The following is a 57,671-nucleotide window of genomic DNA, read 5'->3' as shown; positions in this document are numbered from 1 at the left end:
CGACCATGGCGCTGCTGGTGTCCGGCGGGCACTCCTCGCTGCTGCTCGCCCCGGACATCACCTCCGACGTCCGCCCGCTCGGCGCGACCATCGACGACGCCGCCGGCGAGGCCTTCGACAAGATCGCCCGGGTGCTCCAGCTCGGCTTCCCCGGCGGCCCGGTCATCGACCGCCTCGCGCGCGAGGGCGACCCGAAGGCGATCAACTTCCCGCGCGGGCTGACGGGGCCGCGCGACGCGGCGTACGACTTCTCCTTCTCCGGCCTCAAGACGGCCGTCGCCCGCTGGATCGAGGCGAAGCGGAAGGCGGGGGAGGAGGTGCCGGTGCGTGACGTGGCGGCGTCCTTCCAGGAAGCCGTGGTCGACGTGCTGACCCGCAAGGCGATCCGCGCCTGCAAGGACGAGGGCGTCGACCACCTGATGATCGGCGGCGGCGTGGCCGCCAACTCCCGGCTCCGCTCGCTCGCACAGGAACGCTGCGACGACGCCGGGATCATCCTGCGCGTACCGCGGCCGAAGCTGTGCACGGACAACGGCGCGATGGTCGCCGCGCTCGGCGCCGAGATGGTCAAGCGGAACCGGCCGGCCTCCGACTGGGACCTGTCCGCCGACTCCTCGCTGCCGGTGACCGACCCGCACGTGCCGGGGGAGTCCCACACGCACGGCGACGGCCACGGTCACGGTCACAGCCACGACCACGTCCACGAGCTCAGCAAGGACAACCTCTACTCGTGAGCACCGTCGCGCTGATGTGGGAGGCCCGGGCCGCCGACGGCCGGGGCAACGAACTGCTGGAGTGGGCCCGCTCGCGGGTCCTGGCCCGGGAGCCGGTGCGCCGCGAGGTGCTGCGCGCCGCGCAGGACCGGGTGCTCGTGATCACCTGGTGGGAAGCCGCCGAGGGCGTGGCGGCGGAGCTGCCCGAACTGCCGGAGCCGGCCGCGGACCTGATCGCCCGGGCCGTGCACCGGTGGCGGTTCGAGTCGGTGGAGGTCACGGGCGGCTGAGGCGCCGCGGGCGGGGCGCCCGGCGCGGGCGGAAGCTGCCCGCGGCCCCCGGACCTGCGGCTGGAGCGGTGGTCGAAGGGGACTCCGGCGGGCCTGGACCGGCTGCCGCTATGGTCATGCGCATGCCTAGCCGCGACCTCCCGCCCCCGCCGCCGCCCGCGCACCTGCGCGAATGGCTGGACGAGAGCGCCGTACGGGCCGACCGCGCGCGCTTCCTCGCGGACCTCGGCCGGCGCAGCATGGGCCTGGGGCGGCTGCTGCTCCTGTGGGCCGTCGCCGCGCTCTTCGTGGTCGGCTGGACCTTCGTCGGCATGGCCGTCACCGCCTTGGAATCGGGCGACCCCCTCTCCTGCTTCTTCGGTTTCGTCTTCGGCCTGATCGGGCTGGGCGTGCTGGTGCCGGCCGGGCTCTGGTTGGCCTGGGGCGCCCGGCGGGAACGGCACCTGGGCCGGCTGCTGTGCGCCTGGGCCGAGGCGGCCCGGGACCCCGCCGCCGACGGCCGGCTGCGCGCCCCCGCGCGGAGCCTGGTGTGGCTGGCGGCGTCGCTCGCGGTGGGCGGGGCCGGGCTCTGGGTGGCCTTCGCGGCCGCGGCCGGGGCGGGGCCGGGCGACACGTACGGCGAGGTCGCCTACTTCATGGGGGTCGGCATGATCCTGTGGATCACCGGCCTGCTCGGGCTGGCCAAGGCGGGCGTGCACCAGCGCTGGGTGGCCCGCTCCTTCCGCCCGGTCCCGGGCGCGGCCCCGGCCCGGCCGGCGCTCTCCGACACGCGGGGCTGAGCGGCCCGGGCCCGCTACGCCACCGGCGCCGGCGAGCCGATCAGCATCGAGGGGGCTCCCGCCACCCGCGTCAGGAAGACCGTCGCCGAGTTCGGGCCCTGCGGCTTCACCTTCCTGCGCAGCTCCTCCGGCTCGATGGCCGACCCGCGCTTCTTCACCGTCAGGATGCCGACCTCGCGCTCGCGCAGCAGCGCCTTCAGCTTCTTCAGCCCGAACGGAAGCACGTCGGTGATCTCGTACGCCGTCGCGTACGGCGTCGGACGGAGCTCGTCGGCGGTGACGTAGGCGATGGTCGGGTCGATGAGCCGGCCGCCCACCGCCTCGGCCACCTCGGCGACGAGGTGGGCGCGGATCACGGCGCCGTCGGGCTCGTAGAGCCAGCGCCCGACCGGGCCGGCATCCGGGTCCGGCAGCGGGTCGGTGGTGTGCAGCCGGCGCGGGCCGGGCAGCAGGGTCGCGCGCACCGTGCCGGGCTCGGTCCCGAACCACAGCACGGCCTCCTTCACGTCCCCGTGATCGGAGATCCACTCCGCCTCGGCCTCCGCCGGGACCGCCTCGTGCGGAATCCCGGGGGCGATCTTGAGGGCCGCGTACTTCGCCGTACGGGCCGTCGCCACGGCCCACGACAGCGGCGGCGAGTAGGACTCCGGGTCGAACACGCGGCCGCGGCCGCCCCGGCGCGCGGGGTCGATGAACACGGCGTCGTACCCGGACACGTCCACGTCCGTCACGTCCGCCTCCCGGACCTCGATCAGGTCCGCCAGCCCCAGCGCCTCGGCGTTGGCCCGCGCGACGGCCACCGTCAGCGGGTCGACGTCCACGGCCAGCACTCGGATCCCGAGCCGGGCCAGGGCCAGGGCGTCCCCGCCGATGCCGCAGCACAGGTCCGCGACGCTGCGTACGCCGAGCTCCGCGAGCCGGCCCGCACGGTACGAGGCCACCGGCGCGCGGGTCGCCATCTCCCCGCCGCCGGGCGTGAAGTACATCCGGAACGCGTCCTCGGCCCCGAACTTCGCCACCGCCCGCTGCCGCAGCCGGGCCTGCCCCAGCGCGGCCGACACCAGGGGCGCGGGGTGCTCGCGGCGCAGCCGGGTCGCCAGGGCCAGCTCCTGGGCGGGGTCGTGGTCGCGGAGCGAGTCGAGGAGCGCGCGGCCCTCTGGGGTGAGGAGCGCGGCGAAGTCTTCGGGGGTCACCGCACCATTGTGGGCCAGTCGGTGGAAGGGCGGAGTCCGGCCGTGGTGTCGACGACGGTACGGCCTTGTCCGATGTAAAGATCCGCAGCTATGCAGCTAGTACGACAAAAGGGAAAGACTGCGCACTTGGGTCACCGGTCCGCGGTACGTCCGCGCGGCCGGTACGGGGTGGCCGCGGCCGCGCTGCTGGTGGCCGCCCTCGGAACGGGATGCGGCGCCGGGGAGTCGACGCCGGCCAAGACGAAGCCCGGCCAGGGAGCCGAGGGCCCCGCGGCCGGAGCGGCCGGCAACCACGCCGACCGCCTCAAGGCCGCCCAGCAGGCCCGGATCGCCGCCGCGAAGAAATGGGGCCTGGCCAAGCTGCCCCTCGCGGCGCCGGCCGGGCCCAAGGAGAAGCCGGAGATCAGCACCCGCGACGGCTTCGAGGTCGAGGACCAGGAGAACCTGCCGCCCGTCTTCACGACGGTCCCGACGGAGGACAAGGTCGTCTTCCTCACGGTCGACGACGGCGCGGAGAAGGACCCCGAGTTCATCAGGATGATGAAGGAACTGAAGATCCCGTACACGGCGTTCCTCAGCGACTACATCGTTCGCGACAACTACCCGTACTTCAAGGAGATGCAGGCCGCCGGCGTCACCTTGAACAACCACACGCTCAACCACCGCTACATGCCCGCGCTGTCGTACGAGAAGCAGCGCCAGGAGATCTGCGGCCAGCAGGACACGATCCAGAAGCAGTTCGGCAAGCGGCCCACGCTCTTCCGCCCGCCGTACGGGAACTACAACCAGGACACGCTCATCGCGGCCAAGTCCTGCGGCATCAAGGCCGTTCCGCTGTGGAACGCCGAGGCCTTCCCGAACCGGATGGACTACCGCGAGTGGGACCGCGACCTCCACCCCGGGGACATCATCCTCACGCACTTCCGGGGACGGGAGGACTGGAAGGGCACGATGCCTGACATGATCCGTCATGTCATGAAGACCGTCACGGACAAGGGGTACGCCGTGGCCCGCCTGGAGGACTACCTGTGAAGTACGCGCGTCGGCTGATGGCCGGGACGCTGACGGCCGGCGCGCTCGCGTTGTCCCTGACGGGGTGCGGGAACAGCGTGGATCCCATCGAACGGCTCGGCCGCAAGGCCACGCAGGACGGGGCGACCCCGACGGCCTCCCCGTCCGCCTCCGCCACGCCCCCCGCCCACGCGGGCGGCGCGGCGTCGGACGAGGCGTACCGCAAGTGGGGGCTGACCGCCCCCGTCCAGTACGCGCCCAAGCCCGACCGCAAACCCCAGCTGCCGAAGGCCGCCCCGGGCAAGGCCGCGGTGGTGGACCGAATACCCGTCGCGCCGCAGGACAAGGTCGTCTTCCTGACCTTCGACGACGGCGCGGAGAAAGACCCGGAATTCCTGCGGATGGCGGCCGACCTCAAGCTGCCGATCAGCATGTTCCTCACCGACAACGTGGCCGCCGCGGACTACGGACACTTCGAGAAGCTCCGCGACAACGGCTCCGGCAGCACCATAAACAACCACACCCTGACCCACCCGAACCTCCGGACCCTGCCCTTCGCGGCGCAGAAGAAGGAGATATGCGGCCAGCAGGACCGCCTGGAGAAGCGCTTCGGACAGCGCCCCCCGCTCTTCCGGCCGCCGTTCGGCAACTACAACGACGACACCCTCAGGGCCGCCTCCGAGTGCGGAATCACCTCGGTCGTCCTGTGGCGCGCGTCGATGCAGATCAACGACTTCCAGTACGCCGAGGGCTCCGCCCTCAAACCGGGCGACATACTCCTGGCCCACTTCCGCGGCCCGTCGGAACTCAAGGGCGCGACGGAAACCCAGATGACCACCCGCATGCTGCGCAGCATCCAGGAACAGGGCTACAGCATCGGGCGCCTGGAGGACTACTTGTAGTGGGGGTGGGGCGGGGTCGGGGGCGGCGGGGTTTTAGCTGGTCCGTATCAGGGTGGGTTTGGTGGTTTCCCGTCAGTCTCATCGTCTCTCCGGGCTGGACCGGTCCCTCAAGGGCGCTCACTTCGTTCGCGTCGCTTCGCGATGGCCTTCGGCCACCCTTGACCGACCGGCCCACCCCGGAAAGCCGAAGACCGACGGGAACCCCCCAAAAGAACGGTCACGGGGAAGAGGGGGAGGAGCGGGTCTCTCAGCGATGAGCCGAGGGGCCGGGGGCCGGTAGGCCGGGCATACGGCCCCCTCGCGCCCCCTTCCGGGACCACAACCACTCCTTACCCACCCGAAATGACGACCACATCAGCCTGGCGTGCAGTCAGGCGCATCGGATCGCTACGCGCTTCTCTCGGCTTAGCGTCCGACGACCGTCTGGGGCTGGACATAGACCGCCCACACGCCCCACCCATCACCCTTGACGTGCGGCTACCGCCCGCCTGTCCTCCTGCGGTGACATCCCCCGGCAGGAAAGACCCCAGACTGCCCGTGAAAGTGACCACGGCCGGTCGTCAGCCGCTGAGACGACACCGTGGAACAGGTGCCTCCTGCGGTCTATGTCCAGCCCTAGACGGGCCGCTGCCGCTAAGCCGAGAGAAGCGCGTAGCGATCTCACGCGCGCCTGACTGCACCCCAGGACGTCCTGGTCGTCATTTCGGGTGGGTAGGCGGCGGTCTGGTCCCGGAAGGGGCCGCGAGGGGGCCGTGTGCCCGGCATGCCGACCCCCGGCCCCTCGCCTCATCGCTGAGAGACCCGCTCCTGTTTATCCGTCCCCGTGACCGTTCTTTTGGGGGGTTCCCGTCGGTCTTCGGCTTTCCGGGGTGGGGCGGTCGGTCAAGGGTGGCCGTAGGCCATCGCGTAGCGACGCGACCGCAGGGAGCGCCCTTGAGGGACCGGTCCACCCCGGAGAGACGATGAGACTGACGGGAAACCACCAAACCCTCCCTGATCCGGATCACGGGGACCCCGCCGCCCCCCGACCCCGACCGACCGACCGACCGACCGACCACCCCACCCCCACCCCCGCCCCCCTCACCCCACCCCGACCCTTGGGGTGAGTGTGGTTTCGGCCGGGTCGCGGGCGTCGGCTTCGCGTTGGCGTTCCGCGCTGTCGCTGATGCGGAGGAGGAGGGCGATCATGATCCAGTTGGCCAGGAGGGACGAGCCGCCCTTCGCCAGGAAGGGGAGGGCCTTGCCGGTGAGGGGGATCAGGCCCGTGACGCCGCCCGCGACCACGAAGACCTGGAGCGCCAGGGCCGCGGCCAGGCCCACCGCCAGCAGCTTGCCGAACGGGTCCCGCGCGGCGAGCGCCATCCGCAGCCCGCGCTGCGCGAGGAGCGCGTAGAGCAGGATGACGGCCATGACCCCGGCCAGGCCGAGTTCCTCGCCCACCGTGGTCAGGATGAAGTCGCTGCGGCCGGCGAAGGCGATCAGCTCGGGGTGGCCCATGCCGAGGCCGGTGCCCGAGACGCCGCCCGTGCCGAAGCTGAACAGGGCCTGGGCGGACTGGTCGGAGTTGATGCCGGGCGGACGGTTCTCCCAGTAGTACGAGAGCGGATTCAGCCAGGCGGCCACGCGCGCCTTGACGTGGGGCTCGGTCGAGCCGACCACGAAGGCGCCCACGGAGGCCATGAGCAGGCCGCACACGATCCAGCTGGTGCGCTCCGTGGCGACGTACAGCATGACGACGAAGACGCCGAAGAAGATCAGCGAGGTGCCCAGGTCGCGCTCGAAGACCAGGACCAGCATCGAGACGATCCACACGGTGATGATGGGACCGAGCTGGCGCATCGGGGGCAGCCGCATGCCGAGGAACTTCCGGCCGGTCAGCGCGAGCGAGTCGCGGTGGACGACCAGGTAGCCCGCGAAGAAGACGGCGATCATGATCTTCACGAACTCGCCGGGCTGGAGCGAGAAGCCGAAGAGCTTGATCCACCGCTTCGCGCCGTAGGTGTCGGCGCCGAAGAACGCCGGCGCGATCAGCAGCACCAGCGAGCCGGCCATCGTGATGTAGATGAACCGCTGGAGCAGCCGGTGGTCGCGCAGCAGCGCCACGACGAGGAGGCAGGCGGCGACCCCGACCACCGTCCACATCAGCTGGCCGGGCGCGTTCGCGTCCGAGTTGTACCGCTCGATGTACCCCTGGTCGAGCCGGTGGATCAGCACCAGCCCGAGCCCGGTCAGCAGCATGGCCAGCGGGAAGACCAGCGGATCCGCGTACGCCGCGAACCGCCGGATGCCCAGGTGCCCGACCAGGGACAGCAGGGTCATGCTGATCGTGAAGCTGGTGAGGTGCTGCGGCAGCTCGCCGTTCATGGCCAGCCCGGCGCTCACATGGCCGAAAACGGCGATGCCGACGACGAGGACGAGCAGCAATGCTTCGGTGCGTCGGCGGGCGCCCGCCGACGTCAGGGGCCTCAGTCCACGCACGGGACGCCGCCGCCGTCGATGCTGTCCTTCTGCGGTCCGGAGGGCTGCGGCGGCTCGGCGGCCGGCGGAGGAACGGCGGAGCTGCCTGGTGACGAGGCGCCCGGTGACGAGGCCCCTGGTGACGAGGCGCCCGGCGACGAGGCACCTGGCGACGAGGCACCCGGTGACGAGGCCCCCGCCGATGAGGACGTGGCGCCCGGTGCACTCGGGGTCGCAGTGGTCTGGGGACCGATCTGCTCGGCAATAAGGCGCTTTATCTTCATATCATCTACGACGTTGATGTCCTCCCCATGGTTCCTTCCGAACCCCTCGACGGGGAGTGTCGTGAATTGCACTTCGCCCCCGGACAGGTTCTTCGCCTGCTTCACGAACGACAGCAGGTCCCATCCCGCGTCCGTCACCACGTCCTGTTTCGCCGTGTCGATCAGCTTGACCAGCTTCACCGGATCCGTGAAGGTCCCGGCCGTGTTCAGCTTCTGCGTGGCGCCCGCGAGGAAGGCCTGCTGCCGCTTCGTCCGGTCGAGGTCGCCCATGGTCAGCCCGTGCCGCTGCCGTACGAAGGCCAGCGACTGCCTGCCGTCGAGTTCCTGCCGGCCCGCCGGGAAGTCGGCCCCCGACCAGCGGTCCTTCACCGGCTTGTTCAGGCACACCGGGACCCCGCCCAGCGCGTTCGCGAGGTGGTAGAAACCGGCCAGGTTCAGTTCCGCGAAGTGATCGACCGGTACGCCCAGGAAGTTCCGTACGGTGTCGATCTGCGCCCGGCGCCCCGCCTCGCGGCCCTCCCGCTCCAGCCGCCGCCGGTCCTTGACGCCCTGGGCCGCCAGCTGGTCCTCCCTCGCGGACTTCGCCAGCCCGTACGCCTTCTTGATCTTGTCCTTGCCGTGCCCGGGTATCGCGACGAAGTCGTCGCGCGGGATCGAGAAGGCCTTCGCCCGGCTGCCGTCACCGGGCACGTGCAGCAGGATCATGGTGTTCGCGTTGTAGCCGCCGATGTCGGAGCTGCCCGCGTGCAGCTTGTCGAGCACCTCGTCCGGCAGCGGGTCGCCGTTCTGGTCGCGGCGGCTGTCCAGCCCCATGAGCAGGATGTTCGCGTCGCCGTGCGCCGACTTCTCGGCGCCCTCCAGGGCCTTGGAGCTGCCGATGCTCGACACCAGGTCCCGGTAGACGTACCAGGCGGTGCCGCCCGCCATCACCGTCAACGCGCAGCCGGTGATCAGCAGCGTGCGGCCGATCCGGCGCGGTGAGGGCTTGCGGCGGCTGGTCTTCCTCCGTTGCGCGCTCATGCCCACCGATGCTGGCGCAGTCCCGCTGAAGGAATCCTGAGGATCCCCGCGGCCGGGGGCCCTGCGGGCGGCCGGGGCGCTCAGCCGCGCCCCGCCGGGATGCGCAGCTGGAGCCGCGCGCCCCCGCCCCGCGCCGGCAGCGCGCGTACGTCGCCCCCGTGCGCCCGCGCGATCTCCCGGGCGATGGCCAGGCCCAGCCCGGTGCCGCCGCCGGCCCGGCCCCGGTCCGCGTCCAGCCGTACGAACCGCTCGAAGATCCGGTCCCGGTCCGCCTCCGGGATCCCCGGACCGTCGTCCACCACCTCCAGCACCGCCCAGTCGCCGCCCGCCCGGGCCCGGACGACGACGCCGCCGCCGGCGTGGCGCAGCGCGTTGTCCACCAGGTTGGCCAGGGCCCGCTCCAGCCGGGCCGGATCCCCGTACGCCGGTACGGGCACCCCCGCCTCCAGCCGCAGCGGCACGCGGGGCGCGGGCCGGCGGGCCGCGTCCTCGGCGGCCAGCAGCGCGAGGTCGACCGGCTCGGGCCGGGGCGCCGGGCCGCCGTCGAGGCGGGCGAGCAGCAGCAGGTCGGCGGCGATCCGCTGGAGGCGCTCGGTCTCGGCCAGCGCGGCGGCGACCGACTCCCGGTCGGGCCGCGCCATGGCCAGGGCCACCTCCAGCCGGGAGCGGACGGCGGCGAGCGGGTTGCGCAGTTCGTGGGAGGCGTCGGCGGTGAACTGCCGCTGCCGCGCGTCGGAGCGCTCCAGCCGGTCCAGGGTGTCGTTGACGGTCCGGGCCAGCTGCGCGATCTCGTCCGCGCCACCCGGGTCGGGGACGCGCCGGTCCAGCTCGCTCGCGGTGACGGCGGCCAGCTCGGTACGGATCGCGGTGGCGGGGCGCAGCGCGTGCCCGGTGACCCACCAGGCCAGCGCGGCGGCGAAGGCGATCAGCGGGGGTGCGCCGGCGAGGAGACCGGCGGCGATGGCGCGGGTGGCGTCGTCGACGTCGCCGAGCACGGTCATGGCGTAGACGACGTGCGGAGCGCGTTCCCCGGCCGGCCGGGCCGCCCCGGCCGCGCCCGGCGCCGCTGGAGCCCCCGCCCCCGGCGCCGCCACCACGACCACCACGCGCCGCTGCCCGCCGGGGTGCGCGGGCGGGAGCACCGCCGAACGGGCGTCGGAGCCGGAGCCGGTGCCGGAGCCGGGTTCGCCCCCGCCCCCGGGGAGCAGTGCGCCGAAGTCGGGGGCGTCCTTCGGGTCCCCGCTGGCGGCGACGGTCCGCCCGGCCGCGTCGCGTACGAGGACCAGGTCGACGCCGCCCTCGGGCGCGGGCAGCCGGCTCCCGGGCGGCCCGGAGCCCGCGTCGAACAGGGCGGCGGCCTTGCGGGCGGCGAGTTCGGTGCGGCCGGTGGTGTTGTCGAGGAGGTTGGCGCGGAGCACGGTGTGCAGCCACAGCCCGCCGACGGCCAGGACGGCGGCCATGGCGAGCGCGGCGGCCAGGGCGGTGCGGGCCCGGAGGCTGCTAACCACCGTCGGGCGCCATCCGGTAGCCGGTGCCGTGGACGGTGAGGATGGAGCGGCGGCCGAAGGGGGCGTCGATCTTCTTGCGCAGGGAGGAGACGTACACCTCGACGATGTTCGGGTCGATGCCGTGCGGGGCGTCCCAGACCTCGTCGAGGACGTCCTGTTTGGCGACGGCCCGGCCGGGCCGTCGCATCAGGCAGGCGAGCACGCCCAGTTCGCGGGCGGTGAGTTCGATCTCCCGGGTGCCGCGGCGGCAGCGCCGGTCATGGGGGTCGAGGACCAGGTCGCCAGCCTGGAGCACGGTGGGCTCGGGGGCGGCGGCCCGGCGGGCGAGGGCGCGCAGGCGCGCGCCCAGCACCACGAAGGAGAACGGCTTGGTGAGGTAGTCGTCGGCGCCGGCGTCGAGCCCGTCGGCCTCGTCGTGCTCGCCGTCCCGGGCGGTCAGCATCAGGACGGGGGTGGGGTCGCCGTGGGCGCGCATCCGGGTGCAGATCTCGTGGCCGCCGAGGCCCGGGAGCATCAGGTCCAGGACCACGACGTCGTACGGTCCGCCGGTGAGGGCGAGGTCGAGGCCGCGGTGTCCGTCGTGGGCCACCTCGACGCGGTGGCCGTCGGCGGACAGGCCCTGCCTGAGGGATTCGGCCAGGTTCTCTTCGTCTTCGACCACCAGGATGCGCACCGGTCAAGCGTCACATACCGGGCGGGAACGTCCTCAGGCCGCCGTCGGCTCCGCGGGAGCCGGAGCCGGAGCGGGGTTCGCCGCGGCCGGGCGGCGGGAGTCGCGGACGTGCCGGGCGATGGAGGTGACGTTCCAGACGGCGAAGCCGAGGCAGAGCAGTCCGGTGGCGCCGGGTATCTGCCAGGCCCTGGGGTCGGCGGAGACGATCTCGGTGGCGTCCGGGCCGCTCGCGACGGTGTCGACGGGGGCGGTGGGCAGGGCGTCGAAGGTGGTGTCCACCGAGACCCGGCCGAGCGAGAAGGAGCCGTCCGCGGCGGTGAAGGAGCCGCTGCACATCACGCTCTTGTCGTCTTCGTCGCGCGCGTCGTACGGGGTGCAGGAGACGGCGGTGAACGAGCCCTCGACGCCGGTCAGCTGGGTCGTCATCCGGGGGATGACGAAGTAGAGCAGGATCACCGTGCCGGCGATGGAGATGACGGTTCCGTACAGGCGTCTGAAGCCGATGCCGCGCGCCGCGGCGCCCCGGTCCGCCCCCGTTGAAGTGTTCATGATCGGGATACTAGTGTCCGTCAGACCACTGGAACAGGGGGATTTCTGAGCCCCTCAAAAGCCTCTGACCAGCGGCGGGACAGGAATCTGACGGCCTGTTCCGTCCAGCTCCGGTGGAGCGTGTTGGCACTCCGCTTGACCGAGTGCTAATCGCCGGAATAGTCTCGCACCTGGCACTCGCCCCTGGTGAGTGCCAACACAGCGACAGGCAGGTCCGGCACCCGCGACGACGGATCGACCTGGTCGCCACCTCAGACAGTTAACCCCGGATCTCCGAAGGGGGAGGTCGGATCGTGACGACCGCCAGCTCCAAGGTTGCCATCAAGCCGCTTGAGGACCGCATTGTGGTCCAGCCGCTCGACGCCGAGCAGACCACGGCCTCCGGCCTGGTCATCCCGGACACCGCGAAGGAGAAGCCCCAGGAGGGCGTCGTCCTTGCGGTCGGTCCGGGTCGCTTCGAGGACGGCCAGCGTCTCCCGCTGGACGTCAGCGTCGGCGACATCGTGCTGTACAGCAAGTACGGCGGCACCGAAGTGAAGTACAGCGGCGAGGAGTACCTCGTCCTCTCGGCTCGCGACGTGCTCGCGATCGTCGAGAAGTAAGCACCACCGGTACTTCACGTTTTGCTTTGAGCTGCGCCCCTGGTCACCCCGCTGATTGCCGGGCGGCGAGGGGCGCAGTTCGTTAAACCCGAGTTTTCGAGAGGGCTGAACCGCTCCCATGGCGAAGATCCTGAAGTTCGACGAGGACGCCCGTCGCGCCCTCGAGCGCGGCGTCAACAAGCTTGCCGACACGGTCAAGGTGACGATCGGCCCCAAGGGCCGCAACGTCGTCATCGACAAGAAGTTCGGCGCCCCCACCATCACCAACGACGGTGTCACCATCGCTCGCGAGGTCGAGCTGGACGACCCGTACGAGAACCTGGGCGCGCAGCTCGTGAAGGAGGTGGCGACCAAGACCAACGACATCGCGGGCGACGGCACCACCACCGCCACCGTGCTGGCCCAGGCGCTGGTCCGCGAGGGTCTGCGCAACGTCGCCGCGGGTGCTTCCCCGGCCGCCCTGAAGAAGGGCATCGACGCCGCGGTCAAGGCCGTGTCCGAGGAGCTCCTCGCGACCGCCCGCCCGATCGAGGACAAGTCCGACATCGCCGCCGTGGCCGCGCTCTCCGCGCAGGACTCGCAGGTCGGCGAGCTCATCGCCGAGGCGATGGACAAGGTCGGCAAGGACGGTGTCATCACCGTCGAGGAGTCCAACGCCTTCGGCCTGGAGCTCGAGTTCACCGAGGGCATGGCCTTCGACAAGGGCTACCTGTCGCCGTACATGGTGTCCGACCAGGAGCGTATGGAGGCCATCCTCGATGACCCGTACATCCTGATCCACCAGGGCAAGATCTCCTCGATCCAGGACCTGCTGCCGCTGCTGGAGAAGGTCATCCAGGCCGGCGCCTCCAAGCCGCTGCTGATCATCGCCGAGGACGTCGAGGGCGAGGCGCTCTCCACCCTCGTCGTCAACAAGATCCGCGGCACCTTCAACGCGGTCGCCGTCAAGGCCCCCGGCTTCGGTGACCGCCGCAAGGCCATGCTCCAGGACATCGCCACCCTCACCGGTGCGACCGTCATCGCCGAGGAGGTCGGCCTCAAGCTCGACCAGGCCGGTCTGGACGTCCTGGGCTCCGCGCGCCGCGTGACCGTCTCCAAGGACGACACGACCATCGTCGACGGCGGCGGCAACTCCGCCGACGTCGCGGGCCGCGTCAACCAGATCAAGGCCGAGATCGAGTCCACGGACTCCGACTGGGACCGCGAGAAGCTGCAGGAGCGCCTGGCGAAGCTCGCCGGCGGCGTCTGCGTCATCAAGGTCGGCGCCGCCACCGAGGTGGAGCTCAAGGAGAAGAAGCACCGCCTCGAGGACGCCATCTCGGCGACCCGCGCCGCGGTCGAGGAGGGCATCGTCTCCGGCGGTGGCTCCGCGCTCGTCCACGCCGTCAAGGTCCTGGAGGGCAACCTCGGCCTGACCGGCGACGAGGGCACCGGCGTCTCCGTCGTCCGCCGCGCCGCCGTCGAGCCGCTGCGCTGGATCGCCGAGAACGCCGGCCTCGAGGGCTACGTCATCACCTCGAAGGTCGCCGAGCTCGACAAGGGCCAGGGCTTCAACGCCGCCACCGGCGAGTACGGCGACCTGGTCAAGGCCGGCGTCATCGACCCGGTCAAGGTCACCCGCTCCGCGCTGGAGAACGCCGCTTCCATCGCCTCCCTGCTGCTCACGACCGAGACCCTGGTCGTCGAGAAGCCGGCCGAGGAAGAGGCCGACGCCGGTCACGGCCACGGCCACGGTCACAGCCACTGACCGCACGCACCACGCCGAGGAGGCCCCGTCCCGCAGCCGCGGGGCGGGGCCTTCCCCGTGATGCGGCCTCAGGACCCGTACGGGGAACCCGATCCGCCCATCTGCCGTTGCAGGGAGCCGGGGTTGTAGTGCCACCAGCCCTCGATGATCTCCCCGTCCAGGCAGCGGAACGTGGTGCTCCCGGACATCTCGTACGTCTTCCCGGACGGGGCGACCCCCATGAACGGGCCCTTGTCGTGGGTGCCGCGCCAGTTCCACACCGTGGTGACCATGTCGCCCTCGGCCAGCCGGGCCACCGGCTCGAAGGTCATGTGGAAGGCCGAGCGCCAGGTCTCCACATCGGCGCGCATGGCCTCGCGTCCGATGACGGTGCTCTCCTCCTTGCTGGCGTCGTGGTCGATGTAGTTCGTCGCGAAGCACTCGTCGAGGACGGTCATGTCCCCGCCCATGAGGGCCTCCTGGAACACGCGCTCGACGAGCTGCTTGTTGAGGTGCTCGTCCCGGACCACGTCGAGGTTCACGAACTTCGGCATGCCCTCGCAGAGGGCCACCATCTCCTGGAACATCCGGTCCGTCTCGGGCAGGTGCGAATTGCGCATGGCGTCCTCGTACGAGGGGAACTCCACCATGTCCACGTAGTGGGTCCGAGCGTCCCGGTCCTGGCCGATCATCGTGTGCGTGGCGGTGCGCCTGCCGCTGCTCTGCTCCGCCCAGCGGTCGATGAGCGCGTTCATCTCGTCGAACCGCCTGGTTTCGTAGTCGATCACCTGTACGAATGTCATCGCGTCGCCTCCCAGGCCGGATGGAACACGTCCATTTTAGGGAGATTTCGCCCGGATGGCGGGTTTACCGACGAGTCGGACGGCCTACTGGGGGCCGTACTTGCGGCCCGTACGGGACGACACGCCGCCGAGCAGCCCGCGCGGCGTCAGCTTCACGACGCCCATCAGCGCCTTGTACCGCGGGTCCGGGATCGACACGGTCTTGCCGCGCGCCAGGTCGGCCAGCGCCGCGGCCACCAGCTTGTCGGCGTCCAGCCACAGCCAGCCGGGGATGTTGTCCGTTCCCATGCCGGCCCGCTGGTGGAACTCGGTCCGGACGAAGCCGGGGCACAGGGCCATCAGCCGCACCCCGGAGCCCGCCAGGTCCTTGGCCGCGCCCTGGGTGAACTGCACGACCCAGGCCTTGCTTGCCCCGTAGGTCCCGCGCGGCACGAACGCCGCCACCGAGGCCACGTTGACGACCCCGCCGCGCCCGCGCTCGCGCATCGAGGCGGTCGCCGCCGAGGTCAGCCGCAGCACCGCCTCCACGTGCACCTTGATCATGGCCAGCTCGTCGGCCATGGAGACTTCGAGGTAGCGGCCCTTGTTGCCGAAGCCGGCGTTGTTGACCAGCAGGTCCACCGGGTGCGTACGGTCCTCCAGGCGGGTCTCGACGGCCGAGATGCCCTCCTCGGTGGACAGGTCCGCGGCCAGTACCTCGGCCTCGATGCCGTGGCGGTCGTGCAGCTCGGTGGCCTGCTCGGCCAGCCGCTTGGTGTCGCGGGCCACCAGCACGAGGTTGTGCCCCTGGGAGGCGAGCCGGCGGGCGAAGGCGGCGCCGATGCCCGCCGTGGATCCCGTAATCAACGCAGTCGTCATAGGCGCAACCTAGCCGCCCGGGTCGGGGGGTGTCCCGTGGGGCGGGGCCGGTGTTGGGCCCGGCCCGAGGAACCCCGGCGCCTCCGCTACCCACCGTGCCGGGGCGGTGCTTCCAGAGCGAGCCCCGCCCCGGCCGCTCAAAGGGACAGGCCCGTACGGGCGTCACGGTCAAAGCCTGGCTTATGCTCAAGGGGTGATAGAGGCACGTCATCTCCGCGTCCTGCGCGCCGTCGCCGGGACCGGCTCCTTCTCCGCCGCCGCACGCGAACTCGGCTGCACCCAGCCCGCCGTCTCCCAGCAGATGAAGGCCCTCGAACAGTCGGCGGGCACCCCGCTGCTGATCCGTACGGGCCGCGAGATGCGGCTGACGCAGGCCGGCGAGGCCCTGGTACGGCACGCCGCCGGGATCCTGGCCGGGCTGACCGCGGCCGAGGAGGAAGTCGCGGCCATCGCCGGCCTGCGCGCCGGCCGGGTACGGCTCGTGTCCTTCCCCAGCGGCAGCTCCACCCTGGTGCCGACCGCGCTCGCGGCGATGCGCGCCGCACACCCCGGTACCCGCATCTCGCTCGTCGAGGCCGAACCCCCGCGGTCGGTGGAGATGCTGCGCGAGGGCGACTGCGACCTGGCCCTGGCCTTCCGCTACGGCGGAGCATCCGGTTCCGCGGCCGAGTGGGAGGACCTCGTGGTCACGCCGCTGCTCACGGACCGGCTCGTCGGGCTGGTCCCGGAGGGGCACCGGCTGGCGGGCGCGGAGCGGGTGGGCATGGCGGAACTGGCCGACGAGCCCTGGATCGCGGGCTGCCCGCGCTGCCGCCGCCATCTGGTGGAGGTGTGCGAGGGGGCCGGCTTCACCCCGCGGATCGATTTCGCCACCGACGACTACCCGGCCGTGGTCGGCCTGGTCGGCGCGGGGCTCGGCGTCGCGGTGCTGCCGGAGCTGGCGGTGGAGTCCGTACGGGCCAAGGGCGTCAGCACCCTCGCCGTGGAGCCGGCCGTCGAGCGGGAGGTCGTGGCCCTGACACTGCCGGACCTCGCGCGGGTGCCGGCCGTGGCGGCGACCCTGGGCGAACTGGCGCGGGCCGCCACGCGCTGACCGGACGCGGCGGTACGGCCGAACGCGTGACGTGCCGGCCCGGGGCGGGTCCCGGGGGCCGGGATTCGGCACCGATGATTCCGGCACCGATGGTTCCGGCACCGGGGACTCCGGTACCGAGGATCCCGGTACCGAGGGGGCCCGCCGGCCGGGCCGGGCTGAGCCGGGCCGACCGGCGGGACGGCCCCGGGCGACGGTTCGGTACGCCGGGGCGGGCCCACGGATCCGAAGAAACGTTCCTTCGGCTCTTTCGCGGGGCGGTCAGTGCGGAGCGATCGGTCCGATCGCGGTGGACGCCGGGATCAGGCGGTGGCGTGCGCGGCCCATCAGCTCCTCGCGTTCGTCCTCGGTGAGGCCGCCCCACACCCCGTAGGGCTCGCGGACGGCGAGTGCGTGCGCGGCACATTCCGCACGCACCGGGCATCTCATGCAGACCTCTTTAGCCGAGGCCTCGCGCGCGCTCCTGGCCGCGCCCCGCTCGCCTTCCGGATGGAAGAAGAGGGAGCTGTCGACCCCGCGGCAGGCAGCGAGGAGCTGCCAGTCCCAGAGGTCGGCGTTCGGTCCGGGGAGGCGGGAGAAATCTGCCATTGGTAGTCCCTCTTGGTGCCGGTACTGAGGCGGATACGGTCCATGTCTCCACACCTACTGTCTGAGTAGATGTAAATATGACTCATTGGGAATCTAGCCTCAGACACGTGCCAAACGGAAGGAAAGCCGCCAAATAGGGCATAGCTCCAGATGGAGGACACGCCCCTCGTGGCTCCGACGCCGTGATCGCTTCCTCACGTAGAGTGCCGAAGGTGTCCGTCCGACCCGTAACTCTTTCGAGTGACCATCGTTGAGAGTGCGAAGGCGGTTGAACCAAGAAGTTCTCGGACAGGTGTCCGGGGATATCGACCGCACAGGTGACGATACGTACCAGCCTGGAGGCTCAAGGTGACGCGCATCAGCAGCTGCGGAGGGCGGTCATGACATCCGTCCTCGTCTGCGACGACTCCCCGCTTGCCCGAGAGGCGCTCCGTCGCGCGGTTGCCACCGTGCCCGGCGTCGAGCGTGTGACGACGGCTGCCAACGGCGAGGAAGTCCTCCGCCGCTGGGGTGCCGACCGATCCGACCTCATCCTGATGGATGTCCGGATGCCCGGCCTCGGCGGTGTCGAGACGGTCCGCCGGCTCCTCTCCGCCGACCCCGGCGCCCGCATCATCATGCTGACGGTCGCCGAGGACCTGGACGGCGTGGCCCTCGCGGTCGCCGCCGGAGCCCGCGGCTACCTGCACAAGGACGCCTCGCGCGCCGAACTGCGGGCCACGGTCACCCAGGCACTCGCCGACCCGACCTGGAGGCTGGCCCCGCGCCGGCTGCGCTCGGCCGAGATGGGCGCCGCGCCCACCCTCACCGCGCGCGAGATCCAGGTGCTGGAGGGCATGAGCCACGGCCGGTCCAACGCGGAGATCGGGCGCGAGCTCTTCCTCTCCGAGGACACGGTCAAGACCCACGCCCGCAGGCTGTTCAAGAAGCTCGGCGCCTCGGACCGGGCGCACGCCGTGGCGCTCGGATTCCGCTGGGGCCTCGTCCGCTGACCGCGAGGCCGGTGGACGGCTGTCGAGAGCGGTCCCGTCCGCCACCGGCGGGCGGGGCGGCGCTTTCCCGGCCGCCCCTCCGGAAGGCGCCCCCTCCAGGGCGGCGCCGCCCCGCCGCCCATGTCCCGCCGAACCCGGTGCGCAGCCGGGGATTGGCGGGGCACAATCGGGGGGACGTGTCGCTTCGGGCGCGATGCCGCATGCTTGAGGTGTGCCGCATTCTGGGAGACGTGCAGTCCTCGGGGAAGATTCGGGCCGAGCGGAGGGGAGGGTGCAGGAGATGACGTCCGGCGCACCCGCTCATAACGCTTCGATGCACAACACGGACCGTGGTGCCGCGAATCCACCGGCGCCAAGGCACCATGGATTGATGCGCGACGACGAGGCCCTGGGGTCACCCGCGGCCACAGGCCCGACCGGCGCCGCCAAGGGCGGCAGTGCCGGGGCCGTCAGTGCGCTCGTGCGCCGCGCCGTCGACGGCGACGAACAGGCCACGCACGACCTGCTCGCCTTCGTGCACCCCCTCGCCATCCGCTACTGCCGCACCCGCCTGTCGCGGCTCCCGGGTGACGCTCGTCACTTCGTGGAGGACCTGGCGCAGGAGGTCTGCGTCGCGGTCCTGATGGCGCTCCCCCGCTACCGGGACACCGGGCGCCCCTTCGAGGCCTTCGTCTTCGCCATCGCCGCGCACAAGGTCGCCGACCTCCAGCGCGCCGCGATGCGCCACCCCGGCAGCACGGCCGTGCCCTCCGACGAGATGCCGGAGCGGCCGGACGACTCCCTGGGCCCGGAGGAGCGGGCACTGCTCAGCAGTGACGCCGCCTGGGCCAAGAAGCTCCTCGCCAACCTGCCCGAGAACCAGCGCGAGCTGCTGGTCCTGCGGGTGGCCGTCGGCCTGACCGCGGAGGAGACCGGGCAGATGCTCGGGATGTCCCCGGGCGCGGTGCGCGTCGCGCAGCACCGTGCGCTCAGCCGGCTCCGCGCCCTCGCCGAGCAGTAAGCAGTAAGCAGTAAGCGGTAGGCGCTCCCTCCCTCCGGCGGACCGCGCCGCGATCTGCCGTCCCCCGTCGTTCCCCCGCGTCGTAGGAAACAACGAAACTTCCGCTCGGCCTTGGTCGTGGAATGAGACGCGTCGGGATCCCGTTAGCATGGACATCCGCGCTGAGCAAGACCATTTGGGAAGGTGTCATGACCGCCGACGGAGTGCCCGACAAATTCGCCACGCTCGGACTGACCTACGACGACGTGCTGCTGCTGCCGGGCGCGTCGGACATGTCGCCTGACGCGATCGACACCTCTTCCCTCATCTCGCGCAACGTCCGTGTGAACGTTCCGCTGCTGTCCGCCGCCATGGACAAGGTCACCGAGGCCCGCATGGCCATCGCGATGGCCCGCCAGGGCGGCGTCGGCGTCCTGCACCGCAACCTGTCGATCGCCGACCAGGCCAACCAGGTCGACCTGGTCAAGCGCTCCGAGTCCGGCATGGTCACCGACCCGATCACGGTCCACCCCGACGCGACGCTGCGCGAGGCCGACGAGCTGTGCGCGAAGTTCCGGATCTCCGGCGTCCCGGTCACCGACCCGGCCGGCAAGCTCCTCGGCATCGTCACCAACCGCGACATGGCCTTCGAGTCGGACCGCAGCCGCCAGGTGCGCGAGGTCATGACCCCGATGCCGCTGGTCACCGGCAAGGTCGGCATCTCCGGCGTGGACGCCATGGAGCTGCTGCGCCGCCACAAGATCGAGAAGCTTCCGCTGGTCGACGACTCGGGCATCCTCAAGGGCCTCATCACGGTCAAGGACTTCGTCAAGGCCGAGAAGTACCCGAACGCCGCCAAGGACAAGGACGGCCGCCTGCTCGTCGGCGCGGCCGTCGGCGTCGCCGGGGACGCCTACGAGCGCGCCCAGGCCCTGATCGAGGCGGGCGCCGACTTCATCGTCGTCGACACCGCCCACGGCCACTCCCGCCTCGTCGGCGACATGGTCGCGAAGATCAAGTCGAACTCCACGGTCGACGTCATCGGCGGCAACGTCGCCACCCGCGACGGCGCCCAGGCCCTGATCGACGCCGGCTGCGACGGCATCAAGGTCGGCGTCGGCCCCGGTTCCATCTGCACCACCCGCGTCGTCGCCGGCATCGGCGTCCCGCAGGTCACCGCGATCTACGAGGCCTCGCTCGCCGCCAAGGCCGCGGGCGTCCCCGTCATCGGCGACGGCGGCCTCCAGTACTCCGGCGACATCGCCAAGGCGCTCGTCGCGGGTGCCGACACGGTGATGCTCGGCTCGCTGCTCGCCGGCTGCGAGGAGTCCCCGGGCGAGCTGCTCTTCATCAACGGCAAGCAGTTCAAGTCCTACCGCGGCATGGGCTCGCTCGGCGCGATGCAGTCCCGCGGTGACCAGCGCTCCTTCTCCAAGGACCGCTACTTCCAGGAGGGCGTGGGCGGCGACGACAAGCTCATCCCCGAGGGCATCGAGGGCCAGGTGCCGTACCGCGGTCCGCTGTCGGCGGTCGTGCACCAGCTCGTCGGCGGCCTGCGCCAGTCGATGTTCTACGTCGGCGGCCGCACCGTCCCCGAGCTCCAGGACCGGGGCCGCTTCGTCCGCATCACCTCGGCGGGCCTCAAGGAGAGCCACCCGCACGACATCCAGATGACGGTCGAAGCACCGAACTACAGCCGCAAGGGCTGAAGCGCGTGAGGTGAGGGGCGGACCCGGCGGAGCAGCCGGGTCCGCCCCTTCGCCGTGTCCGCGTACGTCCGTACAGCGGTCACCGAAACGCAGTCCTCCGCCCGTCGGGGATACTGGACGGGCAGACCCAGAGGAAAGGCCACCACACGTGACTGAGATCGAGATCGGGCGCGGCAAGCGCGGCCGCAGGGCGTACGCGTTCGACGACATCGCCATCGTCCCGAGCCGGCGTACCCGGGACCCGAAGGAGGTCTCGATCGCCTGGCAGATCGACGCGTACCGCTTCGAGCTCCCCTTCCTGGCCGCCCCCATGGACTCGGTCGTCTCCCCGCAGACGGCGATCCGCATCGGCGAGCTCGGCGGCCTCGGCGTGCTGAACCTCGAAGGCCTGTGGACCCGCTACGAGGACCCGCAGCCGCTGCTGGACGAGATCACGGAGCTCGACGAGGAGGCCGCGACCCGCCGCCTCCAGGAGATCTACTCCGCGCCGATCCAGGCGGACCTGATCCGCCGGCGCATCAAGGAGGTGCGCGACTCGGGCGTCGTCACCGCCGCCGCGCTCTCCCCGCAGCGCACCGCCGAGTTCTCCAAGGCCGTCGTCGACGCGGGCGTGGACATCTTCGTGATCCGCGGGACCACGGTCTCCGCCGAGCACGTGTCGGGCGCCGCCGAGCCGCTGAACCTCAAGCAGTTCATCTACGAGCTCGACGTCCCGGTCATCGTGGGCGGCTGCGCCACCTACACCGCGGCCCTGCACCTGATGCGCACCGGCGCCGCGGGCGTCCTGGTCGGCTTCGGCGGCGGCGCCGCGCACACCACGCGCAACGTGCTCGGCATCCAGGTCCCGATGGCCACCGCCGTCGCGGACGTGGCCGCGGCCCGCCGCGACTACATGGACGAGTCCGGCGGCCGCTACGTGCACGTCATCGCCGACGGCGGTGTCGGCTGGTCCGGCGACATCCCGAAGGCCGTCGCCTGCGGCGCCGACGCGGTGATGATGGGCTCCCCGCTGGCCCGTGCCACCGACGCGCCCGGCAAGGGCAACCACTGGGGCATGGAGGCCGTCCACGAGGACGTGCCGCGCGGCAAGAAGGTCGACCTCGGCACGGTCGGCACCACCGAAGAGATCCTCACCGGCCCGTCGCACACCCCGGACGGCTCGATGAACATCTTCGGCGCGCTGCGCCGCTCGATGGCCACCACCGGCTACAGCGAGCTCAAGGAGTTCCAGCGGGTCGAGGTCACGGTCGCGGACTCGCAGCACCGCCGCTGACCGCCTTTTCCGTACGTACGCCGGAGGGCCGGCACCCCGCTCGGGGTGCCGGCCCTCCGGCGTTGCGCTCGTACGGGTCAGCCGGCGGCGCCGGCCTTCCTGGCCGCTCCGAAGGCGAGGGCGGCGCCGATCACCGGGAAGGCGTAGTCCGTCACCTCGGCGGACTTCCGCCAGATGCCGGCCAGGCCGCCGATGCCCTGGTCGGCGAGGACCTCGGTCAGCCCGGCCGCGTTCACGTCGGCGATGACGAAGGCGATGAAGAGCAGCTGGCCGAGGTGGAGGGCGCCGAGCGAGAGGACCGCGCTCACGACGGGCAGCAGCGGGCTGCGCCCGCCGGCCTTCCCCGCGGCGAGGCCGACGAGCAGGCCGACGGCGACGGCGGCGTAGCTCGCCTGGCGGTCGATGGAGTAACCGATGGCGCTGTACGCGACGGCCCCGGTCAGGGCGGTCGCGAAGGCGGCGGCGAGGCCGAGGCCGAGGCCGCGCGGGACGGCGGCCGGGAACGGCGTCGCGGCGGTCGAAGCGGTGGGCGCGGTGGCGCGGGACACGGACGTGGGCGTCTGGTAGCTCTGGGACATTCGGAAATCCCCCCCCAGGGATTCGTACGCGCGTGGGTCCTTCGGTCATAAGCGCGTGATAAGTGACGCCGCAGGCTAACAGGGAGCACTGACATCGCACGGGGGTATTTCACGCGCCCGACCGAGTCGGGGCAGGACGTGACCGGATAGGGATCGTGCCGTGATCTGAACGGATCGGCGGGGTGTCGGTTCAGAGCCGGTGGGCCGCACCGGCCGGGCTGGCGCCCCGGGTGTCGAGGAGCAGCTGGGCCTTCACGGCGAGACCTTGCAGGTCGTACGTGCGGTGGTGCTGGAGCAGGATCGTCAGGTCGGCGTTGGCGGCCGCCTCGTACAGCGATTCGGCGCGCGGGACGGGCCGGTCCCGGACCCGCCAGCCGGTGATGTAGGGGTCGTGGTAGCTGATCAGGGCCCCGAGGTCGATGAGGCGGCTGGCGATCTCGCGGGCCGGGGAGCCCTCCTGGTCGGCGAGGTCCGGCTTGTAGGTGACCCCGAGGAGCAGGACCCGGGCGCCGCGGGCGGATTTGCCGTGCTCGTTCAGCAGGGTGGCGGAGCGCTGGATGACGTACTGCGGCATCCGGTTGTTGATCTCCTGGGCCAGGCCGATCATGCGGAGCGGGTGACCCGGGGTGCGGGTGGTGTGGGGGAGGTAGTTGGGGTCGAGGGGGACGCCGTGGCCGCCGACTCCGGGGCCGGGCCGGAAGGCCTGGAAGCCGTAGGGCTTGGTTTCGGCGCAGCGGATGACGTCCCACAGGTCGACGCCGAGGTCGTGGCACAGGACCGCCATCTCGTTCATGAGGGCGATGTTCACGTGCCGGTAGTTCGTCTCCAGGAGCTGCACGGTCTCGGCCTCGCGCAGGCCGCGGGCGCGGACCACCTTCTCCGTCAGCCGGGCGTAGAAGGCGTGCGCGGACTCGGTGCAGGCGGGGGTGAGGCCGCCGATGACCTTGGGGGTGTTGGCGATGCCGTGGGTGCGGTTGCCCGGGTCGAGGCGGCTGGGGGAGTAGGCCAGGTGGAAGTCGCGGCCGGCGCGCAGCCCGGACCCCTCTTCGAGGATCGGCCGCAGGTAGTCCTCGGTGACGCCCGGGTGGGCGGCGGACTCCAGGATCACGGTGGTGTGCGGGCGCAGCCGGGCCGCGAGGGTGTGGCCGGCCTCGCCGACGGCGGAGAGGTCGAGCGCGCGGTCGGCGCCGAGCTGGGTGGGGGCGCAGATGACGGCGGTGCGGACCCGGCCGAGCTCGGCGGGGTTGGTGGTGATCCGGAAGCCGGCCGCCGACATGCGGCGGATCTCGGCGGCGGTGAGGGTGCTGTCCGTGGCCGGACCGCTGTCGTAGCCGACGGTCTCGATTCCGGCGGCGACGGCCGCCTGGGCGAGGGGGAGGCCGAGGTGGCCGAGTCCGATGACGGCGAGATCTGCGGGCATGGGGGGCCGTCCCTTCCCTTTCCCTGACGTGAGGGGGCGGTGCTTGCTCGTCCGGTGGACAACGGGGGTCCCGAGCCCGACAGGAGCTGGCGCTATGTCAGACTAGGCGTATATATGACAGATATGTCGCATTCTGGGGTGGTGGTCGCCGTTGTGTTGTCCACAGGCGGTGGCTGATGTGGGTGCGGCCGGTCAGAATCGTGAACGGGGGACGTGGGCGGGACCGCCCGCACCGAGCGGATACGGCCCGCGCCGAGCGGGTACGGTCCGCACCAACGGGAGGCAGCCGTGAGGACAGCGACACTGGGACCGGCACAGCGCGCCGAGGCGCTCGCCCGGATGGCCGAACGGGAACTGGACGTCCTGGTCGTGGGCGCGGGCGTGGTCGGCGCCGGCACCGCGCTGGACGCCGTGACCCGGGGCCTGTCGACGGGGCTGGTGGAGGCGCGGGACTGGGCCTCCGGCACGTCGAGCAGGTCGAGCAAGCTCATCCACGGCGGGCTCCGCTATCTGGAGATGCTCGACTTCGCCCTCGTACGGGAGGCCCTGAAGGAGCGCGGCCTGCTGCTGGAGCGGCTCGCCCCGCACCTGGTCAAACCGGTGCCGTTCCTGTACCCCCTCCAGCACAAGGGCTGGGAGCGCCTCTACGCCGGCTCGGGCGTCGCCCTCTACGACGCCATGTCGGTCTCCAGCGGACACGGCCGCGGCCTGCCCACGCACCGGCACCTCTCGCGCAAACGGGCCCTGCGCATCGCACCGGCCCTGCGCAAGGACGCCCTGGTGGGCGCCCTCCAGTACTACGACGCCCAGATGGACGACGCCCGCTACGTCGCCACGCTGGTGCGGACCGCCTCCGCTTACGGGGCGCAGTGCGCCAACCGGGCGAGGGTGGTCGGCTTCCTGCGCGAGGGCGAACGGGTGGTCGGCGCGCGGGTGCGGGACGTGGAGGGCGGCGGCGAGTACGAGATCCGCGCGAAGCAGGTCGTGAACGCCACCGGGGTGTGGACGGACGACACGCAGGCGCTGATCGGCGAGCGCGGGCAGTTCCACGTCCGGGCCTCGAAGGGCATCCATCTGGTCGTACCGAAGGACCGGATCCATTCGAGCACCGGGCTGATCCTGCGGACCGAGAAGTCGGTGCTGTTCGTGATCCCGTGGGGGCGGCACTGGATCGTGGGGACGACGGACACGGACTGGGACCTCGACAAGGCGCATCCGGCGGCGTCCAGCGCGGACATCGACTACCTGCTGGAGCACGTGAACTCGGTGCTGGCCGTGCCCCTGACGCGCGACGACGTCCAGGGCGTCTACGCGGGCCTGCGGCCGCTGCTGGCCGGGGAGTCGGACGCGACGAGCAAGCTGTCGCGCGAGCACACGGTGGCGCATCCGGTGCCGGGGCTCGTGGTGGTGGCGGGCGGCAAGTACACGACGTACCGGGTCATGGCGAAGGACGCGGTCGACGAGGCGGTGCACGGGCTGGACCAGCGGGTGGCGGACTGCGTCACGGAGGACGTGCCGCTGGTGGGGGCGGAGGGCTACCGGGCCCTGTGGAACGGCCGGGCCCGGATCGCCGCCCGGACGGGGCTTCACGTCGTGCGGGTGGAGCACCTGTTGAACCGGTACGGCTCGCTGACGGAGGAACTGCTCGATCTCATCGCGGCGGATCCGGGGCTGGGCGAGCCGGTGTCCGGGGCGGACGACTACCTGCGGGCGGAGATCGTGTACGCGGCCTCGCACGAGGGGGCCCGGCACCTGGACGACGTGCTGACCCGGCGGACCCGGATCTCGATCGAGACGTTCGACCGGGGGACGCGATCGGCGCGCGAGTGCGCGGAATTGATGGCTCCGGTGCTGGGGTGGGACAAGCAGCAGATCGAGAAGGAAGTGGAGCACTACGAAAAGCGGGTACAGGCGGAACGGGAGTCGCAGCGCCAGCCGGACGACCAGACGGCGGACGCGGCGCGGCTGGGGGCGCCCGACATCGTTCCGTTGTAACTCCGCGATGCGGAAGGCGGAACCGCAGACCCGGGGCGCCCGTCCGTTGCGGAGTGAGCAACAATGAGGTTTCTGCCGGGGCGGGTTACCGTGCCCCCTGGCGGCTGCCGGGGCAGCCGGGGCAGGCTGCACGATCGCAGAGGGGACGCATGTCGAAGCCGGAGCACACCGAGTCGCCCGCCGGGGCGCCTGCGGCGAAGCTGGATGGCGCGGACGAGGCTGCGTCTCCGGCGGTGTCGGAATCGCCCGGGACCGAGTCCGCGACGGCGCGAGGGTCCCTGCCGGGGTCCTCGCCGGACGCGGAGCCGGGTCCCGCGGCGGGCGCCGAACGCGAAGCCGCCCAGGGCGTACCCGCCCCGAGGTCCGGATCCCGCACCGGATCCCGCACCACGGGCAGGAAGCCCCGCGCGGGGTCCGCCGGCGCGGGTGCGGGCGGCGCGAAGCCGGCCACCAGGCCGGTCGCCCCGGGCCGGGGCGGCGCCGCGAAGCCGGGCACCGGGGCGACCGCCCCGGGCCGGGGTGGCGCGAAGCCGGGCGCCGGGGCCGTTGCCCCGGGGGCGGATGAGGCGAAGCCGGGTGCCGCCGTGCCCAAGGGTGCGGGACCGGCCGGGGCCGACGCCCCCGCGACCCCCGTGGACGGCGCGGAGCCGGACACGAAGAAGCCCGCCGCCGGGGCCGGTTCCGCAGCGAAGCGGAAGACCGACGCGCAAGCGCCTGCGGCCCCTAAGGGCGCGCCGGCCGAGGACGCACAGCCGGCCGCCGCCAAGGGCGCGGCCGAGGACGCGAAGCCGGCTCCGGCTGCCGCACCTGCGGCTGCCGCTGCCTCAGGCAAGACCGTGCCCGTGAAGACGAAGCCGAGCGCTGCCGAAGCCGCGACCGACGACGCGTCTGCTGCCGCTACGGGCAAGCCGGTCGACGACGCGGATCCGGCTGACGCCGGGTCCGGTGCGAAGCAGAAGGACGACGCCGCACCCGTAGCCGCCGGGGACGTGCCGGTTGAGGACGCGAAGGCGGCTCCGGCCGGCGCGGTCGACACCGGGTCCGGTGCGAAGCGGAAGGCTGACGACGCACCTGCGGCCGTTGGGGACGTGCCGGTTGAGGACGCGAAGCCGGGTCCGGCTGCCGCCGTTGACGGCGGGTCTGGGGTGACGCGGAAGGCTGACGACGCACCTGCGGTTGCCGGGGACGTGCCGGTTGAGGGGGCGACGTCGGATCCGGCTGCCGCCGTCGGGGCGAAGCAGGAGGGTGACGGGGCTGCGGCGCGCGGCCGCAAGGGCGTGTCCGTGGTCAAGCCGAAGCAGGGCGGCGGGGCCGAGGGTCAGACCCCCGGTGCCGCGTCGCCCGGCGCGGCCCAGGCCGCCTCCCCGCAGCCGTCCGGCAGGGGCGACGACGTAGCCAAGGCCGGTGCCACCGACCCCGGTCCGGGCAGCGGTACGGGCGAGCCCGCCTCCCCGGCGGCGCCCGGCACGGGCAAGGCCGCCTCCTCCCCGGGTACGCCCGGCCAGGGCAAGGGCAGGGCGGGTTCCGGTCAGGCGCCCGGCCAGGGCAGCGGCCAGGGCAGCGGCCAGGGCAGCGGTAAGGACCAAGGGCGGCTGCTCGCCGGGCGGTACCGGCTCGGAGCCGTGCTCGGCAAGGGCGGCATGGGCACCGTGTGGCGCGCCGAGGACGAGGTCCTCGGCCGGACGGTGGCCGTCAAGGAACTCCGCTTCGGCAGCGGCGTCGACGAGGACGAGAAGCGCCGCCTCATCACCCGTACCCTCCGCGAGGCGAAGGCGATCGCCCGTATCCGCAGCGCGGGCGCCGTCACCGTCTTCGACGTGGTCGACGAGGACGCCCGCCCCTGGATCGTCATGGAGCTCATCGAGGGCGCCTCGCTCGCCGAGTTCGTGCGCGAGAACGGCCCGCTCACCCCGCACCGCGCCGCCGAGGTCGGACTCGCGGTGCTCGACGTCCTGCGCGCCGCGCACCACCAGGGGATCCTGCACCGCGACGTGAAGCCGTCCAACGTGCTCATCGCCGGCAGCGGCCGCGTCGTCCTCACGGACTTCGGCATCGCGCAGGTCGAGGGCGACCCCTCCATCACCTCCACCGGCATGCTCGTCGGCGCCCCCTCGTACATCTCTCCCGAGCGCGCCCGCGGCCAGAAGCCGGGCCCGCCCGCCGACATGTGGTCCCTCGGCGGCCTGCTGTACGCGGCGGTCGAGGGCGTGCCCCCGTACGACAAGGGCTCCGCGCTCGCCACCCTCACCGCGGTGATGACCGAGCCGGTCGACCCGCCGCAGAACGCCGGTCCGCTGACCGAGGTCATCTACGGGCTGCTGGTCAAGGACCCGGCCCGGCGCCTCGACGACGACCAGGCCCGCGCGATGCTGACCTCGGTGCTCAACGCCCCCGAGCCGGCGCCCGTCCCCGTACCCGTCCCGGCCGTGGAGGAGACCCGCCCGATCTCCCTCTCCAAGTCGGACGGGGCCGCGGAGAAGGCCGCCGAGAAGGCGGCGGAGAAGGCGGACCGGGCGGCGAAGAAGGAACGTGAGCGGCGCGAGCGCGAGCAGCGCGAACGGACCCGTGCCGCACTGAAGTCGGCCCGCAAGGCGGCGGCCGCGGAGGCCGCGGCCACGGCGGCGGCCGCTTCCGCCGCCGAGGCCCCCGCGTCCCGGCCGGCTCCCGTGCCGGCGTCGCTCACCGACGTGATGTCGCGCCGCACCATCGTGCTCGCGATAGCCGGCGTCGTCGTGATCCTCGCCGTGATCGGCTCGCTCATCGTCTACGCGGTCCGCGGGGACGACGAGGGCGGTCGCAAGGACGAGGGCAAGGGCGGGCCGGGTCCGGTCTCCTCCGGCAGCCCCTCACCCGGCGCGTCCCCCGGCGCGGGCGCGGGCGGCACCGCCCCGAGCGGGTCCGCGAGCGCTCCCGCACCGGACGGCCAGCCCAGCGGCAGCCCGAGCGGAGCCCCGAGCGGCGGCGCGAGCACGGACCCCGGTCAGGGTCAGAGCCAGGGTCAGAGCCAGGGGCAGGGCCAGGGTCAGAACCAAGGGCAGGGCCAGGGCCAGGGCGCCAGCCCGGGCGGCCCCGGCGGACTGCCCGCCGGATTCGCCATGCTGACGGAACCCCGGTTCCGGTTCGCCATGGCGATGCCCGAGGGCTTCCACCAGACCGGCATAGCCGGCGACAACTCCGGCGGCATATACAGCCGCGACGGCGGCTTCCCGCGGATCCAGGTCGACTTCGGCGGCAAGCCGAAGGACGACGCCCGTCTCGCCTGGGCCCAGCTCGCCCCCTCCGTGTCGGGCAGCAGCAAGAACTACCGCCTCCTCCGCCTGGACACGGTGGACTACCGCGGCTACCCGACCGTCGCCGACTGGGAGTTCGAGCGCGAGCAGCAGGGCGTCAAGGTCCGGGTGCTCAACCGGGGCTTCAAGGTGGACGCCACGCACGGCTACGCCATCATGATCAGCTGCGTCGCCGACCAGTGGGACGGCGCCGAATGCACCCAGCTGCGCAACACCGCGTTCGAATCGTTCCAGGTACTCGGCTGACGAGCCTTGCCAGGCCCGGGACGCGGGCGGCCTGAGCGTCGTATCGTGTCGACGGGGGCCATGGGGGGCCCGACGCACTCGGGGGAGGCGATGTGGAGGACTACGCGGGCCGGATCCTGGCCGACCGCTACCGTCTGCCGCTGCCGCCGTCCGACGAGTACGAGCTGATCGAGACCCGGGCCTTCGACACCCGCAGCGGGCAGGAAGTCCTGGTCCGGCAGGTGCCGTTACCGGAGGTCGTGGACGCGGAGCTGCTCGACGGCACGTACGGGGCGCAGTCCGCGCGGGGGCACCGGGAGGGTGAACTGCCCGCGGTGCGGCGGGCGATCGCCGCCGCGCAGGCGGCCGCGTCCGTACCGGACCACGCGCGCCTGGACCAGGTCTTCGACGTGTTCGCGGAGGGCGGCTCGCTGTGGATAGTGAGCGAACTCGTCTCCGCGAGGCCGCTGGCCGCGCTGATCGCCGAGGAACCGCTGAGCCCGTACCGGGCGGCGGAGGTGGCCTCCGACGTGCTGACCGCGCTGCGGGTGCTGCACGCGCACGGCTGGACGCACCGGAACATCACCGTCCGGACGGTGCTGATATGCGATGACGGCCGCGTCGTCCTGACGGGGCTGGCGGCGGGCGCCGCCGAGGAGGCGCTGTGCGGGTACGACCCCGTGCCGCGCCCGGACGCGGAGGACGCCGCGGAACCGGGCACCGGCTGGGGCGCACCGCGGCCGGAGCCGGACTCTCCGTACGCGCGGCCGGAGTCGGGTTCGGGGTACGAGCTGGAGCCGGGCCCCGGGCACGTGCCCGGGGTGCCGGGGTACCTGCTCGCGCCCGAGGCGCCGGAGCCGGGTCCGTCCCAGGCGCCGGAGCCCGGTCCCGGGTACGTGCCGGACTCCCCGGAGCCGGGTGCCGGGTACGAGCCGGAGCGGCCGGTGCCGGGTTCCGGGTACGCGGCGCAGTCGCCGGCGCCCGGTCCCTCGTACGCGCCGCTGGTCGCCCCGGGGTACGACACCGGGCCGCGGTACACCGACCACATCACCCCGCAGCGCGCGCAGCCGCCGCAGGACGGCGCCGACCTCCAGGCCGCCGCCCGCGCCGGGACCATCGCCGCCTACCGGGCCGGGGCGCGGGCCGCCGCGGCGAAGGTGGCCGAGGAGCGCGGGGCCGCGGAGTTCCCGGGCGGGCTGCCGCCGGTACGGCCGACGGGGGCCAACCTGCCGCAGGGGTACGCGTACCCGTACGGCGGCCCGGACGGCGCCGCCGCCACGCCCTGGCACGGCGCCACCCCGCGCCGCCGGCCGGCGACCGCGCCCGGTGAGGAGCCCGCGCACCCGGAGCCCGGCCACCCGGAGCCCGGCCGGCAGGAGCCCGGCCGGCAGGAGCCCGCACACCTGGAGCTCGCGCCCCCGGAGCCCCCGCACCCGGATCCGCAGGCCCCGGCGGACGAACCGGCGCGGCCCGCGCTGCCCGCCCAGCTCGCGCTCCCGCAGGGCTACCGGCAGGCCGATTCCCCGAACGCGCCCGCCCGCCCGGGCCCGGCCCTGGACCCGGCCCGCCAGCGCCCCGGCGCCACGGGTACGGACGCCCCCGGCGGCCCGGACGCCCCCGGCACCGGCCGCCCCGGCGCGCACGCACCCGGCGCCCCGGCCATCGGCCTTCCCGGCGCCCGCGTACCCGGCACTCCCGCCCCCGGCCACCCCAGAACCCCGGCGTTCGGCGCCGCCCCGGGAGCGGCCGTCGCCCGCACCGGCGGTCCCGGCGCCGGCCTTCCGGGCGGATCGGGCGGACAGGTGCGTCCCGAGGGCGTCGCGGCCCCCGGCAGGGCTCCGGGCAGCGGGGGATGGGGTGGGGGCGGGCCGCGGAGCGGGCTGGACGCCGAGCGGGCGCGGCAGACGCGGATGGCCGTCGTCGGGGCCGTCACCGAGCGGTGGGCGCCCGAGCAGGCGGGCCCCGTACACGGCCACTGGCAGCTCGCCGCGCCCGTCGGCCCCGCCACCGACCTCTGGGCGCTCGGCGCGCTGCTGTACCGCGCCGTCCAGGGCCACGCCCCGTACCCCGAGGACAGCGTCGCGGAACTCGTCGAGATGGTGTGCGCCGAGGCCCCCGCCTTCGCCGAGGAGTGCGGCCCCCTGCGCCCGGTCGTGGAGTCGCTGCTGCGCCAGGACCCCACCGAACGCCCCGACTTCGAGGAGCTCCGCGGCTGGCTGCGCTCGCTCGTCCGCTCCGCGCCCGAGCCCGACGGCGACCTCGGCGTGCTCCCGATGCCGGAAGCCGACCCCGCCCGGCTGCCCGTCCCGCGCCGCCGCGGCGAACTGCACGGGCGCCACCGCAACCCCGCCGCCCCCCGCAAGCCGCGCGCCCTCGGCCGGACCCTGCTCGTCGGCATCCTGGCCGTCCTCGCCGGGGCGGTGGCGTACGCGATGCTGTTCATGCCCCGGTCGGGTGATCCGCAGGCCGGGGGGCAGGAGCCCACCGCCGCCCAGAGCCCGAAGCCCTCCGCCCCGGCCCCCTCCCAGCCCGCCGCCTCCCAGCCGGCGCCCGGCCGGACCCCCTCGGGGACCCCCGAGTCCAAGCCCGCCGGGCAGACGGACCCGCCCGCGCCGCAGGGGTACACCGTCCAGCAGGACCCCGCGCACTTCTCGATCGCCGTCCCCGACGGCTGGGAACGGCAGACGATCAACGAGGCCGGGCAGGTGCGGTACGTCCAGGGCCAGTTCACCCTGATCGTGGTGCCCGGCCGGGACCCGGTGGAGGGCCGCGACCCGGATCCGGTGGGTTACCAGAAGGACAAGGAGCCGGAACTGGCCCCGTACCGCAATTCGACCTGGGCCTCCGGCGGCGACGTGAAGTCCACGAAGGTGGGCCAGCAACTGCGCGTCACCGGCCGGTACACGTGGATCGACGCGGCGGGCCGGTCCCTGTTCGCCCGCAACTTCGTCGTCGCGCTGGGCGGCAAGTACCACATCGTCATGGTGACGGGTCCGGAGGACAATCAGGACAAGGTCGCCGACGTCTTCGACAAGGCCACGGCGAGTTACCGGTCCGGGGGTTGACAAGAGCCTGACGGTCTGTCAATACGGCAATTGCGTCACAGTGCTGTCTCACCGCCCCCGCGCGGTTACGGCACCGGCCGCATGCTCCGTAATCTGGCCCGAAGTGCACAGAGCGGCGGGGTTTCGTGGAACAGCAGACAGGCGCGGGTGCGGTGCTCGCAGGCCGGTACCGGCTCGTGGAGCCCATCGGCCGCGGCGGCATGGGCAGGGTGTGGCGCGCGCACGACGAGCTGCTGCACCGGACCGTGGCGGTCAAGGAACTGACGGCGGGTCTGTACGTGGCCCAGGCCGACCGTGAGGTCCTGCACGCCCGCACCCAGAAGGAGGCGCGGGCCGCCGCGCGGATCCAGCATCCGGCGGTCGTCACCGTCCACGACGTACTGGAACACGACGACCGGCCGTGGATCGTCATGGAGTACATCGACGGCCCCTCCCTGGCCGAGGCCGCGAAGGCGGCCGGCCGCATCGAGCCCCGCGAGGCGGCCCGGATCGGGCTGCACGTGCTGGGCGCGCTGCGCGCCGCGCACGCGGTCGGCGTGCTGCACCGGGACGTCAAGCCGGGCAACGTGCTGCTCGCCAAGGACGGCCGGGTTCTGCTGACCGACTTCGGCATCGCCGCGATCGAGGGCGACTCGTCCATCACCCGGACCGGCGAACTCGTCGGCTCCATCGACTACCTGGCCCCGGAGCGGGTCACCGGCGGGGTCCCCGACCCGTCCTCCGACCTGTGGTCCCTCGGTGCCACCCTCTACACGGCCGTCGAGGCCCTCTCGCCCTTCCGCCGCACGTCGCCCATCTCCAGCCTCCAGGCCGTCGTGAACGACGAGCCGCCCGCCCTGCGCCAGTCCGGCGCCCTGGGCCCCGTCATCACCGCGCTGCTGCGCAAGGACCCCGCCGAGCGCCCCTCGGCGGCCGAGGCCGAGCAGATGCTGCTGGAGGCGATGGAGGGCCGGGAGCCCAAGTCCGCCCATGCGTACGTGCCCACCCGCGCGGTGACCCCCGAGGAGCGCGACCCCCTCGGGAGCGACGCGGCCCAGCCGGAGGCCCAGCCGGAGCCGCCGGCCGGTCCCACCGCGACCACCGCACTCACCGAGCCCCCGGCCGCGCCCGCCGCGTCCGGGCCGGGCCGGCTCAAGCGGGCGGCCGTCGTGGCCGTGGTGGCGGCGCTGCTGGGCGGCGGCGGGGTCTTCGGCGTGCTGACCTACCTCGACGGCCGGGGCGAGGGCGAGGCCGGGGACAAGGGCGGAACGGCGTCGCAGTCCAGTTCCCCCGGCGTGCCGGCGTCGGGCGGCGACGCCGCGACCAGGCCGGTGCCCACGGGCTGGAGCAGGGTCCAGGATCCGGAGGGGTTCACCCTCTTCGTCCCGGACGGCTGGCGGCGCCAGATGAACGGCACCCAGATCGACTACACCCCCGACAACGGCCGCCACGTGCTGCGGATCGCCATCGACCCGACCCCGGACTACCCGAACCCGTACATGCACGTCCTCGACATGGAGCGGCAGGTCAAGGAGCGCATGGACTACAAGCGCGAGATCCTGCGCCAGAACAGCTTCCGGGACACGGCCCTGGGGGCCCTGTGGGACTTCACCTGGACCGAGAAGGTGGAGTACCCCGGACCGCGCCGGGCCATCGAGCAGATGTACGTCACCCCGGACGGCGTCGAGTACGCGGTGTACATGGCCGGGCCGGCGGCGGACTGGACGAAGATGCGCCAGCAGTTCGACACGGTGCTCACCGGCTGGCAGGCGGCTCCCAAGAAGGGCTGATCGCGCCACACCGCAGCCAATGCGCCAGCAATCACTGGCAGACTTGGCAAAATCCGGTTACCCACGGGTACCCAAAGGCCCCGCGGCGGAATACGCTCACCGCCATGACGGACTCGCAGGCCCCCGCCGCCCCCCTCCGCGCCGCACCCCAGCCCACCAACCCGGTCGCCCCGGCCCCGGCAGGCGTCCGTACGGCCGCCGACGTGGTGACCCCCGACCTGGTCAGCCGGCTGACCCGCGGAGTGATCGGCTCCGGCCGGACCGCCAACCACACCCCCTTCACCGGGGACAAGCTGGCGGACCTGCCCGAAGCCACCCCCGAGGACGTGGCGGAGGCCTTCGCGAAGGCCCGCGCCGCCCAGGGCGCCTGGGCCGCCGTCCCCGTACGGCGGCGCGCGGCCGTGCTGCTGCGCTTCCACGACCTGGTACTCGACCGGCAGGCCGAGGTCCTCGACCTCATCCAGCTGGAGACCGGCAAGGCCCGGCTGCACGCCCACGAAGAGGTCCAGGCCGTCGCCGTCGCCGCCCGCCACTACGGCCGCAAGGCGCCCGCCTACCTGCGCCCCAAGGGCCACACCGGCGCCATGCCGACCCTGACCAAGGTGACCGAGCTGCGCCAGCCGCGCGGCGTCGTCGGCCAGATCGCCCCCTGGAACTACCCCCTCGAACTCTCCGTCGGCGACGCGCTGCCCGCCTTCGTCTCCGGCAACGCCGTCGTCATGAAGCCCGACACCGAGACCGCTCTCACCGCCCTGTGGGCCCGTGACCTGCTCATCGAGGCCGGACTGCCCGCCGAGGTCTTCCAGGTCGTCCTCGGTGAAGGCCCCGTCGTCGGCCCCGAGATCGTCCGGCACGCCGACTACGTCTCCTTCACCGGCTCCACCCGCACCGGCCGCGAGGTCGCACAGGGCGCCGCCGCCCGCCTCGTCGGGGTCAGCCTCGAACTCGGCGGCAAGAACGCCATGCTCGTCCTCGCCGACGCCGACGTCGAGAAGGCCGCCGCCGGCGCCGTCCGCGCCTGCTTCTCCTCCGCCGGACAGCTGTGCATCTCCATCGAGCGGCTCTACGTCCACGACTCCGTCGCCGACGCGTTCCTGGAGCGCTTCGCCGCCCGCACCAAGGCCATGCGGCTCGGCAGCGCCCTCGCCTACGGGGCGGACATGGGCTCGCTGGTCGGCGAGCGTCAGCTGGAGACCGTACGGCGCCACGTGGACGAGGCCGTCGCCAAGGGCGCCACCCTCGTCGCCGGCGGCGTCGCCCGCCCCGACATCGGCCCCCTCTTCTACGAACCCACCATCCTGGACGGCGTCGAAGCCCCGATGGCCGTCTGCGGCGAGGAGACCTTCGGCCCGGTCGTCTCGGTCTACCGCTTCAGCGACGAGGACGAGGCCGTCGCCCAGGCCAACGCCACCGCCTACGGCCTCAACTCCAGCGTCTGGACCAAGGACGCCCGCCGCGGCCACTCCGTCGCCGCCCGCCTGCGCACCGGCACCGTCAACATCAACGACGGCTACGCCCCCGCGTACGGCAGCGCCCAGTCGCCCATGGGCGGCATGAAGGACTCCGGCCTCGGCCGCCGCCACGGCTCCGAGGGCATCCTCAAGTACACCGAGGCGCAGACCGTCGCCCATCAGCGGCTGCTCCCCATGGCCCCCTCGCTGGGCATGGACGACGCCCAGTACGCGCAGTTCATGACCCGCAGCCTCAAGGTCCTCAAGGCACTCCGACTCCGCTGAAGCCGGCGCGAACGACTGGGAGGCACGGCAGTGTCGTACGAGAACGACGGCGGACACGACGCACACGACGCACACGAGGACGACGGTTACGACTACGACGTCATCGTCATCGGATCGGGCTTCGGCGGTGCCGTCTCGGCACTGCGGCTCACCGAGAAGGGCTACCGGGTCGGCGTCCTGGAGGCAGGACGCCGCTTCACCCGCGAGAGCCTGCCCCGCAACAGCTGGGACCTGCGCAACTACCTGTGGGCACCGGCCCTCGGGCTGTACGGGATCCAGCGCATCCACCTGCTCGGCAACGTGATGGTGCTCGCGGGTGCCGGAGTGGGCGGCGGCTCCCTCAACTACGCCAACACCCTCTACGTGCCGCCCGCGGCCTTCTTCGAGGACCGGCAGTGGGCGTCCATCACCGACTGGCAGGAGGAGCTGGCCCCCTACTACGACCAGGCCAAGCGGATGCTCGGCGTGCGGCTCAACCCGACGCTGACCCCCTCCGACGTCCACCTCAGGGCCGCCGCCGAGAAGATGGGGGTCGCCGACACCTTCCACATGGCCCCGGTCGGCGTCTTCTTCGGCGACGGCGAGGACGCCGGGGGAGAGCGCAGGGTCAGGGCCGGCGAGGAGGCACCCGACCCGTACTTCGGCGGCGCCGGGCCCGCGCGCAGGGCCTGCACCGAGTGCGGCGAGTGCATGACGGGCTGCCGGCACGGGGCGAAGAACACCCTGAACGAGAACTACCTGCACCTCGCCGAGCGCGCGGGCGCCGTCATCCACCCCATGACCACCGTCACCGCGCTCTCCGAGCACCCGGACGGCGGCCACCGGGTCCGCACCGTCCCCACCGACCACCGCCGCAGCGGCCGGGCCAAGGTGCTCCGCGCCCGGTACGTGGTCGTCGCGGCGGGCACGTACGGCACCCAGACCCTCCTGCACACCATGAAGGACCGGGGCGAGCTGCCCCGGCTCTCGGAGCGGCTCGGCGAGCTGACCCGGACCAACTCCGAAGGCCTGGTCGGCGCCCAGACCGACGACCGCCGCTACCGCAGGCGCCACGGGGCCGACCGCCGCGCGGACTTCACCCGGGGCGTGGCGATCACCTCGTCCGTGCACCCCGACGCCGACACCCACATCGAGCCCGTCCGCTACGGCAAGGGCTCCAACGCCATGGGCTTCATGACCGTCCTCCAGGTGCCGTACGGCCGGCACCGGGTACGGGCCTGGTTCGGCCGCACGGCCCGGCACCCCCTCCAGCTGCTGCGGTCGCTGTCCAACCGCAAGTGGTCGGAGCGCACGATCATCGGCCTCGTCATGCAGTCGCTGGACAACTCCCTGACGACGTACCGCAAGCCCGGCGGCATCGGCAAGGGCCTGCTCACCGCCCGGCAGGGCCACGGAGCCCCCAACCCGGTGCAGATCGAGGAGGCGACGCGGGCCGCGACCCTGCTGGCCGAGGAGATCAACGGCTTCGCGGGGAGCAACGTCGGCGAACTGATGGGGACCCCGCTGACCGCGCACTTCCTCGGCGGCTGCCCCATCGGCGCCTCGCCGCGGGAGGGCGTCGTCGACCCGTACCACCGGCTCTACGGGCACCCGGGCATCTCGGTCGTCGACGGCTCGGCGGTCTCCGCGAACCTCGGGGTCAACCCGTCGCTGACGATCACGGCGCAGGCCGAGCGGGCGATGTCGTACTGGCCCAACAAGGGGGAACCGGACCAGCGGCCCGCGCAGTCGCAGGCGTACGTACGGCTGGCGGCGGTGGAGCCGAACCGGCCGACGGTGCCGAAGGAGGCCTTCGGGGCACTGCGGCTGCCCTTCCTGGCGGTCCCGGACGTGCCGCGCAGGCAATCGGAACCCGGGGAATGACGACGGTGAGTACCGCGCTCCCCCTCCGAGCGCGGTACTCACCGCAGTACATGAGTGACAGGCGGTCGCCGGAGAAGGTTGTACCGGAATCCTCGCTCCGGGGCTGTGGTGTCGGTCACATGGTGAAGTACGCAACTGTGAAGGCGGTCCGGCGGTCAAGGGTGCATGAGACAGCGCATCGCCCTGCTGGCCGTGTGCGGCCTGGTCGCCGCAGGGTCGGTCGTCCCCTCCGCCCACGCCGCGGAAACCGTTCTCCCGCTGACCGGCCCGGCCGCGCTCTCCCTCCCGCCGCACCCGGCGACGGGGGACCCGGTGCCGACGCCGCTGGCCTTCCGCGTGGCCCTGCCGGACGCGGTCCAGGGGCTCGGGGCGGCCGGGGCGGAGGGCTTCGGGGGCGGTGACGTCACCTTCACCGTCGACCTGAGCGGGATCGCCGGGGTGGCGAGCGTCCGGGAGGGCGGCGGCGCACCCGTGCGGACGTGCACGGCGGTGGGCACCACGCTCGTCTGCACCGTGCGGGAGCCGGCACCGGGCACGAGTACGGGCATCGACCTCGACGTCACCGCCGAGCCGGGCGGCGCGAGGGGCGCGACCGGCACGGTCACGGTCACCGGGAGGGCGGCGGGCGTCACCATCGCGCCGGCCGTCACCCGGATCACGGTCGGCGGACCCGAGCTGGTCGTGGAGGAGATGCGGCTCAAGCACGACCCGAAGCCGGGCGAGAGCCAGCCGCTGCCGCTCGCCTTCGCGAACCGGGGCACGCAGCCGGCGCGGGGCGTGGTCCTGGAACTCACCACCACCCGCGGCCTCGAACTGACGGAACGGTACGACAACTGCTCCTACCGCACCGGCCCGACCTCGACCACGGCCCGGTGCGCCGTCGAGGGCGACTTCGAGGCGGGCGGGACCTACGAGCTGGCCGCGGACAGCCCGCTCCACCTGCGGGCGGCCGCGCACGCCCGCACCGAACTGCTCGGCTACGGCATCGCCCCGGCCCCCGCGCCGCCGGGCCCGGACCGGTCCGGCACGGACCGGCCGGCCGTAGCGGGCCGGAAGCTGACCGCCGTCAGCAGGCCGGCCCCGGCCGCACTGCGCCCGGCACCACCCGCCACGGCCCCCCGGGCCGGCCGGCGCGAGTTCGCCTTCGCCGTGCCGAACACCACGGACCTCGGCGTCGAGCCCCTGTCCGTGAGGGGCGCGGCCGGGGCCCGGGTCAGGGCCGCGGTCGTACTGCGCAACCACGGGCCGGCCTGGCTGTTCGACCCCCGCTCCGAGGCCCCGGCGGCCGTCGTCGACGTCCGCGTGCCCCCGGGCCTGAAGGTCACCAGGGCTCCCGCCGGCTGCCGGGCGGTCGGCTCGCGCGGCCTGGCCCGCTACCTGTGCACCACCGGACCCTCGGTGCGGGAGGCCGAGCGGATCGAGTTCGTCTTCGAGCTGAAGGTCGAGAAGGCGGTGCGCAACGCGCAGGGCGCCCTCGTCGTGGGAGCGCCCGGCCCCCGGGGCGAACCCCGGCGGCACCCCTCCGACCCGTACCGGGCCAACGACGCCGCACTGTTCCTGGGGAACGCGACGGGCTCCGCCGCCACCACGGCCCCGGGCTCCCCGGCCGCCGCCCCCGGACCGGAGGACTCCGAGACCCCGGCGGGCACGCCGGGCACGGGGGCGGCGACCGCGGCGGCGCCGGGTACGGACGGCGGCGGCCCGCTCGCCCCCACCGGCAGCACGGCCGGCCTGCTCGGTTTCGGCGGGGCCGCGCTCGTCGCGGCGGGCGGCGCGCTGTACGTGGTCTTCCAGCGCCGCCGCGCGGGGCGCGCGTAGGGGAGGGGCGCGTACGAGAACGGCCGGCCCGGGGCGTCCCCCGGGCCGGCCGTCCTTCACGGGGTGACCGGGCTGCTGTCCCCTGCCGTCCGGTCACGCGAGGGAGCGAGGTCCCACGACGCACGCCGTCGGGCGTCACGTCTCATCGCTCCCGCGGAGCCACGCGTGGTGTTGCGGACCCGCGCCTGGCTGGCACGGACATCCACACCAACGAAGGGCCGCGGGGCCGGTCACGGCCCGGACGGGTGACGAACGGGCGCCCGCGGGTTCAGACCCGGCCCCGGCACAGCTCCAGCAGGGTCATCGCGAGCGCCGTACCGGGCTTGCCGAGGGCGTCGCTCCAGTGCGACAGCACCTCCATCTCGCGCGACAGGTGCACCCGGCGGCCCCCGGAGCCGATCCGTGCCTCCTGGATGACGGTCGAGACGGCCATCCGCTCCTGGATCAGGCCGATGATCCGGTCGTCGATGGCGTCGATGCGGACGCGGGAGTCGGCGATCAGCTGCTCGGGGGTGGTGGTGATCGTGGTCATGTCGTCCTCCTGTGGGTGGTGGGACCGACAGGAGCAGAAACGCCAGAGCGCCCCGGTCCTGTCGGACCGGGGCGCTCTGGGAAGTCAGCGGCTCAAGCGAGCATCACGATGACCCATGGCGACCGGACCGGCCGGTGCCATAGGTAAAGAGGAAGCTCAGCTGCTTGCGCATGGAGGGGATTATTACCTTCCGTTCCCCTCCCGGCCAAGCCGGTTCGGATGGTGAGACGAAGAGGGCCCTACCGCCCCCGTTAGAATCGACAAAACAGCCACCTCTTCCGCCGGAAGGCCGCCCCGTGCCAGAAGCACCCTCCGCCGCCCACGACAGCGCCCCGGACACGGTTCTCGTCGTCGACTTCGGCGCCCAGTACGCCCAGCTCATCGCCCGCCGCGTCCGCGAGGCCCGGGTCTACAGCGAGATCGTGCCCAGCACGATGCCCGTGGCCGAGATGCTCGCCAAGGACCCCAAGGCGATCATCCTCTCCGGCGGCCCGTCCTCCGTGTACGAGGAGGGTGCCCCGCGCCTGGACGACGCCCGTGCCCTGTTCGAGGCCGGCGTCCCCGTCTTCGGCATGTGCTACGGCTTCCAGCTGATGGCGACGACCCTCGGCGGCACCGTCGACAACACCGGCGCGCGCGAGTACGGCCGCACTCCGCTGGCCGTCTCCAAGGCCGGCTCGACCCTCTTCGAGGGCACCCCCGAGAACCAGTCGGTGTGGATGTCCCACGGCGACGCCTGCTCCGCCGCCCCCGAGGGCTTCTCCGTCACCGCGTCGACGAACGTCGTCCCGGTCGCGGCCTTCGAGAACGACGAGAAGAAGCTGTACGGGGTCCAGTACCACCCCGAGGTCATGCACTCCACGCACGGCCAGCAGATCCTGGAGCACTTCCTCTACCGCGGCGCCGGTCTGGCCCCCACCTGGACGACCGGCAACATCGTCGAGGAGCAGATCGCGGCCATCCGCGAGCAGGTCGGCGACAAGCGCGCCATCTGCGGCCTCTCCGGCGGCGTGGACTCCGCGGTCGCCGCGGCCCTCGTCCAGAAGGCCATCGGCTCGCAGCTCACCTGCGTCTACGTCGACCACGGCCTGATGCGCAAGGGCGAGACCGAGCAGGTCGAGAAGGACTTCGTCGCCGCGACCGGCGTGCAGCTGAAGGTCGTCGACGCCCAGGAGCGCTTCCTGAACGCGCTGGCCGGCGTCTCCGACCCGGAGACCAAGCGCAAGATCATCGGCCGCGAGTTCATCCGCGTGTTCGAGCAGGCGCAGCTGGAGATCCTCCAGGAGGACGGCCCCGCGGTCGCCTTCCTCGTCCAGGGCACCCTGTACCCGGACGTCGTCGAGTCCGGCGGCGGCACCGGCACCGCGAACATCAAGTCCCACCACAACGTCGGCGGTCTCCCCGACGACATCGAGTTCGAGCTCGTCGAGCCGCTGCGCCAGCTGTTCAAGGACGAGGTCCGGATGGTCGGCCAGGAGCTCGGCCTGCCCGACGAGATCGTCCAGCGCCAGCCGTTCCCCGGCCCCGGCCTCGGTATCCGCATCGTCGGCGAGGTCACCAAGGAGCGCCTGGACCTGCTGCGCGAGGCCGACGCCATCGCCCGCCACGAGCTCACCGCCGCCGGCCTCGACCGGGAGATCTGGCAGTGCCCGGTCGTCCTGCTCGCGGACGTCCGCAGCGTCGGCGTCCAGGGCGACGGCCGCACCTACGGCCACCCCATCGTGCTGCGCCCCGTCTCCTCCGAGGACGCGATGACCGCGGACTGGACGCGCATGCCGTACGAGGTCCTCGCGAAGATCTCCACCCGGATCACCAACGAGGTGCCGGACGTGAACCGCGTGGTCCTGGACTGCACGAGCAAGCCCCCGGGCACCATCGAGTGGGAGTAGGACTCCCCGCCCGCACCACCTGACGGAGCCGCCGCCCCCTTCCCGGGAGCGGCGGCTCCGCCGCGTGTATGGCCACTTGGCGGGGCCGCCGGTACCTTGCGCGGCGAGCGAAGGAGGGGTCATGCCGGATCAGCCCGAGCCCGTACCCGTGGACCGGCTGCGGTTCGAGATGCCGCCCGTCCACGAGGACCCGGCCGCGGAGCGCGCCCACCGCAAGGAGCGGCTCGCCGGGGCGCTGCGGCTGTTCGCGAGCCTCGGGTACGAGGACGGGGTCGCCGGGCACGTCACGGCGCGCGACCCGGAGTTCGAGGACTGCTACTGGGTCAACCCCTTCGGCCGGGCCTTCGCCGGCATCGGCCCCCGGGACCTGCTGCTGGTCGACGGGGACGGGCGGGTCGTCCACGGGGAACGCCGGGTCAACCAGATGGCCTTCGCCGTGCACGCGGCCGTGCACCGGGCCCGCCCCGAGGCGGTGGCGGTCGTCCGTACGCAGGCCCCGTACGGCCGCGCGCTGGCCTGCCTCGGTGAGCTGCTCGCCCCCGTCACGCACGAGGCCTGTGCCTTCTACGGGGACCACGCCCTCCTCGACGAATACGCGGGAGCCGACGACGCAGGGCGGATCGCCCGCGCGCTCGGCCCGTACAAGGCTCTGATCCTGCGCCACCACGGGCTGCTGACGGTCGGCACCTCGGTGGACGCCGCCGCGTGGTGGTTCGTCGCGGCCGAGCGGGCGGCGCAGGTCCAGCTGATCGCCCGGGCGGCCGGGAAACCGGTACCGATCGAGCACCGCGACGCGGTGGCCACGCACGAGCGGTTCGGCGGCGATCTGGCGGCGTGGGTGAGCTTCCAGCCGCTGTGGCAGACGGTGGCGTCAACATCATGAACGGACAATCACCTGCTCTGACATCGTGCGCAATCCGGAGCACTGCCGCAGTGGTGCACAATTCGCTGGCATTGCACCGGAGTTCAGAGAGGCGGCACGCACGTGGCTGTCCAAGAGATCCCCCGAAGTACCCACGGCGGCGCCTGCACCTGCGACGACTGCCCGCACGGCGCACGGGAGGGACACCGCCGGGCGGTGGCCGCCTTCCTGGAGAAGCGCGACGAGTTCGCCGCCGGCCAGGGGGTGCCGGCCGCCGTGGCCCACTCCCTCGGCGCCTCCCGCCAGTGGGTTTCCGACGAACTGACCCTGTCCGCCCGCACGGCCGCCGACCGCGGCCGCGAGGCCGGGCACTCCTGGCTGTACCTGCTCTCCCGGCGGGCCGTCCTCGGGCTGTGGATCGCCGCCGGGGTGCTGCTGGTGGTCCAGGTCGGCACCGCGCTCGGCACCGGCTGGTCCACCGCCCGCACCGCCGGGCTGCTGGCCGTCATCGCCCTGGCCGGGCTGCTCACCGTCGCCGCCCGCGCCCAGTCGCTGCGCGGCGGACTGCTGGCCCCGCTGGTCGGCGAGGACAACCGGCTGTCCACCTCCAAGGCCGTCCCGGCCGCCTGGCTGGTGCTGACGGCGTTCGCCGCGCTGCTGCCCGCGCTGCGGCTCGCCGCCTCCGCACCCGGCCCCGAACGGGACGCCCTCTACGCCGGGCTGGCGCTCGGCCGGGCGCTGCCGCTGCTGGCCGTCCTCGGACTGACCTCCGGTGTCGCGGTGCTGGTGCGCCGGGTGGTCACCGTACGGATCATGAACCAGCGGCTTCAGAAGCTCCCGGCGGACCGGCCCGCGGGCGCCGACCTGCTGACCGACGACGCCGGCCGGGGCAGCTTCCCGGACGCCCAGTACGTCCTGGTCTCCACGGTCGTGCTGGCGTACGCGGCCGTCACGCTGGCCCGCTTCCCCGACCGGCTGCCCCGGCTGCCGTGGTCGCTCGCCCTGCTCGTCGCCCTGTCGGCGGTCGTCTACCTGGCCGCGAAGTACGCCGAGGGCAGCCGCCCGCTCGTGCTGTCGGTGGTGCGCAGACGGGAACCCGGGGACCTGGACGCCGCCGTCCGCCCCGGGGACGACATCGAGATCCGCGGCGTGGGCTTCGTGCCGCCCGGGGCGCAGACCCCCGAGATGCTGGCCCGGCTGGTCGTACGGATCGGGGCGGTGCACGTCCACGTGCCGCTCGTGCCGGTGGCGGGCGGTTTCACCAACCCGTCGGACGCGGTGCTGACGGTGCCGGTCCCCGCCGAAGTGGAACCGGGGCGCACCGACGTCCAGGTGGTCACGGCGGCAGGAGTGGAATCGAACCGCTACAGCATCGACGTGGCGGAGTGAACGGGGACGGGGTATGCATGGGACGTGACCCGAACTGACGTCCTTTCCGTTACTCCGTCCGGTACTCCGTCCGGTCTTCGGGACCGCGCCGCGCAGTACGCACTCCTCCCCCTGCGGATCTTCCTCGGCGTGACCTTCGTCTACGCGGGTCTGGACAAGCTGACCGACTCCGCGTTCCTGTCCGCCACCGGCGACGGTTCCATCGGCGACCTGATGCGCGGAGTGCGCGACACCTCCGCGATCCCCGCCCTGGTCGACCTGGCCCTGAAGGCACCCGTCGGCTTCGCCGTGGTGCTGGCCGTCGGCGAACTCCTGGTGGGCCTCGCCACCCTGGCCGGACTGCTGACCCGGGTCGCGGCCGCCGGCGGGGCGCTGATCGCGCTCAGCCTGTGGCTCACGGTCTCCTGGGCGGTCACCCCGTACTACTACGGCAACGACCTCGTCTACCTGATCGCCTGGCTCCCGCTGGTCCTCGCCGGGGCGCCCTACCTGTCGCTGGACGCCCTCCTGCGGCGCTCTCCCGGTTCGGCGAGCCGGTGGCGCCGGTCCCGGCGCACCGCGTAGGTCATCATGCCGACGAGCGCGGCGAGCGACAGCCCGCCGAAGGCCATCGGCACCACCAGGAACCACGGCACGTCGGCCTCGCCGGCCGCGTCGAGGAGGTAGAGCACCCCCGCCGTGATCAGGACCAGCCCGGCCAGCAGCCGTCCCGGCTGGAAGTCATGACGCCGCACGGGTCACCTCCACCTGTCCCACGGCCGCGCTCAGGCGCAGCTCGATCGTCCCCCCGGCCTCGGTGCCGGGGGAGGGTTGCAGCGTCGCCCCGCGGGTCTCGCCGCCGCTCCTGATCCGTACGTCCTCACCGGTGTCCCCGGGGAACTGGATGTCGCCGACCCGGACCGTGACGACGGCCTTCGCGGTGACCTCCCGGGGGAGGACCACCTTCAGCCGTCCTGCCTCGACGGACGCGCGGACGGACACGGTGGTGCCCTTCGGCACGTCCAGCCGGCTCAGGTCGAGCGTGGCCAGGCCGGTGCCCGTCGCGTACGACGGCCGTACGTCGGCCACCGCGGCCGGCCGCCAGGCGACCTCCCGCCAGTCGGTGCCGATCTCCCGGGGCAGGGCGGTGGCCGCCGCGAGCAGGCCCGCGGTGATCAGTGCCAGCAGGACCGTGCCGAAGCCGGTGCGGCCCTTGACGGAGCTGACGGCGAGGCCCAGCCCGAAGACGGTGAGGGCGCAGGCGAGCCCCACCTGGAGGGCGTGCCCGAGGGCGCTGCCCTCCCACACCGCGGCGGTGCCGATGCCCCCGGCCAGCAGGGCCAGGACGAACACCCGGCCGCCGACGCCGCCGCGCCCCGCCGCCGGGGTGCCCGTTCGCGGCTCCTTCCGCGCCTTCCCCTTGGACGGCGCCGGGGTGTCGTCGGGCCCCCACAGGTAGCCGGTCGCGCCGACCGGACCGGTCGTACCGTCCTTCACCAGCGGGTCCCGCCACCAGGACGGGCTGCCGGGCACGGGCGGGGCCTGCGTCTCCGGCGGCGCCGGCCGGTGCGCCGCCGGCGCCTCGGCCTCGGGGGCGTAGGTGTGCCGGTGCCGCTGGGACCAGTACGAGGCCCCGCCGAGCGCCAGGATGACCAGGACCGAGAAGACCCCCATCACCCCGTTGTCGATCATCGACAGGAACAGGGCGCAGCCCACCAGCGCGCTGAACACCGCCGCCAGCGTGGCGCCCTCGACGCGGCCGGTCAGCAGCCGTTTGCCCTCGCTGTCCTCCTCGCCCTCCTGGGGCAGCAGCAGCCAGGCGAACCCGTAGAAGATCAGGCCGACGCCGCCGGTGACGGCGAGCACGCCGAGCACGATCCGGAACACCAGCGGATCCAGGTCGAAGTACCGGCCGAGGCCGCCGCACACGCCCGCGAGGACCTTGTCGCGCTTGCTGCGGCGCAGGGGAGGCCGTGGGGCCGCGGCGGGGGCCCCGGCATCCGCGGGCGGGGCGTCGTGTACTTCGGTCATGGCTCCATGGTGACGGCCCGCGGAGCCCCGCGGCACCGGGCCCGACCCTGGCGCAACCCTGATATCCCCCGGGCAGAACTGGGGGGATGCCCTGATGCCGCGCGTCCCGCGCACGTGTGACCATCGGTGACATGCCCGCAGCAGCCGCCACCCGCACCCCCCACGCACCGGACCCCGCCGATCCCGCGACCCCGCAGCGCCGCCTTTACCGCAGCGCCGACGGCCGGATGCTCGGCGGCGTCGCGCGCGGCCTCGCCGGGCACCTCGGGCTGCCCGTGCTCTGGGTCCGGCTCGCCTTCCTCGGCATGTTCATGTTCGGAGACGGGCTGGGGGTGCTGCTCTACGCGGCGTTCTGGGTGTTCGTACCGCTCGGCGTGGGCGGCCGCACCGGACACCACTCCTTCTTCGAGACCCTCCCCGACGGCTCCCGCCGGCTGCGCAAGCCCGGCAAGGGGCAGATCTCCGGGCTGATCGCCCTCGCCGTCGGCGCGGGAATCTTCTTCTCCCAGCTCCGCGTCGGCGGCGCGAACGGCCGCTACATCTGGCCGACCCTGCTCGTCGGAGCCGGCGTCGTCCTCGTCTGGCGCCAGGCCGACAACGCCCGCCGCGCCCACTGGAGCGCCGCCGCCGCCGGCCGGCCCGGACGCCTCTTCCAGGCCGTCCGGGCCCTCGCGGGCGTCGCCCTCGTCGGCGTCGGCCTGACCGTCTTCATCGTCGTACGGGGCTCCGCCGCCCAGCTCGGCAACGTCCTCACCGCCACCCTCGCCGTCCTCGTCGGCGTCGCCCTGCTCGCCGGACCCTGGCTGATCCGGATGACCCAGGACCTCTCCGAGGAACGCCTGATGCGCATCCGCGCCCAGGAACGCGCCGAGGTCGCCGCCCACGTACACGACTCCGTGCTGCACACCCTGACCCTGATCCAGCGCAACGCCGAGGATGTCGGCGAGGTCCGCCGCCTCGCCCGCGCCCAGGAACGCGAACTGCGGAACTGGCTGTACAAGCCCGAGGGCACCGGCAAGGACGAGGCCGAGGAGCCCGCCACCCTCGCGGAGGCCGTGAAGAAGACCGCCGCCGAGGTGGAGGACCACCACGGCGTCCCCATCGAGGTCGTCGTCGTCGGCGACTGCCCCCTCGACGAGAAGCTGGCCGCACAGATCCAGGCCGCGCGCGAGGCAATGGTCAACGCGGCCAAGTACGGTGGCGAGGGGGGCCCGGTACAGGTCTACGCGGAGGTCGAGGGCAACACGGTCTTCGTGTCCGTACGCGACCGCGGACCGGGCTTCGACATCGACGCCGTACCGGACGACCGGATGGGCGTACGAGAATCGATCATCGGCCGGATGCAGCGCAACGGCGGGACCGCACGGCTGCGGTCCGCGCCCGACGGCGGCACGGAAGTCGAGCTGGAGATGGAGAGGGCGGCATGACCGAGGACAACGCGGTGACGGAGACCAGGCGGGTCCGGGTGGTGCTCGTCGACGACCACCGGATGTTCCGCACCGGCGTACAGGCCGAGATCGGGGAGACCGCGCGCACCGGCGTCGAGGTCGTCGGCGAGGCCGCCGACGTCGACCAGGCCGTCACGGTCATCACGGCCACCCGCCCCGAGGTGGTGCTCCTGGACGTGCACCTGCCCGGCGGCGGCGGCGTCGAGGTGCTGCGGCGCTGCGCTCCGCTGATGGCGGCGGCCGAGAACCCGGTGCGGTTCCTGGCCCTGTCGGTGTCGGACGCGGCCGAGGACGTCATCGGCGTCATCCGGGGCGGCGCCCGCGGGTACGTCACCAAGACGATCACCGGCACCGACCTGGTGGACTCGGTGTTCCGGGTGCAGGACGGCGATGCGGTGTTCTCGCCCCGGCTGGCCGGCTTCGTCCTGGACGCCTTCGCGTCGACGGACGCGCCGCCCGTGGACGAGGACATGGACCGGCTCACCCAGCGCGAGCGCGAGGTGCTCCGGCTGATCGCCCGCGGCTACGCGTACAAGGAGATCGCCAAGCAGCTGTTCATCTCGGTGAAGACCGTCGAATCGCACGTCTCGGCGGTCCTGCGCAAGCTCCAGCTGTCCAACCGCCACGAGCTGACCCGCTGGGCCACGGCCCGCCGCCTGGTCTGACGCACCGCCGCGCCGCCCGCCCGCGATGTGATCCACACCGCAGGCGGGCGGCGCAACCGGGGGACGGCGGTCCGCCCTCTTGGGGGGCGTGATGAGCCTGACGGGGACCCCCTTCTTCGCGGTCGCGGTCGCCCTGACCGCGATCGCCGTCGTCCTGCCGCTGGCCGTGTGGAGCAAGGTGCGCGGCCCCGCCGCCGCACGCGTCGCCACCCGCGCCCTGATGGTGGTCTTCGCCCAGGTCACGGCCGTGGTGCTGGTGTTCGTCGCGGTGAACCGGGAGATGAACTTCTACACCTCCTGGAGCGACCTCCTCGGCACCGGCTCCTACGTCACCGCCGCCCCCGACCTCGGCCCCGACGGGCTCGGCGGGAAGAAGGCCGAACAGGTCCGCGAAGAGCCCAAGGTCCGGCAGAAGTTCGAACCCGTCGACGGCCTCGGCGGACGCGTGCAGAAGACCGAGCTCGACGGGAAGATCTCCGGCGTCAAGGGCGACGTCATGGTGTGGCTGCCGCCGCAGTACGACGACCCCGCCTTCAAGGACAAGAAGTTCCCGGTGGTCGAACTGATCCCCGGCATCCCCGGGACGGGCAAGTCCTGGTTCCAGGGGCTCAAGGCCCACGAGGTCCTCGAACCGCTCATGAAGAGCGGCAAGGTCCAGCCGTTCATCCTCGTCTCGCCGCGCGCGATGCTCCTCGGCAACGCCGACACCGGCTGCGCCAACCTCCCCGGCAAGGTCAACGCCGACAGCTGGTTCAGCGTCGACGTCCGCAAGATGGTCACCGACAACTTCCGGACCTCGGACGAGGCCCGCACCTGGGGCGTGGCCGGGTACTCCGCCGGCGCGTACTGCGCCGCCAAGCTGGCGATCCTCCACCCCGACCGCTACGGCGCGGCCGTCTCGCTGTCCGGCTACAACGACCCCGGCCAGGAACCCTCCTCGCTGGTCGCCCAGGACCCGGAACTGCGCCGCACCCACAACCTGAAGCACCTGCTGGGCTCCGCGCCCACCCCGCCGCCCGTGTCCCTGTGGATGTCGGGCGCCGAGCACGACGGCTACCTGTCCGGTACGGACCTCAAGGGCATCGCGAAGAACCCGACCGTGGTCCACGCGGAGAAGGTGACCGGCGGCCACAACCTCGACTCCTGGTCGAAGCAGCTCCCGCAGACCTTCGACTGGCTGAGCAGGACCGTCAAGGCGCCGTAGCCGCGGCCGTGTTCATGCGGGGCGGGAGGCGCCCGCCCAGGGCATGGAGTCGACCGGGGCGAGCCGGACCGTGGAACCGGGGCGCGGGGCGTGGATCATCTGGCCGTTGCCGACGTACATGCCGACGTGCGTGACCCCGGAGTAGAAGAAGACCAGGTCACCGGGGGCCAGTTGGCCGCGCGACACGCGCTGCCCGGCGTTGATCTGCGTGTAGGTGGTGCGGGGCAGGGACACCCCGGCCGCACGCCACGCCGCCTGCGTCAGACCGGAGCAGTCGAAGGAGCCCGGCCCCGTCGCGCCCCAGACGTACGGCTTGCCGATCGCCCCGTATGCGAAGGCCACGGCCCGGGCCGCGCGGGAGCCGTCGGCGGGCGCCGGGGGCGGGGGAGTACCGGGCGTACGGGGGGTATCGGCGTGGGCGGTCCCGGTCCCGGTCCGTGCCTCGTACGCGGCCCGCTCCTCGGCGGTGAGCCGGGCCAGCAGGCCCTTCGCGGTGCTGAGCTTGGCCTCGGCGGTGGCCTTGTGCCGGGCGATCTCGCCCTGCCGGGCGCGCAGGTCCGCGAGCCGTCCGGCGGCTTGGTCGCGCAGCCTGCCCACGTCGTCGAGACCGCGGCGCACCGAGGACACGTGGGCGGCGGTGCGCTCGCCGGCCCGGGTCAGGAGCGAGGCCCGGTCGAGGTAGTCCTGCGGATCGGTGGCCATGGCCAGCTGGAGGGCGGGACCCAGGCCGCCGCTGCGGTACTGGGTGGCGGCGAGCGATCCGAGCGAGGTGCGGGCGGTGTTCAGCCGGTCCGCGCGGCGGGCGGACTCCTCGCGCAGGCCGGTCAGCGCCCGCTCGGCCTCGTCGGCCTGCTCCTTCGCCCCGTTGTACCGCTCGGTCGCGGCCTCGGCCTCCTCGTACAGCCGGTCGACGTCCGCCTTGACCTGGGCGGGGGTCGGCGTGGGGTCGGCGTGGGAAGTGCCTTCGAAGGCGGTGGTGGTGGCAGCGCCCGCGAGGGCGAGCGTGGCGGCGGTCCGTACGGTGCCGCCGCTGAACGGGCGCTGCCTGGGCTTTCGATGACTGGCCACGGGGGCCTCACGTCCTTCCGTCGGTCTTGGGGGAGGACGCTAGACCCGAAGGTCACGGGACGATGACGAGATGGTCCGAAGTGGCCGTCTCCGACCGTGCTTGACCGGTCAGTGCCAGAGGACGGCGATAAAGATGTTGACCATGGTCAGTCCGCCGACCGTCGCGAAGAGGCGCTTGTCGACGTGCTCGTCGTCGCGCTTGACGTAGACGAGGGCCAGGATCACGAACAGGACCGCGAGCTTCACGCCGATCTTGACGTTGTTCAGCGCGGGGCCGTCGCCCATCTCGCGGAAGCCGACGAGCAGGACGCCCGTCACGAGCATGGTCAGCGCGCCGTGCAGCATCGCGGGCACGAAGCGGGCCGTGCCGGCGCTCATCGCCTTCATCTGGGTCAGGAAGCCGCCCAGCAGCGAGGCGATCCCGATGATGTGCAGGCCGACGAAGACATCGATGAGTACGTCCATGCGGTCGAGCGTACGGGGTGCCCTCCCGCCTCCCGACGGGGGACCTCGACGCCGGCGGAGGGCCCCCGATGGGGGCCTCGGCGGCCGGGGGAACAGGGCTGCGGGACGGAACTGGCCGTGGCCGCTTCGGTCCCGCCGGCCACCCTTCCGCGGCCTCCGCCGACAGGCGAAGCTGGTGCACGTCACCGGGGGAAACCCCGCGGACACCACCTCGAAGCCGAAGAGACGTCACCGCGGGACGTACGGCAGGCGACGGGGAGGAACGCCCAGCACCTCACCTCGTACCGGAAGGACACCTTCGTCATGCGCACTGGACTCGTTCGGGCCGCCGCGGTTCTCGCCCTCACCCTCGGCATCACCGCCGTCGCCCCCACCGCCTCCGCGGTTCCCGCCACCAGGATCGTGAACGCCGGCTGACGCGGCGGGCCACCGCCACGCTCCGCCCCACTCGTACCGCCCCGCCCTGACCCGCCCCGCCCGCCGGTGAACCGCCGGCCGCCGGACGAAGGCCGCCACCCCACCGGACCGCTGTACCTGCAGGACAGCTGTCCCCGGCGACGCCCCGCACCAGGGCCCCACCCCGGCGTGCCGGGACCCCGGAATCCCGCCGGATTCCGTGGGACGGGACCGGCTGTCAGTCCCGCCCCCTAGACTCGGAAGGCGATGAGTAGCCTCTTTGACGACAGTTTCCTGGCGGACCTCACCCCCTCCGACGAGGTCCCGCCGCCACCCGAGGAGCACGCGGCCCCGGAGCCGGACGCCGACGACCTCTTCGGAGGCCGCTTCGACGTACCCATGAGCGGCGACGCGTACTACCGGGACGGCGCGCCCAAGCCCGTCATCGACCCGGCGACGCTCCTCGAAGGACTGAACGAGGAGCAGGCCGCCGCCGTGGTGCACGCGGGATCGCCCCTGCTCATCGTGGCGGGCGCCGGTTCCGGCAAGACCCGGGTGCTCACCCACCGCATCGGCCACCTGCTGTCCGCGCGGAACGTCCACCCCGGCCAGATCCTGGCGATCACCTTCACCAACAAGGCCGCCGGCGAGATGAAGGAACGCGTCGAAGGCCTCGTCGGACCGCGCGCGAACGCCATGTGGGTGTCCACCTTCCACAGCGCCTGCGTCCGCATCCTGCGCCGCGAGTCCAAGCGCCTCGGCTTCACCTCGTCGTTCTCGATCTACGACGCCGCCGACTCCAAGCGCCTCATGGCGCTCGTCTGCCGCGACCTGGACCTGGACCCGAAGAAGTTCCCGCCCAAGTCCTTCAACGCCAAGATCTCGAACCTGAAGAACGAGCTGATCGACGAGGACGCCTTCGCCGGGCAGGCCGCCGACGGCTTCGAGAAGACCCTCGCCCAGGCGTACGCGATGTACCAGGGCCGGCTGCGCGAGGCCAACGCCCTCGACTTCGACGACATCATCATGACCACGGTCCACCTGCTCCAGGCGTTCCCCGAGGTCGCCGAGCACTACCGCCGCCGGTTCCGCCACGTCCTGGTCGACGAGTACCAGGACACCAACCACGCCCAGTACACGCTCGTGCGCGAGCTGGTCGGCACCGGCTACCCGGACCTGCCGCCCGCCGAACTGTGCGTGGTGGGTGACGCCGACCAGTCGATCTACGCCTTCCGCGGCGCGACCATCCGCAACATCCTCCAGTTCGAGGAGGACTACGCGGACGCGACGACGATCCTGCTGGAGCAGAACTACCGCTCCACCCAGACGATCCTGTCCGCCGCCAACGCGGTCATCGAGCGCAACGAGAACCGCCGCGCCAAGAACCTGTGGACCCAGGCCGGCACCGGCGCCGTGATCACCGGCTACGTCGCCGACACCGAACACGACGAGGCCCAGTTCGTCGCCGACGAGATCGACCGCCTCACCGACGCCGGTGACGCCAAGGCCGGCGACGTCGCGATCTTCTACCGGACCAACGCCCAGTCGCGCGTGTTCGAGGAGATCTTCATCCGTGTCGGACTGCCCTACAAGGTCGTCGGCGGCGTCCGCTTCTACGAGCGCAAGGAGGTCCGGGACGTCCTGGCCTACCTGCGCGTCCTGGCGAACCCCGAGGACAACGTCCCGCTCCGCCGGATCCTCAACGTGCCCAAGCGCGGCATCGGCGAGCGGGCCGAAGCGATGATCGACGCCCTCGCGATGCGCGAGAAGATCACCTTCCCGCAGGCGCTGAAGCGCGTCGACGAGGCCTTCGGCATGGCCGCCCGCTCCACCAACGCCGTCAAGCGGTTCAACGTGCTGATGGAGGAACTCCGCACCATCGTCGACTCGGGCGCCGGCCCGGCCGTGGTGCTGGAGGCCGTACTGGAACGCACCGGGTACCTCGCCGAACTCCAGGCCTCCACCGACCCGCAGGACGAGACCCGCATCGAGAACCTCCAGGAACTGGCGGCCGTCGCCCTCGAATTCGAGCAGGCGCGCGGCGAAGCCGCCGCCCCGGCCGGCGAAGACACCGCCACCGCCACCGCCACCGCGGGTCCGGGCACCCTCGCCGAGTTCCTGGAGCAGGTCGCGCTCGTCGCGGACTCCGACCAGATCCCCGACGAGGACGAGGACGGCAGCGGCGTCATCACGCTCATGACCCTGCACACCGCCAAGGGCCTCGAATTCCCGGTCGTCTTCCTCACCGGCATGGAGGACGGGGTCTTCCCGCACATGCGCGCGCTGGGCCAGACCAAGGAACTGGAGGAGGAGCGCCGCCTCGCCTACGTCGGCATCACCCGCGCCCGCGAACGGCTGTACCTGACCCGCTCCGGCATGCGCAGCGCCTGGGGCACCCCCTCGTACAACCCGCCGTCGCGGTTCCTGGAGGAGATCCCCGCCGAATACCTCCAGTGGAAGCGGACGGGAGCCACCCAGAAGCCGGCCGGGCCGATGCGCGGCTCCGGGTACGGGTCCTCCGGTTCGAACTCCGGCAAGGCGACCTTCGGGACCTCGCCCGAGGCGTTCCTGTCCTCGTCCCGTACGAAGGGGGGCCCGTCGGGGTTCGCCACGCGCCGCGCCGCCGACAAGCCCGTCATCGCGCTGGCCGTCGGAGACCGGGTCACGCACGACCAGTTCGGCCTGGGCACGGTCATGGAGGTCAGAGGAGCCGGCGCGGACGCGCAGGCCACCATCGATTTCGGTGACGACAAGCCGAAGCGGCTGCTGCTGCGCTACGCACCGGTGCAGAAGCTCTAGCCGAAGGTCCCGCTGACGCGGGTCCCGCCGATGCGGGTCCCGCAGAAGTGGGTCCCGCAGAAGTGGGTCCCGGGGAGCGGCGCCCCCTGCGGAGGGTGTCGGTTACCTCGGGTCCAGGCCGTGGCTGCGCAGCCACGCCAGCGGGTCGATCGCGGACCCGCCGCCCGGCCGGACCTCGAAGTGGAGGTGCGGGCCGGTGGAGTTGCCGGAGTTGCCCGAGTAGGCGATGACCTCGCCGGCCTTGACCTTGCCGGACCGGATCTTGGTGCTGCCGAGGTGGCAGTACCAGGTCTCGGTGCCGTCGGGCGAGGTCACTATGGCCATGTTCCCGTAGGCGCTGTTCCACTGGGTGCGCACGGTGCCGTCGGTGGCGGCCATGACCGGGGTTCCGTAGGAGACCGGGAAGTCGATGCCCGTGTGCACGGACATCCACATGCCGCCCGCCTGCCCGAAGCTGGCACTGAGGCCGTGCTGCGCGACGGGGACCGCGAACTTGGGGCGGGCCGCTTCCTTGGCCGCGGCCTCCTCGGCCCGCTTCTTCTTCTCCTCCTCCTGGCGCTGGCGGAGGTCGATGCGTTCCTGGGTGCGGCTCGCGCGGTCCGCGAAGTCACCGGCGTCGGCGCTGAGCGCGGCCAGCTGCGTGTCGAGCTTGTTGTTCGCCGCGACCGGCTTCACCGAGGCGGGATCGGGCGCCGCCATCGTGGTGGTTTCCTCGGCGGGCTTCTCGGCGCCCCCGGTGAGTCCGCCGACCGAGGCGGCGGCCACTCCGGCGACCCCCATCACACAGGCGGACGGCACGGCGACGGTCAGCAGGGCGGACCGCTTGGCCGGGGTGCGGCGGCGGTTGCTGCCGCCGGCGGCGGCACCCGTCTTGGCGGTGTTCGTCCTGGCGGCGCCCTTGGCCCCGGCCTTGCCGGCTCCCTTCGCGGCGGCCCGGCGCGCGGAGCGCGGCTCGCCCGGGGTGACCGGCATGGCCTGGGTGGGGAGGTCGTGCACGCCGTCGATGAACACCGGCTCGTTCGGGCCCGGCGGGGGCACCGTCTCGAAGACGGCGGTCTCGGCGGCGTGGAGGCCGCCGTCGGCGTCGGCGTACGGGTCGGCGTAGGACCCGCCGTACGGAGCCGCGTACGGATCGGCGTTGTCGATGTTGCCGGTGTTCTCGGCGTGGTCCGATGCCGGGACGACCGGGACGACGGTCGTGGCCTCGTAGCCGTAGCCCCCCGCGTCGGCGGTGACGCCCGAGTAGGCGTGGGCCGCGGTACCGGCGGGCGGTTCGGCGCCGCTGCCGTTCCAGGCGGTGGCGTCGTAGGTGCCGGTCTCCTGGCCGTAGCCGGGGAGGGTCCAGTGGCCCGTCTGCTCCGAGGAGGCGGCGTCGTAGCCGAAGGGAGCCTGCTGGAAGCCGGAGCCGGACGTGCTCCAGGCGCTCGCGTCCCACTGGCCGGTGCCGTCGTCGGGGACGTTCTGGCTCGGGACGGTCGGCAGGTAGGTCTCCGGAGCGGCCCACGCGGTGGTGTCGTACGAACCGGTCGACTGGTAGGCGCCATAGGCGTCGTAGGTCCCGGCAGCCGCGTAGTCCGCGACGTATTGATAACCCTGACCCTGCGTTTCGTAGGAAACGTATGCCTGGTCACCAGCGAAAGTGGTGGTGGAAAGGCCGTCATACCCGTTCTCGGGGTACTGGCCCGACGTCGGGCGGTCGTTCACCAACTTCTCTTTCGCCTCGGCAGTGGGGGGCCTGGGTGGCCGGGGAACTCAAGGTTCACCGGAGGAGAGCAGTGGCGTGACTGTACCCGGCGGTTACTGGGGACGACAATCTTCGGCGGGTTCCGTTCTCACGGGAACGGGGCATTCGGCTGCCTTTCGGTCGCGGAAACACCGAGCCTTGGCCTTGAGTTCGAAATTCGTTCGACTGAGGTGGGGCGGAGGGCCGAACCCGGCTCCAGCAGCGGTCGTGGGCGGCGGGTCGCGCGCCACGGGTCGCGGGTCGGGGCCGCCGGGATCGCGGCGGGGGCCGTCGGGGAGTCAGATGGCCAGGCTCCGCCCGTCGGTTCCGGTTGAGGCGGTGGTGCCGGTCGTCGCGCCCTGGCCCTCGACGGGAGCGGGGGCGGTCGGGGCGGGGGAGGTGGCGGCCGCGAGGGCCGTGGGGGCCGTGGGGGCCGTGGGGGCTGGCGTGGCGGTGGTGGCGGTGGTGGCCGTGGTGTCGCTGACCGCGCCGTCCAGGGCGCGCCGGACGGCGGTGATGACGGCCGGATGCACCGGCAGGGCCAGGTGTCCGATCCCGGTGACCTGCACGTTCGTCGCATCCAGGTCCGGGTGTTCGATCCTGGCCGTCCCCGTCGGCGCCATCAGCGCGTCGAACTCGCTCCAGAAGGCCACGCACCGGGTCCGGCAGCCCGGCGACGGCGAGGCCAGCTCGGCCAGCACCTCCGATTCCGGGCGCATCTGCCGGACCAGGGGGTGCGCGTCCATGAAGGGTGCCACCCGCGTACCCGAATGAGGGGTGCCGAGCGTGACCAGCGTCCGCACCCGGGCATCGCCACCGAGCCGCTGTACGTAGTACCGGGCGACCAGCCCGCCCAGGCTGTGCCCGACCAGGTCCACCCGGTCCTGCCCGCTGCGCTCGCACAGCTCCTCGACGCGGCGGGCGAGGTGGCGGGCGGTGACCCGCAGATCCCGGGTGAAAGGGGAGTAGTTGTACGTCTCCACCCGGCGCCGGCCGTCCGCCCCGAGGGCGCGGCGCAACAGGACGAAGACCGACCGGTTGTCGGTGAACCCGTGGAGGAGCAGTACGGGCGGCCGCTGGCCGGGCGGGTTCTGGGCCCCGCCGGACGCGGGGGGCTCCTCGCGGAGCCCGGTGGGATACAGCAGCAGGTGCCCGGCCAGCACCACGGCCTCCAGGACGGCGGCCCGGAGGGCGGCCCCGGTGCGTGACACGGGCAGCGGCGTGATCGACAGCCCCATGGACGGCCCTCCCCTGGACCTCTCGGGGACACGGCCGCGCCGCCGACGCGGCCCCGCCACCGTGCCGTGCGGCTGTCGGCGCGGTGGCGGGGCGACTCTGCGGTGATGAATCAACGGTGTCCCACGTGTGATTTCCCCCTCGTGATTGACCGCGAAACGGTGGTGTGCGCAATGCTGTACTTAACGTTCGTTCACTCGGGAGGCAGTGCGATGGGTGTGACC

46 protein-coding genes (2 of these 46 only partly in view) are annotated in these 57,671 nt (G+C 72.8%); 28 read left to right on the top strand and 18 right to left on the bottom strand.

The annotated features are described in order from the left end of the window. The 3 genes from tsaD to ABZZ17_RS02025 all read left to right on the top strand — a co-directional run. Positions 1–734: the 3' portion of a tRNA (adenosine(37)-N6)-threonylcarbamoyltransferase complex transferase subunit TsaD gene (gene tsaD / locus ABZZ17_RS02035; RefSeq protein ID WP_356870964.1), read on the top strand. Its footprint begins 394 nt before the window's first position; the window shows 734 of its 1,128 coding nt (coding positions 395–1,128); its start codon lies beyond the left edge, outside the window; the stop codon is at positions 732–734. After that, positions 731–1,003, top strand: a complete 273-nt coding sequence (locus ABZZ17_RS02030; RefSeq protein ID WP_356870962.1) for a hypothetical protein — start codon at positions 731–733, stop codon at positions 1,001–1,003. Before tsaD ends, ABZZ17_RS02030 begins: the two co-directional genes overlap by 4 nt. A gap of 122 nt (positions 1,004–1,125) precedes the next feature. Further along, entirely contained in the window at positions 1,126–1,782 is a 657-nt protein-coding gene (locus tag ABZZ17_RS02025) for a hypothetical protein (protein ID WP_356870960.1), read from the top strand. Positions 1,783–1,796: 14 nt separating this feature from the next. Here the strand turns inward: ABZZ17_RS02025 and ABZZ17_RS02020 are convergent, their stop codons facing one another. Continuing rightward, positions 1,797–2,993: a methyltransferase domain-containing protein gene (locus tag ABZZ17_RS02020; RefSeq protein ID WP_356871154.1), complete on the bottom strand. Its 1,197-nt coding sequence runs from the start codon at positions 2,991–2,993 to the stop codon at positions 1,797–1,799. Between the two features lie 150 nt (positions 2,994–3,143). On the opposite strand from ABZZ17_RS02020, the gene ABZZ17_RS02015 reads away from it, so the two are divergent. Both ABZZ17_RS02015 and ABZZ17_RS02010 read left to right on the top strand, forming a co-directional pair. After that, positions 3,144–4,007 (top strand): polysaccharide deacetylase family protein, encoded by an 864-nt coding sequence (locus ABZZ17_RS02015; protein WP_356871152.1) that lies wholly within the window; start codon positions 3,144–3,146, stop codon positions 4,005–4,007. Positions 4,008–4,021: 14 nt separating this feature from the next. Then, entirely contained in the window at positions 4,022–4,888 is an 867-nt protein-coding gene (locus ABZZ17_RS02010; protein WP_356871150.1) for a polysaccharide deacetylase family protein, read from the top strand. Positions 4,889–5,968: 1,080 nt separating this feature from the next. Here the strand turns inward: ABZZ17_RS02010 and ABZZ17_RS02005 are convergent. The 5 genes from ABZZ17_RS02005 to ABZZ17_RS01985 form a co-directional block, all read right to left on the bottom strand. Further along, positions 5,969–7,366, bottom strand: coding sequence for an FtsW/RodA/SpoVE family cell cycle protein (locus ABZZ17_RS02005; protein WP_356870958.1), 1,398 nt, complete (start codon positions 7,364–7,366; stop codon positions 5,969–5,971). Then, entirely contained in the window at positions 7,354–8,649 is a 1,296-nt protein-coding gene (locus tag ABZZ17_RS02000) for an LCP family protein (RefSeq protein ID WP_356870956.1), read from the bottom strand. The genes ABZZ17_RS02005 and ABZZ17_RS02000 overlap by 13 nt, the downstream gene beginning before the upstream one ends. Before the next feature lie 80 nt (positions 8,650–8,729). Further along, positions 8,730–10,157: a HAMP domain-containing sensor histidine kinase gene (locus ABZZ17_RS01995; RefSeq protein WP_356870954.1), complete on the bottom strand. Its 1,428-nt coding sequence runs from the start codon at positions 10,155–10,157 to the stop codon at positions 8,730–8,732. Further along, complete coding sequence (locus ABZZ17_RS01990; protein ID WP_356870952.1) at positions 10,150–10,830, bottom strand: response regulator transcription factor; 681 nt, start codon at positions 10,828–10,830, stop codon at positions 10,150–10,152. The genes ABZZ17_RS01995 and ABZZ17_RS01990 overlap by 8 nt, the downstream gene beginning before the upstream one ends. A gap of 33 nt (positions 10,831–10,863) precedes the next feature. Further along, positions 10,864–11,379 (bottom strand): hypothetical protein, encoded by a 516-nt coding sequence (locus ABZZ17_RS01985; protein WP_356870950.1) that lies wholly within the window; start codon positions 11,377–11,379, stop codon positions 10,864–10,866. A 293-nt stretch (positions 11,380–11,672) separates the two neighbouring features. Here ABZZ17_RS01985 and groES point away from each other — a divergent pair, with 293 nt between their 5' ends. Both groES and groL read left to right on the top strand, forming a co-directional pair. Beyond that, positions 11,673–11,981, top strand: a complete 309-nt coding sequence (gene groES, locus ABZZ17_RS01980) for a co-chaperone GroES (RefSeq protein WP_030230757.1) — start codon at positions 11,673–11,675, stop codon at positions 11,979–11,981. Between the two features lie 118 nt (positions 11,982–12,099). Further along, on the top strand, positions 12,100–13,728 hold the full coding sequence (gene groL / locus ABZZ17_RS01975; protein WP_356870948.1) for a chaperonin GroEL: 1,629 nt from the start codon (positions 12,100–12,102) through the stop codon (positions 13,726–13,728). 68 nt (positions 13,729–13,796) lie between these two features. Here the strand turns inward: groL and ABZZ17_RS01970 are convergent, their stop codons facing one another. Further along, on the bottom strand, positions 13,797–14,510 hold the full coding sequence (locus ABZZ17_RS01970) for an ester cyclase (RefSeq protein ID WP_356870946.1): 714 nt from the start codon (positions 14,508–14,510) through the stop codon (positions 13,797–13,799). An 84-nt stretch (positions 14,511–14,594) separates the two neighbouring features. Beyond that, entirely contained in the window at positions 14,595–15,368 is a 774-nt protein-coding gene (locus ABZZ17_RS01965) for an SDR family oxidoreductase (protein ID WP_356870944.1), read from the bottom strand. Between the two features lie 193 nt (positions 15,369–15,561). Between ABZZ17_RS01965 and ABZZ17_RS01960 the strand changes: the two genes are divergently transcribed. Further along, positions 15,562–16,461, top strand: coding sequence for a LysR family transcriptional regulator (locus ABZZ17_RS01960; protein WP_356870942.1), 900 nt, complete (start codon positions 15,562–15,564; stop codon positions 16,459–16,461). A 261-nt stretch (positions 16,462–16,722) separates the two neighbouring features. Here the strand turns inward: ABZZ17_RS01960 and ABZZ17_RS01955 are convergent, their stop codons facing one another. Further along, positions 16,723–17,049 carry a WhiB family transcriptional regulator gene (locus tag ABZZ17_RS01955; RefSeq protein WP_356870940.1) on the bottom strand — a complete coding sequence of 109 codons (327 nt, stop codon included), beginning with the start codon at positions 17,047–17,049 and terminating at the stop codon, positions 16,723–16,725. A 380-nt stretch (positions 17,050–17,429) separates the two neighbouring features. Here ABZZ17_RS01955 and ABZZ17_RS01950 point away from each other — a divergent pair, with 380 nt between their 5' ends. From ABZZ17_RS01950 to ABZZ17_RS01935, 4 genes are all read left to right on the top strand, one after another. Continuing rightward, the gene (locus ABZZ17_RS01950; protein WP_003948568.1) at positions 17,430–18,041 is read left to right on the top strand and encodes a response regulator transcription factor; all 612 of its coding nucleotides are present in this window, start codon (positions 17,430–17,432) and stop codon (positions 18,039–18,041) included. 370 nt (positions 18,042–18,411) lie between these two features. Continuing rightward, a complete protein-coding gene (locus ABZZ17_RS01945) occupies positions 18,412–19,041 on the top strand; it encodes a sigma-70 family RNA polymerase sigma factor (RefSeq protein ID WP_356870938.1) in 630 nt (209 codons plus the stop codon). A gap of 188 nt (positions 19,042–19,229) precedes the next feature. Beyond that, positions 19,230–20,729, top strand: coding sequence for an IMP dehydrogenase (gene guaB, locus ABZZ17_RS01940; RefSeq protein ID WP_356870936.1), 1,500 nt, complete (start codon positions 19,230–19,232; stop codon positions 20,727–20,729). A gap of 148 nt (positions 20,730–20,877) precedes the next feature. Beyond that, a complete protein-coding gene (locus ABZZ17_RS01935; protein ID WP_356870934.1) occupies positions 20,878–22,002 on the top strand; it encodes a GuaB3 family IMP dehydrogenase-related protein in 1,125 nt (374 codons plus the stop codon). Positions 22,003–22,079: 77 nt separating this feature from the next. On the opposite strand, the gene ABZZ17_RS01930 is transcribed toward ABZZ17_RS01935, so the two are convergent. Both ABZZ17_RS01930 and ABZZ17_RS01925 read right to left on the bottom strand, forming a co-directional pair. Beyond that, positions 22,080–22,580 (bottom strand): hypothetical protein, encoded by a 501-nt coding sequence (locus ABZZ17_RS01930; protein ID WP_356870932.1) that lies wholly within the window; start codon positions 22,578–22,580, stop codon positions 22,080–22,082. A gap of 190 nt (positions 22,581–22,770) precedes the next feature. Further along, positions 22,771–24,000, bottom strand: a complete 1,230-nt coding sequence (locus tag ABZZ17_RS01925) for a nucleotide sugar dehydrogenase (protein ID WP_356870931.1) — start codon at positions 23,998–24,000, stop codon at positions 22,771–22,773. A gap of 288 nt (positions 24,001–24,288) precedes the next feature. Here ABZZ17_RS01925 and ABZZ17_RS01920 point away from each other — a divergent pair, with 288 nt between their 5' ends. The 7 genes from ABZZ17_RS01920 (at position 24,289) to ABZZ17_RS01890 (ending at position 39,761) form a co-directional block, all read left to right on the top strand. Beyond that, entirely contained in the window at positions 24,289–25,995 is a 1,707-nt protein-coding gene (locus ABZZ17_RS01920; protein WP_356870929.1) for a glycerol-3-phosphate dehydrogenase/oxidase, read from the top strand. 1,187 nt (positions 25,996–27,182) lie between these two features. Next, positions 27,183–29,531: a serine/threonine-protein kinase gene (locus ABZZ17_RS01915; RefSeq protein ID WP_356870927.1), complete on the top strand. Its 2,349-nt coding sequence runs from the start codon at positions 27,183–27,185 to the stop codon at positions 29,529–29,531. Positions 29,532–29,623: 92 nt separating this feature from the next. Continuing rightward, the gene (locus tag ABZZ17_RS01910; protein WP_356870925.1) at positions 29,624–32,575 is read left to right on the top strand and encodes a serine/threonine protein kinase; all 2,952 of its coding nucleotides are present in this window, start codon (positions 29,624–29,626) and stop codon (positions 32,573–32,575) included. A 125-nt stretch (positions 32,576–32,700) separates the two neighbouring features. Beyond that, positions 32,701–34,344 (top strand): serine/threonine-protein kinase, encoded by a 1,644-nt coding sequence (locus ABZZ17_RS01905; RefSeq protein WP_356870924.1) that lies wholly within the window; start codon positions 32,701–32,703, stop codon positions 34,342–34,344. Between the two features lie 104 nt (positions 34,345–34,448). Then, positions 34,449–36,080 carry a succinic semialdehyde dehydrogenase gene (locus ABZZ17_RS01900; protein WP_356870923.1) on the top strand — a complete coding sequence of 544 codons (1,632 nt, stop codon included), beginning with the start codon at positions 34,449–34,451 and terminating at the stop codon, positions 36,078–36,080. A gap of 30 nt (positions 36,081–36,110) precedes the next feature. Beyond that, entirely contained in the window at positions 36,111–37,943 is a 1,833-nt protein-coding gene (locus ABZZ17_RS01895) for a GMC family oxidoreductase (RefSeq protein ID WP_356870921.1), read from the top strand. Between the two features lie 165 nt (positions 37,944–38,108). Beyond that, positions 38,109–39,761 (top strand): hypothetical protein, encoded by a 1,653-nt coding sequence (locus ABZZ17_RS01890; protein ID WP_356870919.1) that lies wholly within the window; start codon positions 38,109–38,111, stop codon positions 39,759–39,761. Between the two features lie 268 nt (positions 39,762–40,029). Here ABZZ17_RS01890 and ABZZ17_RS01885 read toward each other — a convergent pair whose 3' ends face one another. After that, positions 40,030–40,293 carry a chorismate mutase gene (locus tag ABZZ17_RS01885; protein WP_356870917.1) on the bottom strand — a complete coding sequence of 88 codons (264 nt, stop codon included), beginning with the start codon at positions 40,291–40,293 and terminating at the stop codon, positions 40,030–40,032. A 296-nt stretch (positions 40,294–40,589) separates the two neighbouring features. Between ABZZ17_RS01885 and guaA the strand changes: the two genes are divergently transcribed. From guaA to ABZZ17_RS01865, 4 genes are all read left to right on the top strand, one after another. Then, a complete protein-coding gene (guaA, locus tag ABZZ17_RS01880) occupies positions 40,590–42,182 on the top strand; it encodes a glutamine-hydrolyzing GMP synthase (protein WP_356870915.1) in 1,593 nt (530 codons plus the stop codon). 121 nt (positions 42,183–42,303) lie between these two features. Further along, positions 42,304–43,065, top strand: a complete 762-nt coding sequence (locus ABZZ17_RS01875) for a class II aldolase/adducin family protein (protein WP_356870913.1) — start codon at positions 42,304–42,306, stop codon at positions 43,063–43,065. Between the two features lie 102 nt (positions 43,066–43,167). Continuing rightward, positions 43,168–44,433, top strand: a complete 1,266-nt coding sequence (locus ABZZ17_RS01870; protein ID WP_356870911.1) for a hypothetical protein — start codon at positions 43,168–43,170, stop codon at positions 44,431–44,433. Positions 44,434–44,457: 24 nt separating this feature from the next. Further along, positions 44,458–44,997: a DoxX family protein gene (locus tag ABZZ17_RS01865; protein ID WP_356870909.1), complete on the top strand. Its 540-nt coding sequence runs from the start codon at positions 44,458–44,460 to the stop codon at positions 44,995–44,997. Here the strand turns inward: ABZZ17_RS01865 and ABZZ17_RS01860 are convergent. Together ABZZ17_RS01860 and ABZZ17_RS01855 are read right to left on the bottom strand one after the other, a co-directional pair. Continuing rightward, the gene (locus ABZZ17_RS01860; protein WP_356870907.1) at positions 44,919–45,167 is read right to left on the bottom strand and encodes a hypothetical protein; all 249 of its coding nucleotides are present in this window, start codon (positions 45,165–45,167) and stop codon (positions 44,919–44,921) included. The genes ABZZ17_RS01865 and ABZZ17_RS01860 overlap by 79 nt on opposite strands. Further along, positions 45,154–46,443 (bottom strand): PspC domain-containing protein, encoded by a 1,290-nt coding sequence (locus ABZZ17_RS01855; protein ID WP_356870905.1) that lies wholly within the window; start codon positions 46,441–46,443, stop codon positions 45,154–45,156. Before ABZZ17_RS01855 ends, ABZZ17_RS01860 begins: the two co-directional genes overlap by 14 nt. 131 nt (positions 46,444–46,574) lie before the next feature. On the opposite strand from ABZZ17_RS01855, the gene ABZZ17_RS01850 reads away from it, so the two are divergent. The 3 genes from ABZZ17_RS01850 to ABZZ17_RS01840 all read left to right on the top strand — a co-directional run bounded on the left by ABZZ17_RS01850 (position 46,575) and on the right by ABZZ17_RS01840 (position 49,760). Continuing rightward, complete coding sequence (locus ABZZ17_RS01850; protein WP_356870903.1) at positions 46,575–47,870, top strand: PspC domain-containing protein; 1,296 nt, start codon at positions 46,575–46,577, stop codon at positions 47,868–47,870. Then, positions 47,867–48,556 (top strand): response regulator transcription factor, encoded by a 690-nt coding sequence (locus ABZZ17_RS01845; RefSeq protein ID WP_356870901.1) that lies wholly within the window; start codon positions 47,867–47,869, stop codon positions 48,554–48,556. The genes ABZZ17_RS01850 and ABZZ17_RS01845 overlap by 4 nt, the downstream gene beginning before the upstream one ends. Positions 48,557–48,647: 91 nt before the next feature. After that, entirely contained in the window at positions 48,648–49,760 is a 1,113-nt protein-coding gene (locus ABZZ17_RS01840) for an alpha/beta hydrolase-fold protein (RefSeq protein WP_356870899.1), read from the top strand. A 12-nt stretch (positions 49,761–49,772) separates the two neighbouring features. Here ABZZ17_RS01840 and ABZZ17_RS01835 read toward each other — a convergent pair whose 3' ends face one another. Next, the gene (locus ABZZ17_RS01835) at positions 49,773–50,828 is read right to left on the bottom strand and encodes an NlpC/P60 family protein (RefSeq protein WP_356870897.1); all 1,056 of its coding nucleotides are present in this window, start codon (positions 50,826–50,828) and stop codon (positions 49,773–49,775) included. 108 nt (positions 50,829–50,936) lie between these two features. Next, positions 50,937–51,293 (bottom strand): hypothetical protein, encoded by a 357-nt coding sequence (locus ABZZ17_RS01830; protein ID WP_356870895.1) that lies wholly within the window; start codon positions 51,291–51,293, stop codon positions 50,937–50,939. Between the two features lie 663 nt (positions 51,294–51,956). Between ABZZ17_RS01830 and pcrA the strand changes: the two genes are divergently transcribed. Then, positions 51,957–54,488 (top strand): DNA helicase PcrA, encoded by a 2,532-nt coding sequence (pcrA, locus tag ABZZ17_RS01825; protein WP_356870893.1) that lies wholly within the window; start codon positions 51,957–51,959, stop codon positions 54,486–54,488. Between the two features lie 102 nt (positions 54,489–54,590). Here pcrA and ABZZ17_RS01820 read toward each other — a convergent pair whose 3' ends face one another. Both ABZZ17_RS01820 and ABZZ17_RS01815 read right to left on the bottom strand, forming a co-directional pair. Then, positions 54,591–56,192 carry a M23 family metallopeptidase gene (locus ABZZ17_RS01820; RefSeq protein WP_356870891.1) on the bottom strand — a complete coding sequence of 534 codons (1,602 nt, stop codon included), beginning with the start codon at positions 56,190–56,192 and terminating at the stop codon, positions 54,591–54,593. Positions 56,193–56,510: 318 nt separating this feature from the next. Then, positions 56,511–57,449, bottom strand: a complete 939-nt coding sequence (locus ABZZ17_RS01815) for an alpha/beta fold hydrolase (protein WP_356870889.1) — start codon at positions 57,447–57,449, stop codon at positions 56,511–56,513. Positions 57,450–57,659: 210 nt separating this feature from the next. Here ABZZ17_RS01815 and ABZZ17_RS01810 point away from each other — a divergent pair, with 210 nt between their 5' ends. Continuing rightward, on the top strand, positions 57,660–57,671 hold the beginning of the coding sequence (locus ABZZ17_RS01810) for a cobalamin B12-binding domain-containing protein (protein ID WP_356870887.1). It continues 390 nt past the right edge of the window; the window shows 12 of its 402 coding nt (coding positions 1–12); the start codon lies at positions 57,660–57,662; the stop codon falls past the right edge of the window.

Source organism: Streptomyces sp. NPDC006512, from assembly GCF_040611935.1.
In the GTDB taxonomy this organism is placed as follows: Bacteria; Actinomycetota; Actinomycetes; order Streptomycetales; family Streptomycetaceae; genus Streptomyces.
This window is presented reverse-complemented; position numbering and strand designations above follow the sequence as displayed.

What these genes read in the sequence shown, in the direction of transcription:
- ABZZ17_RS02025 (WP_356870960.1), top strand. Translation starts at nt 1,126, where the DNA reads ATGCCTAGCCGCGACCTCCCGCCCCCGCCGCCGCCCGCGCACCTGCGC.
- ABZZ17_RS02000 (WP_356870956.1), bottom strand. Translation starts at nt 8,649, where the DNA reads ATGAGCGCGCAACGGAGGAAGACCAGCCGCCGCAAGCCCTCACCGCGC.
- ABZZ17_RS01985 (WP_356870950.1), bottom strand. Translation starts at nt 11,379, where the DNA reads ATGAACACTTCAACGGGGGCGGACCGGGGCGCCGCGGCGCGCGGCATC.
- groL (WP_356870948.1), top strand. Translation starts at nt 12,100, where the DNA reads ATGGCGAAGATCCTGAAGTTCGACGAGGACGCCCGTCGCGCCCTCGAG.
- ABZZ17_RS01970 (WP_356870946.1), bottom strand. Translation starts at nt 14,510, where the DNA reads ATGACATTCGTACAGGTGATCGACTACGAAACCAGGCGGTTCGACGAG.
- ABZZ17_RS01965 (WP_356870944.1), bottom strand. Translation starts at nt 15,368, where the DNA reads ATGACGACTGCGTTGATTACGGGATCCACGGCGGGCATCGGCGCCGCC.
- ABZZ17_RS01955 (WP_356870940.1), bottom strand. Translation starts at nt 17,049, where the DNA reads ATGGCAGATTTCTCCCGCCTCCCCGGACCGAACGCCGACCTCTGGGAC.
- ABZZ17_RS01950 (WP_003948568.1), top strand. Translation starts at nt 17,430, where the DNA reads ATGACATCCGTCCTCGTCTGCGACGACTCCCCGCTTGCCCGAGAGGCG.
- ABZZ17_RS01945 (WP_356870938.1), top strand. Translation starts at nt 18,412, where the DNA reads ATGCGCGACGACGAGGCCCTGGGGTCACCCGCGGCCACAGGCCCGACC.
- guaB (WP_356870936.1), top strand. Translation starts at nt 19,230, where the DNA reads ATGACCGCCGACGGAGTGCCCGACAAATTCGCCACGCTCGGACTGACC.
- ABZZ17_RS01930 (WP_356870932.1), bottom strand. Translation starts at nt 22,580, where the DNA reads ATGTCCCAGAGCTACCAGACGCCCACGTCCGTGTCCCGCGCCACCGCG.
- ABZZ17_RS01925 (WP_356870931.1), bottom strand. Translation starts at nt 24,000, where the DNA reads ATGCCCGCAGATCTCGCCGTCATCGGACTCGGCCACCTCGGCCTCCCC.
- ABZZ17_RS01900 (WP_356870923.1), top strand. Translation starts at nt 34,449, where the DNA reads ATGACGGACTCGCAGGCCCCCGCCGCCCCCCTCCGCGCCGCACCCCAG.
- ABZZ17_RS01890 (WP_356870919.1), top strand. Translation starts at nt 38,109, where the DNA reads ATGAGACAGCGCATCGCCCTGCTGGCCGTGTGCGGCCTGGTCGCCGCA.
- ABZZ17_RS01885 (WP_356870917.1), bottom strand. Translation starts at nt 40,293, where the DNA reads ATGACCACGATCACCACCACCCCCGAGCAGCTGATCGCCGACTCCCGC.
- ABZZ17_RS01875 (WP_356870913.1), top strand. Translation starts at nt 42,304, where the DNA reads ATGCCGGATCAGCCCGAGCCCGTACCCGTGGACCGGCTGCGGTTCGAG.
- ABZZ17_RS01855 (WP_356870905.1), bottom strand. Translation starts at nt 46,443, where the DNA reads ATGACCGAAGTACACGACGCCCCGCCCGCGGATGCCGGGGCCCCCGCC.
- ABZZ17_RS01850 (WP_356870903.1), top strand. Translation starts at nt 46,575, where the DNA reads ATGCCCGCAGCAGCCGCCACCCGCACCCCCCACGCACCGGACCCCGCC.
- ABZZ17_RS01845 (WP_356870901.1), top strand. Translation starts at nt 47,867, where the DNA reads ATGACCGAGGACAACGCGGTGACGGAGACCAGGCGGGTCCGGGTGGTG.
- ABZZ17_RS01840 (WP_356870899.1), top strand. Translation starts at nt 48,648, where the DNA reads ATGAGCCTGACGGGGACCCCCTTCTTCGCGGTCGCGGTCGCCCTGACC.
- ABZZ17_RS01830 (WP_356870895.1), bottom strand. Translation starts at nt 51,293, where the DNA reads ATGGACGTACTCATCGATGTCTTCGTCGGCCTGCACATCATCGGGATC.
- pcrA (WP_356870893.1), top strand. Translation starts at nt 51,957, where the DNA reads ATGAGTAGCCTCTTTGACGACAGTTTCCTGGCGGACCTCACCCCCTCC.
- ABZZ17_RS01815 (WP_356870889.1), bottom strand. Translation starts at nt 57,449, where the DNA reads ATGGGGCTGTCGATCACGCCGCTGCCCGTGTCACGCACCGGGGCCGCC.